Origin of the sequence: Virgisporangium aurantiacum (genome assembly GCF_016863635.1) — a bacterium.
GTDB classification, from domain to species: domain Bacteria; phylum Actinomycetota; class Actinomycetes; order Mycobacteriales; family Micromonosporaceae; genus Virgisporangium; species Virgisporangium aurantiacum.
In genome coordinates this window covers 113,085-169,512 of the sequence record NZ_BOPG01000045.1, presented here as the reverse complement: position 1 = coordinate 169,512, position 56,428 = coordinate 113,085, and the positions used below count along the sequence as shown (strand labels likewise).

The 56,428-nt window shown below is 72.1% G+C and carries 53 protein-coding genes and 1 pseudogene (2 of these 54 only partly in view); 36 read left to right on the top strand and 18 right to left on the bottom strand.

Annotated elements, in window-relative coordinates; all coding sequences use genetic code 11:
- The 3 genes from Vau01_RS33970 to Vau01_RS33960 all read left to right on the top strand — a co-directional run.
- On the top strand, window positions 1–1,150 hold the 3' portion of the coding sequence (locus tag Vau01_RS33970; protein ID WP_204001203.1) for an MFS transporter. It extends 365 nt beyond the left edge of the window; the window shows 1,150 of its 1,515 coding nt (coding positions 366–1,515); the start codon falls outside the window, past its left edge; the stop codon is at window positions 1,148–1,150.
- A 6-nt stretch (window positions 1,151–1,156) separates the two neighbouring features.
- Complete coding sequence (locus tag Vau01_RS33965; protein ID WP_204001200.1) at window positions 1,157–2,089, top strand: hypothetical protein; 933 nt, start codon at window positions 1,157–1,159, stop codon at window positions 2,087–2,089.
- A gap of 97 nt (window positions 2,090–2,186) precedes the next feature.
- Window positions 2,187–3,764, top strand: a complete 1,578-nt coding sequence (locus Vau01_RS33960; protein ID WP_204001198.1) for a hypothetical protein — start codon at window positions 2,187–2,189, stop codon at window positions 3,762–3,764.
- 9 nt (window positions 3,765–3,773) lie between these two features.
- On the opposite strand, the gene Vau01_RS33955 is transcribed toward Vau01_RS33960, so the two are convergent.
- Entirely contained in the window at window positions 3,774–4,196 is a 423-nt protein-coding gene (locus tag Vau01_RS33955) for a VOC family protein (RefSeq protein WP_204001196.1), read from the bottom strand.
- Window positions 4,197–4,374: 178 nt separating this feature from the next.
- Between Vau01_RS33955 and Vau01_RS33950 the strand changes: the two genes are divergently transcribed.
- Window positions 4,375–4,788, top strand: coding sequence for a VOC family protein (locus Vau01_RS33950; RefSeq protein ID WP_204001561.1), 414 nt, complete (start codon window positions 4,375–4,377; stop codon window positions 4,786–4,788).
- 1,637 nt (window positions 4,789–6,425) lie between these two features.
- On the opposite strand, the gene Vau01_RS33945 is transcribed toward Vau01_RS33950, so the two are convergent.
- Window positions 6,426–9,545, bottom strand: a complete 3,120-nt coding sequence (locus Vau01_RS33945) for a right-handed parallel beta-helix repeat-containing protein (RefSeq protein ID WP_204001194.1) — start codon at window positions 9,543–9,545, stop codon at window positions 6,426–6,428.
- Window positions 9,546–9,869: 324 nt separating this feature from the next.
- A complete protein-coding gene (locus tag Vau01_RS33940) occupies window positions 9,870–10,844 on the bottom strand; it encodes a peptidoglycan-binding protein (protein ID WP_204001192.1) in 975 nt (324 codons plus the stop codon).
- 197 nt (window positions 10,845–11,041) lie between these two features.
- Here Vau01_RS33940 and Vau01_RS33935 point away from each other — a divergent pair, with 197 nt between their 5' ends.
- The 11 genes from Vau01_RS33935 (at window position 11,042) to Vau01_RS33885 (ending at window position 22,816) form a co-directional block, all read left to right on the top strand.
- Entirely contained in the window at window positions 11,042–11,815 is a 774-nt protein-coding gene (locus tag Vau01_RS33935) for a 3-hydroxybutyrate dehydrogenase (RefSeq protein WP_239152065.1), read from the top strand.
- A gap of 72 nt (window positions 11,816–11,887) precedes the next feature.
- Window positions 11,888–13,786 (top strand): helix-turn-helix domain-containing protein, encoded by a 1,899-nt coding sequence (locus Vau01_RS33930; protein ID WP_204001559.1) that lies wholly within the window; start codon window positions 11,888–11,890, stop codon window positions 13,784–13,786.
- Window positions 13,787–13,896: 110 nt separating this feature from the next.
- On the top strand, window positions 13,897–15,102 hold the full coding sequence (locus Vau01_RS33925; RefSeq protein WP_204001188.1) for a substrate-binding domain-containing protein: 1,206 nt from the start codon (window positions 13,897–13,899) through the stop codon (window positions 15,100–15,102).
- An 11-nt stretch (window positions 15,103–15,113) separates the two neighbouring features.
- Entirely contained in the window at window positions 15,114–15,842 is a 729-nt protein-coding gene (locus Vau01_RS33920; protein ID WP_239152064.1) for an ABC transporter ATP-binding protein, read from the top strand.
- On the top strand, window positions 15,839–16,522 hold the full coding sequence (locus Vau01_RS33915) for an ABC transporter ATP-binding protein (protein ID WP_204001184.1): 684 nt from the start codon (window positions 15,839–15,841) through the stop codon (window positions 16,520–16,522). Before Vau01_RS33920 ends, Vau01_RS33915 begins: the two co-directional genes overlap by 4 nt.
- Window positions 16,519–17,403, top strand: a complete 885-nt coding sequence (locus tag Vau01_RS33910; RefSeq protein WP_204001181.1) for a branched-chain amino acid ABC transporter permease — start codon at window positions 16,519–16,521, stop codon at window positions 17,401–17,403. Before Vau01_RS33915 ends, Vau01_RS33910 begins: the two co-directional genes overlap by 4 nt.
- Window positions 17,400–18,440, top strand: a complete 1,041-nt coding sequence (locus Vau01_RS33905) for a branched-chain amino acid ABC transporter permease (RefSeq protein WP_204001179.1) — start codon at window positions 17,400–17,402, stop codon at window positions 18,438–18,440. The genes Vau01_RS33910 and Vau01_RS33905 overlap by 4 nt, the downstream gene beginning before the upstream one ends.
- Window positions 18,437–19,306, top strand: coding sequence for an alpha/beta hydrolase (locus Vau01_RS33900; RefSeq protein WP_204001177.1), 870 nt, complete (start codon window positions 18,437–18,439; stop codon window positions 19,304–19,306). Before Vau01_RS33905 ends, Vau01_RS33900 begins: the two co-directional genes overlap by 4 nt.
- 64 nt (window positions 19,307–19,370) lie before the next feature.
- The gene (locus Vau01_RS33895; protein ID WP_204001175.1) at window positions 19,371–20,534 is read left to right on the top strand and encodes an extracellular catalytic domain type 1 short-chain-length polyhydroxyalkanoate depolymerase; all 1,164 of its coding nucleotides are present in this window, start codon (window positions 19,371–19,373) and stop codon (window positions 20,532–20,534) included.
- A 163-nt stretch (window positions 20,535–20,697) separates the two neighbouring features.
- Window positions 20,698–21,987, top strand: a complete 1,290-nt coding sequence (locus tag Vau01_RS33890; RefSeq protein ID WP_204001174.1) for a chymotrypsin family serine protease — start codon at window positions 20,698–20,700, stop codon at window positions 21,985–21,987.
- 97 nt (window positions 21,988–22,084) lie between these two features.
- Window positions 22,085–22,816, top strand: a complete 732-nt coding sequence (locus tag Vau01_RS33885) for a PASTA domain-containing protein (RefSeq protein WP_204001172.1) — start codon at window positions 22,085–22,087, stop codon at window positions 22,814–22,816.
- 3 nt (window positions 22,817–22,819) lie between these two features.
- On the opposite strand, the gene Vau01_RS33880 is transcribed toward Vau01_RS33885, so the two are convergent.
- Complete coding sequence (locus Vau01_RS33880) at window positions 22,820–24,208, bottom strand: DUF4082 domain-containing protein (RefSeq protein WP_204001170.1); 1,389 nt, start codon at window positions 24,206–24,208, stop codon at window positions 22,820–22,822.
- A 56-nt stretch (window positions 24,209–24,264) separates the two neighbouring features.
- Window positions 24,265–24,903 carry a LysR family transcriptional regulator substrate-binding protein gene (locus tag Vau01_RS33875; protein ID WP_239152063.1) on the bottom strand — a complete coding sequence of 213 codons (639 nt, stop codon included), beginning with the start codon at window positions 24,901–24,903 and terminating at the stop codon, window positions 24,265–24,267.
- Between the two features lie 52 nt (window positions 24,904–24,955).
- Here Vau01_RS33875 and Vau01_RS33870 point away from each other — a divergent pair, with 52 nt between their 5' ends.
- On the top strand, window positions 24,956–25,333 hold the full coding sequence (locus tag Vau01_RS33870; RefSeq protein ID WP_239152062.1) for a DUF5997 family protein: 378 nt from the start codon (window positions 24,956–24,958) through the stop codon (window positions 25,331–25,333).
- Window positions 25,334–25,338: 5 nt separating this feature from the next.
- On the opposite strand, the gene Vau01_RS33865 is transcribed toward Vau01_RS33870, so the two are convergent.
- The 3 genes from Vau01_RS33865 to Vau01_RS33855 are packed head-to-tail and all read right to left on the bottom strand — an operon-like array spanning window position 25,339 to window position 28,234.
- The gene (locus Vau01_RS33865; protein ID WP_204001168.1) at window positions 25,339–26,190 is read right to left on the bottom strand and encodes an endonuclease/exonuclease/phosphatase family protein; all 852 of its coding nucleotides are present in this window, start codon (window positions 26,188–26,190) and stop codon (window positions 25,339–25,341) included.
- Between the two features lie 38 nt (window positions 26,191–26,228).
- Window positions 26,229–27,308, bottom strand: a complete 1,080-nt coding sequence (locus tag Vau01_RS33860; RefSeq protein ID WP_239152061.1) for an RICIN domain-containing protein — start codon at window positions 27,306–27,308, stop codon at window positions 26,229–26,231.
- A 53-nt stretch (window positions 27,309–27,361) separates the two neighbouring features.
- Window positions 27,362–28,234, bottom strand: a complete 873-nt coding sequence (locus Vau01_RS33855; protein WP_204001163.1) for an NAD(P)-dependent oxidoreductase — start codon at window positions 28,232–28,234, stop codon at window positions 27,362–27,364.
- A 107-nt stretch (window positions 28,235–28,341) separates the two neighbouring features.
- Between Vau01_RS33855 and Vau01_RS33850 the strand changes: the two genes are divergently transcribed.
- From Vau01_RS33850 to Vau01_RS33835, 4 genes are all read left to right on the top strand, one after another.
- Window positions 28,342–30,444 (top strand): hypothetical protein, encoded by a 2,103-nt coding sequence (locus Vau01_RS33850; RefSeq protein WP_204001160.1) that lies wholly within the window; start codon window positions 28,342–28,344, stop codon window positions 30,442–30,444.
- A gap of 90 nt (window positions 30,445–30,534) precedes the next feature.
- Window positions 30,535–31,533, top strand: coding sequence for a hydroxyacid dehydrogenase (locus tag Vau01_RS33845; RefSeq protein WP_239152060.1), 999 nt, complete (start codon window positions 30,535–30,537; stop codon window positions 31,531–31,533).
- A gap of 19 nt (window positions 31,534–31,552) precedes the next feature.
- Window positions 31,553–32,227, top strand: coding sequence for a hypothetical protein (locus Vau01_RS33840; RefSeq protein WP_204001157.1), 675 nt, complete (start codon window positions 31,553–31,555; stop codon window positions 32,225–32,227).
- Window positions 32,228–32,329: 102 nt separating this feature from the next.
- Entirely contained in the window at window positions 32,330–33,526 is a 1,197-nt protein-coding gene (locus tag Vau01_RS33835; RefSeq protein ID WP_204001154.1) for a sialidase family protein, read from the top strand.
- On the opposite strand, the gene Vau01_RS33830 is transcribed toward Vau01_RS33835, so the two are convergent.
- From Vau01_RS33830 to Vau01_RS63695, 4 genes and pseudogenes are all read right to left on the bottom strand, one after another.
- Window positions 33,523–34,593 (bottom strand): LppU/SCO3897 family protein, encoded by a 1,071-nt coding sequence (locus Vau01_RS33830; RefSeq protein ID WP_204001151.1) that lies wholly within the window; start codon window positions 34,591–34,593, stop codon window positions 33,523–33,525. The genes Vau01_RS33835 and Vau01_RS33830 overlap by 4 nt on opposite strands.
- Window positions 34,594–34,635: 42 nt before the next feature.
- A complete protein-coding gene (locus Vau01_RS33825) occupies window positions 34,636–35,136 on the bottom strand; it encodes an NUDIX hydrolase (RefSeq protein WP_239152059.1) in 501 nt (166 codons plus the stop codon).
- A complete protein-coding gene (locus Vau01_RS33820) occupies window positions 35,133–35,552 on the bottom strand; it encodes a helix-turn-helix domain-containing protein (RefSeq protein ID WP_239152073.1) in 420 nt (139 codons plus the stop codon). The genes Vau01_RS33825 and Vau01_RS33820 overlap by 4 nt, the downstream gene beginning before the upstream one ends.
- 9 nt (window positions 35,553–35,561) lie before the next feature.
- Window positions 35,562–36,109: pseudogene (locus Vau01_RS63695) on the bottom strand (cupin domain-containing protein); the annotation flags it as partial.
- A gap of 12 nt (window positions 36,110–36,121) precedes the next feature.
- Between Vau01_RS63695 and Vau01_RS33815 the strand changes: the two are divergent.
- Window positions 36,122–36,598 carry a VOC family protein gene (locus Vau01_RS33815; RefSeq protein WP_204001145.1) on the top strand — a complete coding sequence of 159 codons (477 nt, stop codon included), beginning with the start codon at window positions 36,122–36,124 and terminating at the stop codon, window positions 36,596–36,598.
- A 91-nt stretch (window positions 36,599–36,689) separates the two neighbouring features.
- Here Vau01_RS33815 and Vau01_RS33810 read toward each other — a convergent pair whose 3' ends face one another.
- Entirely contained in the window at window positions 36,690–37,979 is a 1,290-nt protein-coding gene (locus tag Vau01_RS33810) for an NAD(P)/FAD-dependent oxidoreductase (protein WP_204001143.1), read from the bottom strand.
- 56 nt (window positions 37,980–38,035) lie between these two features.
- Here Vau01_RS33810 and Vau01_RS33805 point away from each other — a divergent pair, with 56 nt between their 5' ends.
- Window positions 38,036–40,519 carry a helix-turn-helix transcriptional regulator gene (locus Vau01_RS33805; RefSeq protein ID WP_204001140.1) on the top strand — a complete coding sequence of 828 codons (2,484 nt, stop codon included), beginning with the start codon at window positions 38,036–38,038 and terminating at the stop codon, window positions 40,517–40,519.
- On the opposite strand, the gene Vau01_RS33800 is transcribed toward Vau01_RS33805, so the two are convergent.
- The 4 genes from Vau01_RS33800 to Vau01_RS33785 are packed head-to-tail and all read right to left on the bottom strand — an operon-like array spanning window position 40,491 to window position 43,611.
- The gene (locus Vau01_RS33800; protein WP_204001136.1) at window positions 40,491–41,351 is read right to left on the bottom strand and encodes a fumarylacetoacetate hydrolase family protein; all 861 of its coding nucleotides are present in this window, start codon (window positions 41,349–41,351) and stop codon (window positions 40,491–40,493) included. The two genes, Vau01_RS33805 and Vau01_RS33800, sit on opposite strands and share 29 nt — an antisense overlap.
- 2 nt (window positions 41,352–41,353) lie before the next feature.
- Window positions 41,354–42,238 (bottom strand): fumarylacetoacetate hydrolase family protein, encoded by an 885-nt coding sequence (locus Vau01_RS33795; protein ID WP_204001133.1) that lies wholly within the window; start codon window positions 42,236–42,238, stop codon window positions 41,354–41,356.
- A 51-nt stretch (window positions 42,239–42,289) separates the two neighbouring features.
- On the bottom strand, window positions 42,290–42,835 hold the full coding sequence (locus Vau01_RS33790) for a carboxymuconolactone decarboxylase family protein (protein ID WP_204001130.1): 546 nt from the start codon (window positions 42,833–42,835) through the stop codon (window positions 42,290–42,292).
- Complete coding sequence (locus Vau01_RS33785) at window positions 42,832–43,611, bottom strand: IclR family transcriptional regulator (protein ID WP_204001127.1); 780 nt, start codon at window positions 43,609–43,611, stop codon at window positions 42,832–42,834. The genes Vau01_RS33790 and Vau01_RS33785 overlap by 4 nt, the downstream gene beginning before the upstream one ends.
- A gap of 138 nt (window positions 43,612–43,749) precedes the next feature.
- Here Vau01_RS33785 and Vau01_RS33780 point away from each other — a divergent pair, with 138 nt between their 5' ends.
- The 9 genes from Vau01_RS33780 to Vau01_RS33745 all read left to right on the top strand — a co-directional run bounded on the left by Vau01_RS33780 (window position 43,750) and on the right by Vau01_RS33745 (window position 51,559).
- The gene (locus Vau01_RS33780) at window positions 43,750–44,508 is read left to right on the top strand and encodes an SDR family NAD(P)-dependent oxidoreductase (RefSeq protein ID WP_204001125.1); all 759 of its coding nucleotides are present in this window, start codon (window positions 43,750–43,752) and stop codon (window positions 44,506–44,508) included.
- 18 nt (window positions 44,509–44,526) lie between these two features.
- Window positions 44,527–45,321, top strand: a complete 795-nt coding sequence (locus Vau01_RS33775; protein ID WP_239152058.1) for an SDR family NAD(P)-dependent oxidoreductase — start codon at window positions 44,527–44,529, stop codon at window positions 45,319–45,321.
- Complete coding sequence (locus Vau01_RS33770) at window positions 45,321–46,289, top strand: GlcG/HbpS family heme-binding protein (protein ID WP_239152072.1); 969 nt, start codon at window positions 45,321–45,323, stop codon at window positions 46,287–46,289. The genes Vau01_RS33775 and Vau01_RS33770 overlap by 1 nt, the downstream gene beginning before the upstream one ends.
- Entirely contained in the window at window positions 46,286–46,417 is a 132-nt protein-coding gene (locus Vau01_RS64745; protein ID WP_275423982.1) for a hypothetical protein, read from the top strand. The genes Vau01_RS33770 and Vau01_RS64745 overlap by 4 nt, the downstream gene beginning before the upstream one ends.
- Entirely contained in the window at window positions 46,414–47,331 is a 918-nt protein-coding gene (locus tag Vau01_RS33765) for a ketopantoate reductase family protein (RefSeq protein ID WP_204001121.1), read from the top strand. Before Vau01_RS64745 ends, Vau01_RS33765 begins: the two co-directional genes overlap by 4 nt.
- Window positions 47,332–47,531: 200 nt before the next feature.
- Window positions 47,532–48,518, top strand: a complete 987-nt coding sequence (locus Vau01_RS33760) for a sugar ABC transporter substrate-binding protein (protein WP_204001119.1) — start codon at window positions 47,532–47,534, stop codon at window positions 48,516–48,518.
- On the top strand, window positions 48,515–49,552 hold the full coding sequence (locus Vau01_RS33755) for an ABC transporter permease (RefSeq protein WP_204001117.1): 1,038 nt from the start codon (window positions 48,515–48,517) through the stop codon (window positions 49,550–49,552). Before Vau01_RS33760 ends, Vau01_RS33755 begins: the two co-directional genes overlap by 4 nt.
- Window positions 49,549–50,319: an ATP-binding cassette domain-containing protein gene (locus Vau01_RS33750; RefSeq protein WP_204001114.1), complete on the top strand. Its 771-nt coding sequence runs from the start codon at window positions 49,549–49,551 to the stop codon at window positions 50,317–50,319. The genes Vau01_RS33755 and Vau01_RS33750 overlap by 4 nt, the downstream gene beginning before the upstream one ends.
- A 10-nt stretch (window positions 50,320–50,329) precedes the next feature.
- The gene (locus Vau01_RS33745) at window positions 50,330–51,559 is read left to right on the top strand and encodes a glycoside hydrolase family 1 protein (protein WP_204001532.1); all 1,230 of its coding nucleotides are present in this window, start codon (window positions 50,330–50,332) and stop codon (window positions 51,557–51,559) included.
- On the opposite strand, the gene Vau01_RS33740 is transcribed toward Vau01_RS33745, so the two are convergent.
- The gene (locus Vau01_RS33740) at window positions 51,556–52,164 is read right to left on the bottom strand and encodes an MBL fold metallo-hydrolase (protein WP_204001111.1); all 609 of its coding nucleotides are present in this window, start codon (window positions 52,162–52,164) and stop codon (window positions 51,556–51,558) included. The genes Vau01_RS33745 and Vau01_RS33740 overlap by 4 nt on opposite strands.
- A 56-nt stretch (window positions 52,165–52,220) precedes the next feature.
- Here Vau01_RS33740 and Vau01_RS33735 point away from each other — a divergent pair, with 56 nt between their 5' ends.
- From Vau01_RS33735 to Vau01_RS33715, 5 genes are all read left to right on the top strand, one after another.
- Window positions 52,221–52,742: a VOC family protein gene (locus Vau01_RS33735; RefSeq protein ID WP_204001109.1), complete on the top strand. Its 522-nt coding sequence runs from the start codon at window positions 52,221–52,223 to the stop codon at window positions 52,740–52,742.
- A gap of 87 nt (window positions 52,743–52,829) precedes the next feature.
- Entirely contained in the window at window positions 52,830–54,041 is a 1,212-nt protein-coding gene (locus Vau01_RS33730) for an FAD-dependent oxidoreductase (protein WP_204001107.1), read from the top strand.
- Window positions 54,038–55,405, top strand: a complete 1,368-nt coding sequence (locus tag Vau01_RS33725) for an FAD-binding oxidoreductase (protein WP_204001105.1) — start codon at window positions 54,038–54,040, stop codon at window positions 55,403–55,405. Before Vau01_RS33730 ends, Vau01_RS33725 begins: the two co-directional genes overlap by 4 nt.
- Window positions 55,395–55,808 carry a VOC family protein gene (locus Vau01_RS33720; RefSeq protein WP_204001103.1) on the top strand — a complete coding sequence of 138 codons (414 nt, stop codon included), beginning with the start codon at window positions 55,395–55,397 and terminating at the stop codon, window positions 55,806–55,808. Before Vau01_RS33725 ends, Vau01_RS33720 begins: the two co-directional genes overlap by 11 nt.
- On the top strand, window positions 55,805–56,428 hold the 5' portion of the coding sequence (locus tag Vau01_RS33715) for an NAD(P)H-dependent oxidoreductase (RefSeq protein WP_204001101.1). 246 nt of this gene lie beyond the right edge of the window; only the first 624 of its 870 coding nucleotides appear in the window; its start codon is at window positions 55,805–55,807; its stop codon lies off the right edge, out of view. The genes Vau01_RS33720 and Vau01_RS33715 overlap by 4 nt, the downstream gene beginning before the upstream one ends.

The following is a 56,428-nucleotide window of genomic DNA, read 5'->3' as shown; positions in this document are numbered from 1 at the left end:
CACGGGCCGCGACAGGTCGGTGGCGTTCGGCGTGTGGGGCGCGGCCAACGGTGCGGCGGCTGCGGCCGGCCCGGTCCTCGGTGGCCTGCTGACCGAGCACGTCGGCTGGCGCTCGATCTTCCTGGTCAACCTGCCGGTCGCGGTCGCCGCGGTGGTGCTGGCGCGGCTGTCGGTGCCCGGCCGGCCCGGGCGCGCGTCCAACCGTCTCGACCTTCCCGGCGTCACCACCTTCACCGTCGCGGTCTCCCTGGTGGTGTACGGCCTGATCCGGGCCGGCTCGCACGGCTGGTCCGACCGCGTGACGCTCGGCCCGCTCGCCGCCGGCGCGGTGACGGGCGTCGTGTTCGTCCTGATCGAACGGTCGCGTCCCGACCCGATGCTCGACCTGCGGCTGTTCCGCCGCCCGGCGTTCACCGTGCTGATGGTCGGCGCGGCCGCGCTGACCGCGTCCGCGTTCGCCAACCTCGTCTTCGTCTCGGTGTGGGCCCAGACGGTGCTGGGACTCAGCGCGATGGGCACCGGTCTCGTCCTCGCGCCGATGGCCGTGGTCGCGTTCGTCGTCGCCGGCGCGGGCGGCCGCCTCCTGCACCACGTCCCGGCCCGGCACACGATCGGCTGGGGACTGCTGCTCATCGCCGCCGGTACCGGACTGTGCACGCTGGTCGACGCCGACAGCGGCTGGGCGGCGCTGATTCCGGGCCTGTGCGTCACCGGCCTCGGCGTCGGCCTGTGCACGCCGGTGCTCGCCTCGGCCGCCCTCGCCGCGGCACCGCCCGACCGGGCCGGAATGGCCAACGGCGCGTCGAACACGTTCCGCCAGCTCGGTTTCGCCGTCGCCCTGCCGGCCGTCGCCACGCTGATCGCCGGTCGCGCGTCCGATGTTCTCGCCGCCACCGGCGCGCTCCCGGACCCCGACGCGGCCGCCCGCCTCCTCACCGGCGGCGGCCACCGGGGCCTGGCCGACCGCGTACCGGCCGACGTGCTGCGGGCCGCCTACGCCGCCGGCCTCGACCGCGTCTTCCTGGTGAGCGCCGTGCTGGCCGCGGCCGCCGGCGCCGCCACCCTGCTCTTCCTCCGCACGCCGGTCACCGACCGCGCACCGGCCACCGGTCCTGGCTATCCTGCCGTTGTTCATATCGACCAGAGATGAGACGCGATGCCCACGGTGCCCGAGCAGTCGACCGAAGACGAGCAGCGGGACCTGGTCGACGCCATCCGCCGGGAGCTGATCGCCACCGCACCGGCCGGCTGGAAACGCTTCGACATCAAGGCCTGCTTCGTCATCGGGGTCAGCGACCTGTCCGCCATGGTGCTCAACAGGGAACATACGACGGTCGCGTGGGCCATGCCCTTTCCCTTCCTGGTTCAGAAGCATCTGAGCCGGCTGCGGCAGCTCATGTACGTCCCCGGGCGCGGAACGTGGTTCTCGGCCCGGCTGCTGCTCGACGGGCGGGACCTCAGCATCATCTACAACGACGAGCACGACCCGAACTGGAAGCCCGGGATCGCACCCGGCGAGTGGGTGCGTGATCTGGAGTGGTACCCGCGTGACCCCGAGCATGTTCCGGACTGGCTCCGTGGCTACCTGCGCGACGCGGGCGCGCCGGTGCCGCCGGTGCCGCCGGTGCGCCGGACCCCACCGCCGGAACCGCTCGACACGCACGAGCAGCAGCGGCTGCTCGATGCCCTGGTCGACCGGTTCGTGCACGAGTTGCCGACGCACTTCGAGAGCGCCCATGTCAGCGTCGTCGCGTACGGCGACTACCTCGTCACCGCCGGCACGATGATGTCCGCGATCGCGCCGGGCAGCATCACGTCGGTCGCCGTACCGCCCGACATCGACGACCGGTTCCGGCAACTCCGCGCGGCCATGTACCGTCCGGGCGAGGGCGCATGGCTGTACCTCGACGTGTACGTCACGTTCCCCGACGTGTACTCGACCGAGTACAAGTGGTCCTGGGACGAGCTGCGCCGGCCACCCGAGCTGGCCGACTGCGCGAAAGAACTCGAACGGTTCCCCCGCGACCCCGAGCACATACCGCCGTGGATCCGCGCGGCGCTGGCGACGGACCGGACCCCGCCGGCCTGAGGCCGAACCGCCCCGAAAGCGCCGCGCAACTGCGACGACAGCGACCGTCACTACCCTTCTGCCGGCTGCGCCCCCGGTGGCGCGCGGAGGGGGATCGGTGGCACGACGCAAGCGGTTGACGACGAGGCTGGCGGTGGGCGCCGCGATGGTGTTGGTGACGGGCGTCCAGTTGACGGTCACGGCGACCGCGAACGCGGTGGACCGGGACGCGATGGTCATCATGAGCGGTTTCTCCGACACCTTCGACGGCGCGGTGAGCCTGGACCCGTCGTACGGCCTGAACGACTCGCTGGCGGGTCGGCAGAAGGGCAACCGCCGGGGCGCCACCTACACCCGCACCTCCGGTCGCTGGAACAGCAACCAGCCGCCGGCGCCGACGTCCTCGCGGGTCAACCAAGCCGACCATCCCGGCGCGCTGACGTTCTTCGACGGCCACTCGGCGGTCCGGCTGGACGCACCCGTGCAGGTCGGCGTCCTCGGTGCCATCAACGTCCGCACCATTGTCGACCCGGTCACCGGCGACACCACGTCCGGGCAGTGGGCGTCCGTGGTGCTGTCCGCCGACCGGGACAACTCGGGCTACGTCACCAATGCCGCGGTGGACCTGGGGGTGATCGTCCGCTCCGACGGGCGGGCCACGGTGTTCCACGCCGGTACCGCGGTCGGTTCGACCACCGCCCGGCCGGACGCGAACGGTCGCTTCACCGTCACCGTCGCCACCCGGTCGGGCTCCCGGACCGCGAAGGTGACCGTGAACGACACCGTCCTCACCGCGCCGATGGATCGGGCGTTCCCCGCCTCGCCCACGCTGTTCCTCGGCGCCTACCTCGACGACCCCGGTGCGCGGACGTCCTTCTACGGACTGTCGGTGTCGGACCTGAACATGTCCGGGTTGGCGCCGCCGATCGGCTCCGGGCCGGACCACTTCGGCTACTTCGGCGCCCGATTCCCTCCCGGGCCGAGTCACGTGGCCGATGTCCGGGGACGCAGCACGGTCTCCTACATCAGCATCAGCGACCTCACCGGGTACGCGACCGACGTGTTCGACGACTGCGCGGAGAACTCGTGCGTGGTGTACACCGGCTGGGAGTTCTTCACCGGCTGTCCCGGCCCGCCGAGCCCGTGCGATCTGTACCCGAACTACCGGGACCGGTGGCGGCGGCTGGCCGCGGCGGTCGAGCCTCATCTGGCCAAGGTGGCGGCCTTCTATCTGCTCGACGAGCCGTATCACCGCGGGGCCTCGCCGGACGAGGTGGCCGCCGCCGCCACCGAGATCAAGGCGACCTTCGACAAGCCCGTGATGCTGGTCGAGGCCGGCTACAAGGTCCCGACCATCACGGTTCCGGACAACGTCGACTGGGTCGGCTTCGACGACTACTGCAAGCCGATCGGTGAGATCGAGTCGATCCTGCGGACGCTGATCGACCGGACCCCGGGCGGCCAGCGGCTGTTTCTCATGCCGCAGGCGGCGCCCCTGCCCAGTTGCCCGTCCCGGCACCGTACCGACGCCGAACTCGCGCAGCTCCAGTGGGACTACGCGAATCTGGCGGAGCGGTATCCGCGGGTGGGCGGCCTGATGACGTTCGGCCTCTGGGTGGAGGGGACGCAGCCTCCGCAGCTACCGCGCACGATCGACGCGCACGAGCGGATCGCCGCCCGGACGATCGCCCGCTGATCCCCGTGCTCAGCCCTTGCCGTTCTCCGTCAGGATCTCGACGTAGTGCGGGTTGTACATGATTCCCAGCACGTTGCCGAACGGATCGACCACGGAGGCCGACACGAACCCCGAGTCGCCGTGGTTGACGATCGGCTGATACTCCTTGGCGCCCATCGACAGCAGCTTGGTGAACGTCGCCTCGATGTCGTCGACGTGCCAGTGCATGATCGCCCCGCCCGGCTCCGTCGCGGCGTTCGACGGCTGCCAGTTGCGGTGGACCAGACCCAGCTCGTCCTGGAACTCACCGAGCCGGAACTCGACGTATCCGGGGCTGCCGTCGGGGCCGGGCCGCTCGAAATACGGCTCGACGCCGAGCAGCTCCGCGTACCAACGCGTCGCCGCCGTCAGATCGTCGGCCCAGTAGTTGATGGTGGCGAATCCTCGAAGCATTGTGGTTCCTTTTCTCTACACCGGCTTTCGCGGCGAGTCGCCACGCTAGAGGGCCGGCCTCTCGTCGCGCTGTCGTCGGACTTTCCCGAGGTCGATCAGGAATCAAGAAGCACCGGACGGTAGCCGCGCCTAACGTGATTCCTGTGTGCATCACCAGTCAGCACAAGGGAGACAGGAAATGAAGGCGAACATCAGCTCGGTGCTCCTCGGCGTCCGGGACATGGCCCGGGCCAAGCAGTTCTACACGGAGGGCCTCGGCTGGAAGGTGAAGGACGACTACGGCGTCTCGGTGTTCTTCGAGTCGGACACGGGCTCGATCGTCGGTTTCTACGGCCGCGACGGCCTGGCCGACCAGGTGGGCACGAGCCCGGAGGGCAGCGGCTTCAGCGGGCTGGTCCTCACCTACGTCGTCCGGAGTGAGAAGCGGGTCGACGAGATTCTCGCGGAGGCGGAGAAGGCCGGCGCGACGATCCTCAAGCCCGCCGGCGACCTGCCGTGGGGCGGGTACGGCGGCACGTTCGCCGACCCGGACGGCTACATCTGGAGCCTCGGCTACAGCGGCCACTCGACGGATCAGGCGTACGCCGAATAGTGGTGGACACCGCGGGTTCGGCGTCGACACGCGACCGTGTCGGCGCCGAACCGGGTGCGTCAGTCGACCACCGGGCGGGGGCGGATGTTGTCCGACGCGACGAAGCGGCGGAAGTAGCGGGCGGTCTTGTTCTCCCACGGTGGGCTCTTGTCGACGGTGCCGGCGTCGCCGCCCCCATTTGCCGGGGAAGCCACGGATCGCCAGTGCGGCGCGCAGGTCCGGCTCGTCCTGGTAGATGTTGACGCTGGTGCGGATGTCCGACAGGGGCGTCACCTCGATGCGCTTGTCGAACTGCAGCGAGCCGGGTGCGGGCGGCTGCGGGCCGATCGAGGCGCCGTTGTCGGAGGTCTCGTCCTCGGCGTCGACGAAGTGTTCGAGGATGCCGGCGAGGATCGCGGCCACCGGTAGCGCCAACGTGAGCGTGCCCACGACGATCAGCCAGTCCGGCAGGTGCAGCGGAAGGTCGGTGGCGACGTCCTCGAAGTCGAGGATGTCGTGGCTGCCGGCGGTGAGGTAGGTGGCGTGGCTGCCGGGCGCCACGTACACCAACAGGTCGTCGCGGGCCCGGTCGCGGTCCAGCGGCAGGCGTTTCATCGAGTCGATGCCCTGGAACTCCTCGTGCGCCGCGGTGATCACGGTGTGCGGCACGACGTCGTCGACGCCGATCCGGCCGGCGGCGAACGACTCCAGGTCCCGCCGTTCGAACACCACGCAGCAGCCCTCGACGTCGCCCTCGTGCTCGTTCTCGAACGGCGCCGTCCCGTACTCCTTGTAGTCGTTGAACGCGTAGACGAGGTAGTACTCCAGGAACACGAACTGGCGCACCGCGTCCCATGCCTTCTCGACGAAGTGCCACCCGTCCGGAATCCCGGCCAGCGCGGCCCGCTCCCCCGCGTCGTCGCCGGCCTCGTGGGCGGCGATCAGCGCACGGAGGATCTCCCGCATCCGGAATCTCGGGAACCGGACGCGCGTGGTCCGGTCGTCGGGCGCGAAGAACGACTCCTCGGCGTCGAACCCGGACCAGATCGCGTCGATCGGCCGGCCCCGACCGGCCAGCGGCTCCGGCAGGTCGTCGAGTTCCAGTTCGTGCTTGAGCGCCTCCAGCAGGAACCGCAGTTCCGCGCGGACCGTCATCGGCAGGTGCCGGGGGACCCGCGGGTCACCCGGCGCCGGTTCCCCCGCGCCCGCCACGGTCACACTCGCACCGAAGAACTCCCGCCCGGCACCGAGCCGCGCACCGTACGTGTAGACCCCGCTGCGACCCAGCGCGTCGAGGTCGTCCAGGCCGTCGGCGGCGTCGGCGCCGGAGCCGAGCACCCGCCGGGCGGTGCTGAGCGCGGCGTGCACCACCGGCGGTTCGAACAACTCGAACACCGGTTGGCCGTCGGGCCGAACGGTGGTCAGCACGGACACCCGGAACTCGTCCTGCGCGCCCTCCGGCAGCTCCGCGAAGATCTCCGCCGGCACGGTCAACAGGTCGGGGAGGTCCACCGGGTGGAACCGCTCGCGTTCGTGGAACCGCACCTCGGGGAACCAGGCCTCGGCCAGCGCCACCGCCTGTTCGTGGGTCAACGGTCCGGTCAGGTTGTGCCCGCGCGCCTCCGCGAACGCGGTGAAGTCGGCGAAATCGACCATTGTCAGCGTCCTCCTCGAACGGCCTGCGCCCGTTGCCACGCCTGCCCGAACAGGGCGGCCAGCGGTGCCAGGACCTCGGCGTTGGCGTCACGGACGGGTTGGAACGCCTGCCGGCACGCCGGGTCGATGCCGTCGGCGAGCCCGTTCAGTTCGGCGACGAGCGCGGCGTACCCGGCCGGGTCGTCGGCGGCGAGGGAGTCGAAGAAGTCGCCGATCCGGCGGGAGAACGTGTCGGCGGCGGCCGGTTCGCGGGTACCGAGGAACGTGTCGAACGCGCGGGCGGCGTCCACGGCCGCGGCGTGCGCGGCCGCCGAGGCGGGCGAGAACGGCCCGGGCGACTGCCCGCGCCACGACGTCGTGGTCGAGGCGATGAACCGGGACATGAACGCCTGGGTACGCGCCCGCATCTGCTCGTGCACCCGCCGGGCCTGTGCCACGCATCCGGCGGGCGGCGGTGCGCAGCCGATGTACAGCGGCACCTGGACGTCGAGGTCGCGGCGGGAGTCGTCGCGGCGCAGGAACTTCAGGTACACCCGCCGGACCAGGAAGCGTGGCCCGCTCGGCAGCACCTGCGGGTACTTCCCGACGTCGACGCCGCCCAGCTCGACGCTCCGGCCGACCGCGACGCCCGGCTCGTACGCGCGCAACCGCCCGTCACAGAACAGGTGCAGCTGGCCGTGCGTGTGCCAGCGCAGTCGCAGCCGGGTGGGCCGCTGCAGGGACACGTCGAGGACGCCGAGGTCGACCGGGTCGCCGTCCACCAACACGGTGACGCCGGTGCGGACCGTGCCCGGTACGACGACGTTCTCGTGGCTGACGCGGAGCGCTAGCCGGTCGTCGTCGATCGACACGATCGGCATCCGGACGACGGCTCCCGGCTGCGGCAGGTACAGCACGTCGACGCCGAGGTCGACGCCGATGACGTCGCCCGGCGGCTGCTCGAACCGGTACCCGACCGAGCGGCCGAACCCGGTCAGGAGGCCGCGGTCGGCCGGATCCGGTGTCGGCCGGATCACCCGTTCGCCCGGCGGCAGCACGGTCAGCTCGCCGGGCAGCGCCCTGATGTTGCCGAGGTCGCCGTCGAGGAACTCGTGCAGCAGCGCCGGTTTCCAGACGCCGGCCGTCGGTCGCCTCGGCCGGATCGCCGGTGCGCCCGGCGCGGCCGGGAACGACCGGCATCCGTCGACACCCACGTCGAGCGGGTCGCCGGTGCGCGGGTAGCAGCCGATGTCGGGGTTGTCGAGGTCCGGTCGGAACGGATCGAGCGCGCCGAGGTCGGCCGGCAGCCGCACGCCCGCGCCGAGCACCGGACTCGTGTCGGCCGGGCGCAGGTCGTCGTCGTCACGCGGCCGGCCGGTCCGGTTGATCCGGCGGAACCCCGGCTCGGCGAGGAGGCTGTTCGCCTCGTACCCGGGCCGGTACCGGCGGCGGCTCTGCTCGAACAGCACACTCGCCCGCAACCGCTCCAGGTCGGCGAACGTGCCCGCGCGGAACCGCTCGCCGTCGAGCTCGTACGCCAGATACCGCAACGGATCGCGGGTCGCCACGCCGAACCGGTGGTACAGGTTGCCGTCGGTGGGACCCGGGAACGACGGCGGCGGCACGAACGTCAGCGCGATGTCCGCCTCCGGCCCCGGATTGACCGCGACGAACACGTTGTTGAACGAGCGCCGCGGAGACTCGCCGTCGGTGTCGCGGTAGTGCAGGAACGACGCCTGCCCGCGCTGGTCGAAGCAGAGCACGGTGTTGTGGAACAGGTCGTGCGGGCCGAGTGCCGCACCCGCGCCGGTGTGCAGTTGGCCGAAGCGCCACACCTCGGCGTCACCCGGACGGCGCGGCCGGAACCCCCGGGTGCGGCCGCGCAGGTCGACCAGGTTGCGGTAGAGGTACCACCGGGTGGTCCGGTTGTGCGCGGAGAAGCTGAACGCGGTCAACGCCCGGGTGATGACGTTCTGGTGGATCCGCGTCGACGTCACCGCGCCGTCGGTTCCGCCGTCGAATCCCAGCGCCAGCGCGTCGTCCTGCATGTTGTTGATCCAGTTGTGGTGGAACGACACCTCCTGGCCGCTGAGGACGACGTTGTGCCCGTTGAGGAACTCGCAGTGGTGGATCTCGACGGTCCGGTCGCCCGGGTTGCCCAGCAGCAGCGTGTCGCTCGTCCGGTCGCTCAGGTTGTTCGCGACCACCTCGTCGCCGTCGAGAAAGCGGTACCCGGCGGTGCGGTCGGTCCGGAAGGTCCACGTCGGGACGCCGCCGACGAACTGGCAGTGCGCGAACACGACGTCGGTGGTGCCACCCGTCCGCACGCCCCGGGTGCCCGCCCGGATCCGGACGTGGTCGAACGTGACGTGGTCGGACCCGGTGAGGACGATCGTGTTGTCGCCGCCGTGCATGACCGTCAGGTTCTCGAACCGCAGCCGACCCGACCCGCGCACCTGCAGCGTGGTCATGTCCTTCGGGCTGATCGCCAGCGGCACCCGGCGCGGATCGGTCTCCTCCGTGTAGTCGACGACCTCCGGCACGTTGTTGTGGGTGTGGGCGAGGCGGATGTGCACCCGGCCGGTCGCCTGGTCGAAGAACAGGCCGGGACCCATGTAGACCCACGGCAGCCGGTGCCCGAGCGGGTTTCCGTCCTCGTCGGTGGCGGCCGGTCCCGGCCGCGGGTCGGCGTCGTCGACGATCGGCTCGAACGTCTCGTTGGACGCCCGCAGGTCGTTGAGGTTCGAGTAGGTCAGCAACCGCGTGTACGGGTTACGGTCCAGGAACGCCCCGCGGTTGACGAGGTCGCCGGTGAACACGGTCGCCGAGACGTACTCGTCGTCGCGTGCGTCCGGGTCGACCCGCCGGGCGGGGATCCAGTCGTCGTCGTTGGCGCGCGTGCGGAACGCCCTGACCGCGCCGTCGAGGTACGCGTGCTCCCCCGGGTACGACCGGATGACGATCGGATCGTCGGCGCTCCCCCGCACGCCGACGACGTCGACGGGTCCGATGTGGACACCGTTGCGCAGGTTGAGCACGTCACCGGCGACGAGCCCGCGGGCACCCCGGGAGACGGTACGGAACGGTCGCTCGAACGTCCCCGGATTGGTGTCGTTTCCCGAGTTGCTGACGTAGTACTCCACGGTTCCCCCATTCACGCCGATCGCGACGGACGCTATTGGAGGAGAAGCGGCGGACCTACCGCTATGTCTCTTATCGGCCACACCCCTGCAACCACCGGCCACCGCCCGTCCCCGCCGTCCCGCGCGAGTCGATCTTGCAGTTGTGGTGGGCCACAAAGAGTGGCAAATGCGGGCGAACAAGGCACCACAACTGCAAGATCGACGCCGGCGGGCGGCTCACGGTTGTCGATCTTGCAGTTGTGCCCGCCCTTTCGCCGGAATTCGCCCGTTTTTCGGCGGACACAACTGCAAGATCAGCGGCATTGGGTCCACTGTGGACCCGTCCTACAGGTGGCCGTCCTCGTAGTACGGCTCCGCGAAGGAGGTGTAGAAGCAGCCGGTCGTCGGCAGGGTCGCCGGGTTCGGCGGCGTCCGGCCGTCGTAGATCGCCAGCAGGAACGACTGCGGGCAGCGGCTGGTGGACGGGGTCTTGATCCCGATGTGCAGGTGCGGACCGGTGGAGTTGCCGGTGTTGCCGGTGTAGCCGACGAGTTGTCCGGCCGACACCGTGGCACCCGACGTCGCCACCCAGTTCGACAGGTGGCAGTAGATGTAGCGGATGCCGTTGGACGTGATGATGATGCCGCGTCCGCAGGAGCTGTCGTCGACCCGCGACACGGTGCCGCCGGTGATCGCGTACGCCGACGTGCCGGAGCCGACCGGGAGGTCGAGGGCCGGGTAGTCGTGGTGCGGGTCGTCGTACTCGCTGCGGGGCAGCGCGCTCTTCGCCAGCGGCAGCGCGAACTGACCGCCGTAGGCGACCAGCCACTGCCACGTCTCCACGTCCACCGTGGACCCCGACGACGCGGCGCCGCGGGCGGTCTTGAACGAGGTGACCGCGGCGGCCGTGCCCGGACCGAAGATGCCGTCGACGTCGACGCCGAACCCGTGCCGGTTGAGCTGACCCTGGATCGCGCGCACGTGGTCGCCGGTGGCGCCCTCCGCGGCCGGCACCACGAGTTTCACCCACGTGAGCGGGCCGACGTAACCGTCGTTGGTGAGGCCGTTGGCGCTCTGGAACGCCCGGACGGCCGCGTCGGTGCCGGGTCCGAAGATTCCGTCGGCGGTCACGCTCGTGGCGCCCCGTTGGCGCAGCAGCAGTTGCGCCGTCGTGACGGTGATTCCGGAATCGCCCTCGTTGATCGTGGGCCAGGTGGGCGGTGCGGCCGACGCCGGTGCGCCCGGCGCCAACAACACCACGATGCCGGCCAGCGTCGCGACGAGGGTCGCGGTCACGCGGCGCAGCAGGCTTGTGGACATAGACGTCCTTCCCCGTTGTATTGATGGATGCCTCTGTAAGGCAAAGAATTCCTACCACGAGAAGATCGATGAAGGAAGATATTGACGAAGCTCTAAGCCTGACCGAAGGAGATGGACGGGAGAACCACGGCCGGCCGCCGGTTTGTGTGAGTCGCGCACATGGTCGGCGGTCGGCGGCCACCGCTACCGTCCGTCGCGTGTCCACACCACTCGCGGGCCGGGCCGCGCTCGTCACCGGTGCGGCCAGTGGCATCGGCCTGGCCACCGCGCGGCACCTGGCCGCGGCCGGTGCCGCGGTGCTGGTGGCCGACATCGACGCGGACGGCGCGAAACGGGTCGCCGGGGAGCTCGGCGGTGCCGCCTGGATCGCCGACCTCGCGGACCTCGACGCGGTCGACCGGCTCGGCGACTTCCTCGCCGCCAACCGGTTCCCGGCCCCGGACATCCTGGTCAACAACGCCGGTCTCCAGCACGTCGCGCCGATCGAGCGGTTCCCGCCGGAGCGGTTCGGCCGGTTGCTGCGCGTGATGCTGGAGGCGCCGTTCCGGCTGGTCCGGCAGGTGCTGCCGGCCATGTACGAGCGCGGTTTCGGGCGGGTCGTGAACATCTCGTCGGTGCACGGGCTGCGCGCGTCCCCGTACAAGGCCGCCTACGTGGCGGCCAAGCACGGCCTGGAGGGGCTGTCGAAGGTGATCGCCCTGGAGGGCGCGGCGCACGGCGTCACGTCGAACTGCATCAACCCGGCGTACGTGCGGACCCCGCTCGTCGAGGACCAGATCGCGGACCAGGCGGCGGCGCACGGCATCAGCGCCGACGAGGTCGTCGAGCGGATCATGCTGGCGCCGGCGGCGGTCAAGCGGCTGATCGAGCCCGCGGAGGTCGCGGAGCTCGTCGGGTACCTGTGCTCACCGGCCGCCGCGTCGATCACCGGTGCGTCGCTGGCCATGGACGGCGGGTGGACCGCACACTGACATATCCCGGCGGAGGAGGTGGTGGCAGCGGACACCCGTGAGCCCGGCGCATCGGCCGAGGCGTTCCTGGAGATGCTGGTGCGGGAGGCACCGCGGGTCGAGTTCGACCGCCCGCTGCTGGAGGCCCGCGCGGTCGGTGCCTCCGCCGACGCACTGGCGGCGCTCGACCGCGCCCGCGAACTGGCGCTGGAGGTCCGGGCCCTGCTGGACCGGCGCCGCCGGCGCGAGGCGGAGCTGTCGGCCCTGTTCGACACCGTCGCCGACCTCGCGACGCTGCGCGACCTCGACGCGGTGCTGGAGGCGATCGTGCGCCGGGCGCGCAAGCTGCTCGACACCGACGTCACCTACATGACGCTCAACGACCCGGACCGCGGCGACACGTACATGCGGGTCACCGACGGGTCGGTGTCGGCCCGGTTCCAGCGCCTGCGGCTGCCGATGGGCGCCGGACTCGGCGGGCTCGCCGCCCAGCTCGCCACGCCGTTCACCACGTCGTCGTACCTCGGTGACCCGCGGTTCCGCCACACCGAGGAGATCGACACGGCGGTGCAGGAGGAGGGCATCGTCGCGATCCTGGGCGTGCCGATGCGGCTCGGTGCCCGGGTGGTCGGCGTCCTGTACGCCGCGAACCGGACCGCCCGGCCGTTCGAGCGGCCCGAGATCGCGCTGCTGACCTCGCTCGCCGCGCACGCGGCCGTCGCCATCGACAACACCCGCCTGCTCACCGAGACCCGGGCGGCGCTCGCGGAACTGGGTACCGCCAACACGCTCAGCCGGGAGCACAGCCTCGCCATCGAGCGGGCCGCCGACGCCCACGACCGACTCGCCGGCCTGGTGCTGCGCGGCGTCGACGTCCGCGAACTCGCCACCACGGTCGCCGAACTGCTGGGCGGCGCCATCATCGTGCTCGACGCGGGTGGGCGCCGTCTGGTCACCGTCGGCGACATTTCCGACGCGGTCTCCGACGCCGCCCTCGCCGAGGCGGTCGCCGAGGCGCGCGTGCAGGGCCGGGCGGTGCGGCGCGGTGACCTGCGCGTGGCCGCCGTCGGTGCCGGCGGCGAGCCGCTGTGCGCGCTCGCGCTGTGCGTCCCGGGCGAGCTGTCAGAGACCGACGAGCGGACGCTGGAGCGGGCCGCCGTGGTCACCGCGCTGCTCCTGCTCGTGCGCCGGAGCGTCACCGACACCGAGAGCCGCGTGCGCGGCGAACTGCTGGAGGACCTCGTCGTCGGGCGCGGCGACGACCCCGCGGTGGTGCTGGAACGGGCCCGCCGGCTCGGCGTCGACCTGGACCGCCCGCACGTGGTCGTGGTCTTCTCGGCGGAGGCCCGGTACCGCCAGCGGGCGTCGTCGTGGGCGGCGGGCCAGGCGTCGGCGCGCGGTGGCCTCGCCGGCCGCCACGACGGCGACGGTGTGCTGCTGCTTCCCGGCAATGACACCAGCGGGGCCTCCGGCTCGCCCGGCTCCCCTGGCTCCCCCGGCGACGAGGCCCGCCGGGTCGCGCGCGAACTCGGTGCCGTCCTCGGCTCGCCGGTGACCGCCGGCGGCGCCGGACCGGTCGGGCCGGACGAGGTCGCCGCCGCCTACGTCGAGGCGGCCCGCTGCGTCTCGGCGCTGCGGACCCTCGGCCGCACGGGCGACGGGGTCAGCGCCGCCGACCTCGGCTTCGTCGGCCTGCTGCTGGGCCAGGACAACGACATCACCACGTTTCTCGCGGCGACCATCGGGCCGGTGCTGGAGTACGACGCGCGGCGCCGCACGGCGCTCGCCGACACCCTGCGGGCGTACTTCGACACCGGCAGCAGCCCGGCCCGGGCGGCCGAGCGGCTGCACGTCCACGTGAACACGGTCAACCAGCGGCTCGACCGGATCAGCCAGTTGCTCGGCACCCGCTGGCAACGGCCGGACCACGCGCTGGAGGTGCAGCTCGCGCTGAAACTGCACGCGTTGCGCGCGAGCCTGCCCGGGACGTGACGCTCCCACATACCGGCGTGCCGATATGTGGGTCCGGCGTACGTATGGCGCGCGTCACCGCTCTCCTAGCCTGGCCGCATACGTCCCCCGCGTACGAGAAGAGGTTCCCCATGCCTGGGCATCACGGTCGCGCGTTACTCGCCGCGGCGACGGCCCTGCTGGCCGCGCTCGCCGGGTCGCTTACAGGGTGCGGGAGCCCGGAGAAGGCCGCCACGGATGACACCGGGAGCAGCGCGCCGCTGAAGGTCGGGCTCGTGTACTCCAAGACGGGCCCCCTGGCGTCCTACGGCAAGCAGTACCTCGAAGGGTTCAAGGCCGGGCTCGACTACGCCACCGAGGGCACGAACAAGGTCGGCAAGCGCCCGGTCGAGGTCACCGAGGCCGACGACGCCGGCGATCCGGCCAAGGCCGTGTCGGCGGCGAAGGACCTGATCGGGCAGGGCTTCACGGTGCTGGCCGGCTCGACCGCGTCCGGGGTCGCCGTCCAGGTCGCGCCGCTGGCCGCGCAGAACCAGGTACTGTTCATCTCCGGGCCGGCCGCCACCGACGCGATCACCGGGGTCAACGGCAACACGTTCCGGTCCGGACGCCAGACCTGGCAGGACATCCGGACGGCGGCGAGCTTCCTGGGCGACACCGCCGGCAAGAAGGTGACGGTGTTCGCGCAGGACTCCGCGTTCGGACAGGCCAACGTGACGGCCGTGCAAACGGTCCTCGGCGGCGCCGGTGCCACCGTCGACAAGTTGCTGGTACCGGCGAGCGCCACCGACCTGACCCCGTTCGCCAGCCAGGTCAAGGCGCAGGCACCGAACCTGCTGTTCGTCGCGTGGGCCGGGCAGACCGCGCAGGCCATGTGGACCGCGCTCGGACAGCAGGGCGTCTTCGACAGCACCACCGTCGTCACCGGCCTCGACATCACGGCGACCTGGCCCACGTACGGACCGGTGGCGCAGAAGGTCAGCTTCCTCTCGCACTACTTCGCGGGCGCGGCCGGCACCGAGGTGGAGAAGGCGATGACCGAGCGGGTCACGAAGGCCGGCGGCACCGTCGACCTGTTCACGGTGGACGGCTTCACCGCGGCGCAGATGGTGGTGCGGGCGGGCGGTCACGACGACGTGCCGGGGATGATCAGGTCGTTGGAGGGCTGGTCGTTCGACGGCGTCAAGGGCACGGTGACGGTCCGGGCCGAGGACCACGCGCTGTTGCAGCCGATGTTCCAGGTGAAGCTGACCGGCAGCGCGACCGCGCCCACGGCCACGCTGGTGAAGAAGCTCGACGCCGACGCGGTCGCACCGCCGATCGCGGCCAAGAAGTGAGCGTCTTATCGGTGCGGGGTCTCACGTGGACGGTCGGGAGCACCCGGATCGTCGACGACGTGACGTTCGACGTGGCCGACGGCGAGTTCGTCGCGGTCATCGGGCCGAACGGCGCCGGCAAGACCTCGCTGTTCAACCTGATCTCCGGGCTGATCCGGCCGACCGCCGGCTCGGTGACGCTCGACGGGGTCGACCTCACCGCCGCCCCGCCGCACCGGCGCGCGCGGCTCGGGCTCGGGCGCACGTTCCAGTCCTCCAGCGTCTTTCCCGCCCTCACCGTGCGGGAGAACGTCCGGATCGCCGCCGCCAGCCGCGGGAGTTGCCTGCGGCTGTGGCGGCGGGCCTCGGCGGACCGCGCGGCGTCGTCGGCCGCGGAGGCCGCGCTCGACGACGTGGGCCTCTCTTCTCACGCGGCTGACCTCGCCGGAACCCTGTCGCACGGCGACAAGCGCAAGCTGGAACTGGCCGTGCTGCTGGCGACCGAGCCGCGGATCATGCTGCTCGACGAGCCGATGGCCGGCGTCGCGACCGGCGACGTGCCCGCGTTGACCGAGCTGATCCGGGAGATCCACCGGGCGGGGCGACCGGTGCTGATGGTGGAGCACCACATGGAGGTGCTGCTCGGCCTCGCCGACCGGGTCGCGGTGATGCACCACGGCGCGCTGCTGGCGATCGACACGCCGGCGCGGGTCATGGACGACGAGACGGTGCAGCACGCGTACGTGGGAGAGCCTCTGTGATCGAACTGTCCCATGTGGACGTCCACATCGGAGGGTCGCATCTGGTGCGCGACGTGAGCTTCACCGTCCCCTCGACCGGGGTGACGGCGCTGCTCGGCCGCAACGGCGCCGGCAAGACGACGACGCTGCGTGCGATCCTCGGCCTGGTCCCCCGCACCGGGTCGATCACCCTCGACGGTTTCGACATCTCGCGGCTGCCCACCCACGCGATCGTGCGCCGCGGAGTCGGCTACGTGCCGGAGGACCGCGGCGTGTTCGCCGGGCTCACGGTCGCCGAGAACCTGCGGCTCGCCGAGCGCGGGGTGCCCCGCTACGACGTGGTCCACGAGATCTTCCCGGAGCTCGCCACGCGGGCCGGCCAACGGGCCGGCACGCTTTCCGGCGGCCAGCAGCAGATGCTCGCCATCGGGCGCTGCCTGCTCGCCGGCAACCGCATCCTGCTGGTCGACGAACCCACCAAGGGGCTCGCCCCGCGGATCGTCAGCGAGGTGGCGCAGGTGCTCGAACGGGTCGCCGCCACGGTGCCGATCCTGCTGGTCGAGCAGAACCTGCCGCTGGTCGCCCGGCTCGCCGGCCCGGCGGTCGTGATCGAGCAGGGCCGCGTCGTCCACAGTGGACCGACCGCGGAGCTCCTTGCCGACGCGGGCCGCACCAGGGCGCTGCTGGGGGTGGGTCGGTGAGCACGGTGGTGCTGCTGTTCCTGACCGGGCTCGGCCTGGCCGCGCTCTACTTCCTCGTCGCCGCCGGCCTGTCCCTCATCTTCGGGCTCGCCGACGTGCTCAACTTCGCGCACGGCATCTTCCTCGCGGCCGGTGCGTACGGCACCTGGTGGGCCGCCGCGCACCTGCCCGGGGCGGGAGCCGAAGGGTTCGGCTTCCTGCTCGCCGTCGCGTTCGGGGTGCTCGCGGGTGCGGTGCTCGCGGTGCTCGTCGAGCTGGTGCTGATCCGGCCGCTCTACGCGCGTCCCATTCACCAGGTTCTCGTGACGGTCGGGCTGAGCCTAGCCGGGGTCGCGCTGCTGCGGGCGTGGTGGGGCGCGGACCCGCTGACGTTCCCGCGCCCGTCGTGGACCCGTGGGACCACGCGGGTGCTCGGCGCCACCGTGCCGAACGACCGGTTCCTGTTGGTGTTCGCGGCGCTGCTGGTGCTGGGCGCGCTGCTTCTGCTGTTGAAGCGCACCCGGCTCGGGCTCGTCATCCGGGCCGGCGTCGAGGACCGGTCGATGGTCACCGCGCTGGGCATCGACGTGCGGATCGCGTTCACCGCCGTGTTCGCCATCGGTGGCGCGGCGGCGGCGCTCGCGGGCGCGCTCGCCGGCGTCTACTTCGGCAACGTCTCGCCGGGGCAGGGCACGTCGCTGCTCATCTTCGCGTTCATCGTCGTCGTCATCGGCGGGATGGGTTCGATCACCGGCTCGGCGATGGCCGCCGTGCTGGTCGGGCTGGTGCAGCAGTTCGCCAACTACTACACCGTGTCCGGCGTCGGCGAGGCGTCGGTGGTGCTGTTGCTCGCGGTGCTGCTGCTGGTGCGGCCGCGCGGTCTGGTCGGGAGTATCGCGTGAAGCGGTGGGTGGTTCCGGTCGCGGTGGTGGCGGCGCTCGCGCTGGTTCCGTACTCCACAGTGGACGTTCCCGGCCTGTTGCCGGGCGCGCTCAACAGCCCGGGCAGCCTGCAACTGCTCGCGTTGTGCCTGCTGTTCGCCGGGTTCGCGCTGAGCTACGACCTGCTCTTCGGCCACACCGGACTGCTCTCCTTCGGGCACGCCCTGTACGTGGCCACCGGCACCTACACCACGAACATCGCGATCAGCCGGTGGGGCTGGTCGTTCGGTGCCGCGCTCGCGCTCACCGCCGTGGTCGGACTCGTGCTGCCCGCGCTGCTCGGCGCGCTCGCGTTGCGGGTCAACGGGATCGCGTTCGCGATGGTGACGCTCGCCTTCGCCGAGGTCGGCTCGATCGTCGTGCTGAGCGACCCGGGCGGGCTCACCGGCGGCGAGGAGGGGCTGTCGCTGGCCGCCGACCGGATACCGGGCATGCTCGTGGGGGTCGTGCACACGGCCAACCTGTACTGGCTGGCGCTCGCGTACGCGGTCGTGGTCGCTCTCGTGGTGCGGTGGGCGGTGGACTCGGAGCCGGGCAGGGTGTGGGCGGCCATCCGCGAGAACGAGCGGCGGGTGGAGGTGCTGGGCCTCGACCCGTACCGGTTCCGGCTGCTGTCGTACGTGCTCTCTGCTGTGCTCGCCACCGCGGGCGGCGTCGTGCACCTGTTGCTGCTCAGCGGGTCCACGCCGCAGACCACCATCTCGTCGTTCACCCTGGGCCTGCTCGTCATGGTGGTGCTCGGCGGTGCCGGTTCCCGGTGGGGCGCGCTGCTGGGCGGCGTGCTGTACACGTATCTCGACCATCGACTGTCCGGACTGTCCACATCGGACGGCCTGTCGGCACTGCCGGACGCGATCCGCAAGCCGCTGTCCGAGCCGCAGTTCGTGCTCGGGCTGCTGTTCATCGTCGCCGTGTATTTTCTGCCCCGTGGGATCGCCGGCGGGCTGCCGCCGGGCCTGCGCGACCGCCTCCGCCGTCGAAAGGCTCTCTCCCGATGAACAGCTTCACCGTCGAGGTTCCGGGTGGTGCCCTGGAGGTGCACCGGTGGCCGGCCCGGGAACCCGGCGCGCCGGTGGTGCTCGTTGTGCACGGGATCACCGCGAACGGACTGTCGTGGGGCCGCGTCGCCGAGCACCTCGACGGTCGGGTGACGCTGCTGGCGCCCGATCTGCGCGGTCGGGCCGGAAGCGCGGCGGTGTCGGGCTCCGCGGGCATCGCGCGGCACGCCGACGACCTGATCGCGGTGCTCGACCACGTCGGTGCCGACCGGGTGGTCGTCGCCGGGCACTCGATGGGCGCGTTCGTCGCCTGCGTCGCCGCGGTGCGCCACCCGTCGCGGGTGCGTTCGCTGGTTCTGGTCGACGGCGGCGTCGGCTTCCCCGTGCCCGACGGCGTCGACGTCGACGCGGTGCTCGCCGCCGTTCTCGGCCCGGCGATGGCCCGGTTGTCGATGACGTTCCCCGACGTCGAGGCGTACCACGCGTTCTGGCGCGACCATCCCGCGTTCGCCGGCCAGTGGTCGGCGGCGGTCGCGGCGTACGTCGAGCACGACCTGACCGGCGAGCCGCCGGCGCTGCGCTCGTCGTGCTCGCTCGACGCCGTGCGCGTCGACGGCACGGCGGTGATCCGCGACCCGGAGACCCTGACGGCGGTGCGCCGACTGCCGGTGCCCGCCGTGCTGCTGTGGGCCAGCCGTGGCCTGAGCAACGAGCCGCAGGGCCTCTACGACGCCGGACGGCTCGCCGCCGCCGGGCTCGACCCGGAGCGGGTGACGGCCTTCGAGGTCCCGGACACCAACCACTACAGCATCCTCATCGGCGACACCGGCGCGCGGGCGGTGGCGGCCCGGATCCTCGCCACATGACCGGGTCCGAACGTGTGCGCCGTACACATTGTCGGTGATCGATGGGCTGCGTAGCGTGCCGTTCATGGCCAGGTCGATCTCCCTTCTCGTCCTCCTCGCCGCCACACTTCTCGGCCCCGTGACGCCGGCCGCGGCGGCGACGCTGACCCCGGTCTCCGGATTCGGCTCGAACCCCGGCAACCTGAGCATGTACAGCTACCGGCCCGACGGACTGCCGTCCGGCGCGCCGCTCGTGGTCGCGTTCCACGGCTGCGGCCAGACCGCGACCGAATACTTCACCAACTCCGGGTGGCGCAAGTACGCCGACCTCTGGCGCTTCGCGCTCGTGCTGCCGCAGACGAGTTCGGCGAACAACTCCAGTTCCTGTTTCAACTGGTTCGAGCCCGGCGACCAGTCGCGCGGGCAGGGCGAGGCGCTGTCGGTCAAGCAGATGGTCGACCACGCCGTGGCGAACGTCGGCGTCGACGCGGGCCGCGTCTTCGTCACCGGACTGTCCGCCGGCGGCGCGATGACGGCCGTGATGCTCGCCGCGTACCCCGACGTCTTCCGCGGCGGTGCCGTGATCGCCGGCATCGCGTACAAGTGCGCCACCACGCTGACGGCGGGCGTGCTGTGCCTGAGCCAACGGCAGAACCGCACCCCGCAGCAGTGGGGCGACCTGGCCCGCGGCGCCTTCCCCGGCTACGCCGGCCGACGTCCGGTGGTGTCGATCTGGTACGGCACCAACGACTACACCGTGGCGACGTTCAACGCCGACCAGCTGCGCGACCAGTGGACGAACGTCAACGGCGTCGGCCAGAGCCCGACCGGAACGCAGGCGCTGCCGGGCAACACCGTCCGCGAAGACTACGGAGCGACGGTCCAGGTCTACCGCGTCAGCGGAATCGGCCACGGCACCCCGGTCGACCCGGGCGGCGCGACGGACCAGTGCGGCACGGCCGGCGCCTACTTCCTGGACTCCATCTGCTCGTCCTTCCACATCGGACGGTCGTGGGGCCTCGACGGCGGCGTCACCCCGCCGACGGACCCGCCGACGACCCCGCCGGCACCGGTGTGCGTGCGGGCCAGCAACTGGGCGCACGTGCGGGACGGGCGGGCCCACGACGTGCTCGGGTCCACCTATGCCAACGGCTCCGATCAGGCGATGGGGCTCACCAACGTCTTCGTGACCCACACGCTGCGCCAGACCGGCCCCAACTTCTGGGTCCTGGCCGACAGCGGTTGTTGACGGATCCCGACGCACAAAACGACATTTGTCGCGTGACTCCCATCGACGTCGTCGTATCGCTTTTCTTACATGGACCGACTCTGATTCCGAGTACGTTCACCCCATCGAGGTCTGTCTTGATGACCATGGGGGGAAATCAATGCGAAATCTCGTCAGGCGCTCCATGCTGTCCGCATCGGTATGCGCGATCACCGTACTCGCGGCCGTCGCCGCGAATACACCCGCCACATCCGCACAGGTCGCCGACGGCGAATGCGTCGTCGCGACGCCCAAGTCGCTGGTGTCGACCAGCACGGAAACGGCGGACGAACACCTGAGCTTCGAAAGCTGGATCACCGGCCCGACCGGGCAGGGCGTCAACGACGCGATCTGGAAGGAGCTCACCACGCGCTACGGCGAGTCCACAAAGGACCAGCCGAACGCCCAGTTGGAGAAAGGGCTCATCGGCACCACGTTCGATCACGTGAAGCAGGCGATCGTGGTCGTCGTCGACCCGAAGCGCATTCAGGTGCCGGCGTTGCAGTCGCAACTGACCACGAGCGCAGCCACCGCGGCCACCGCGCTCGGCGCGGCAAAGGCTCCTGCCGTACGGGTACAGGCCGGCTGCCACTCGGCGACCGACCTGCTCGCGGCCTGGTCCGTGCTCACCGGCCGGTCCTGGCACCCGGACGCCGCCCGGGCGCGGCTCGGAGGCTACCTGGACCCGGCGACGTCGACGTTCCAGATCGGCGTCGACAAGCGGTACCCGGCGGTCGCGGACGCCCTCACGAAGGCACTCGGCGCGCGGGTTTCGCTGACGGTGACCGACGCCGTGCGGTACGGGCGGCTGGACGACGGACGGCCGCACGACGGCGGCGCGGGAATCGGGCTGAACGGCGGAAACTTCTGCACCTCCGCGTTCACGGTGCGACGCAACTCCGACGGCCGGCGGGGTGCGACCACCGCGGGTCACTGCTTCGAGAACAACCAGAACGTCACCTCCGGGCCGAACGCCTACGGCACAACGGCGGGAAAGGCCAACTATCCCGCGTTCGACATGATCTCCATCCTGTCCACGGCGGAGACCTACCGGAACATGATCCACACCGATCCCTGCTGCCCCGTGCGCCGTACCGTCACCGGGCGGGCGAACCCGACGCAGGGCATGACCGGTGTCTGCGTCAGCGGAATGGTGAGCCGCGCACGGTGCGGAATGACGATCCTCACGGTCACCGGTGGTTTCATCTGTGACATCGACGGATGCACGTACGGGCTGATGGAGGGCCGGCGGGCGGACGGCGGCATCGTCGTACGGCCGGGTGACTCCGGTGCGCCCGTCTACACCCGACCGGGTGCCGAGACCGCGACAGCGCGCGGCCTGTTCATCGGCTCGAACGACGGCGGCGTCACGATGTCGGCCGAACTGATCTCCAACGTCGAGTCGCATCTGGGCGTCACGGTCCTCACCGCATAGCCGGATACGGCGCGGAACCAGCGGCGGCCCGGGTGGGGAACCATCCGGGCCGCCCGCCGCGTCTCATATTCGACCGCACACCTCACGGGAGGTACCCATGCGCCGAACGGACACCCTCGTGCCGGCACTCACCGTGCTGCTGGTCTGCGCCTGCGCCAGACCCGCGCCGACCGGAGACCCCGCGCCCACGTCGGAGGTCGCCGCGACGCAGTCCACCGGCCCGGCGACCTTCCCCCTGCCCGACGTCAACGCCGGCGACCTCGGCCAGGCGGCGAAGACACTGCAGGGCGCCGGCCTGGTCGTGCGGCCCCGGTACGTCACCGGCGACACCGCCCCCGCCGGGCAGGTCCTCCGCACCGAACCGCGGGCCGGAACGCCGGTCGCCGTCGCCGACGTCGTGGTGGTCGACGTGGCCGACCCGCTGCCCGACGACGCCGTGAGCCTTCCGGTCCTCGTCGGCCGTCATCCCGAGGTCTTCGTCGGGTTCGCCGAGGAACCCGACGGCACGGTGACGGTCGCGGTCAACCGCGACGCCGACCTCGGCCAGTGGCGACCGCGGCTGGAGGCCGCCGCACGGGGCACGGCACACCGGATCCGGCAGTGCGCGCACACCTGGACGGACCTCGCCCGGATACAGGCCCTCCTGTCCCGACGGGACTGGAGCGACCGTGCCGCCGAGATCCGGTTCGCCACCTCGATCGACGCCCGGACGTGCAGCGTCAGGCTCGCCTCCGTCATGCTCACGGCCGACGAGACGCGACAGCTCACGGAGCGCTTCGGCGACGCCCTGACCATCGACCCGACGTCCGACCCGCGCCGCGGTGGCTGATCCTCAGTCGGGGTCCACCGTGGCGCCGTCGGCCCAGGTGTTGCCCGTCCACGCGTTTCCGGCTCCCGTGGCGAGGAAACTGGTGGCCGGGCCGTAGGCGCCGCACCGGTTGTTCGTCCCCCGCTCGAAGACGTTGTTCCGCACCACGACGCCGGTGGGGTTCGACCCGAACTGCTTCGACGGGTTGTAGCCGAAGCTGCCGCAGTACCCGCCGGGCGTGGCGTGGAAGTAGTTGCCCTCGACGGTGACGTTCGTGATCGGCGCGAAGTCGCCGAACAGGGACAGGTTGGTGCTGCACCCGCCGCCCATGGTGTTGTCGACCGGCGAGCACCACAGGGTGTTGTGCCGGACCACCATGGTCGCGCCGCCGTTGCTGAGGAAGCCGTTGTTGTGGAACGCGTCGTTCGGGTCGTTGTACTGGCCGTGCAGATACGAGTCCTGCACCAGGCAGTTTCCTCCACAGTGGACGCTGTGCTGCCCGCCGGTGATCTCCGAGCCGAGCACCGTCAGGTGGGAGCCGCCGACACCGGCGTAGCTCGTCGCGCCGGCGCGCACCTCCGAGTTTTCCACAGTGACGGACGCGTCGTCGGCGTTGGTCAGGATGGCCGACAGCACCACGCTGTTCCGGAACGTGACGTTGGTGGCGTACACGAGGATCCCGCCGCAGTCGACCACCTTGCCGTCGATCACCTGGTTGTCGGTGCGGAAGTCGCACGAGCCCGTGTACGGGGTCGGCTGCACGCCCGCCGGCACACCGGTGTTGCTCTCGTTCGGGAAATCGCCGGACGGCGGCGGCTGAGAGGTCGATGGCGACGGGTCCACCGCGCCGGACGGGCTGAAGGTCACGTCCACCCAGTAGTTCGTCGCCGCCCAGGTCGACGTCGGAAAGCCGCCGGAGCCGTAGCGGTACACGCCGTTCGCGGTCGCCGGCGCGTGCAGCGGCGCGCGGTCGCGGGCCTGTGCGAAGCCGTTGTTGTCGCCGGAGTAGTGCCCGGTGGCGGTGTGGTACGACACGACGTAGAACCGGTTCGCCGCGATGGTCACCGGTTGCGCGAACGTGGCGGTCTGCCAGCCCGACGCCGTCTCCCCGCTGAACGTGACGGTGGCGAGGAGCGCGCCGTCGCCGTCCCACAACGATCCCGTGTGCGGGCCGGTGTTGGCCGCCGCCTTGTAGAAGCGCACGCCGGTCACCGAGCCGGCGCTGTCGGCCCGGAAGCGCATGCCGAGCTCGACGGCCTGTGCGTCGCCCGCGTCGACGGTGGCCGGCGTGTCGGCGTCCGTCCACAGCGAGACGGTGGTGGTCTCCGCGTGCGAGGACGTCATGATCCCGAACACGGTGACGGCGAACGCGACGAGTGCCACGGTCCCCATGAGTATCCTGCGCTGCCCCACGTCCAGCTCCTACCCCTCGTGATCAGAGGCATCGGAGCATACCGATACGTGGACGCTCAGCGGCGCCCGCGCCGTTTCGGCGTTCGCGCGGCGGGCGCCGGTGCGCGTCCACGAGTGCTGTTCGCGGTTCGCCCCCGGACGATCCCGATCATCTCCTCGACCAGATCGGTGTACCGCTCCCGGGGCCACACCAGCCCGACCGACGACGTCGGCGCGTCGGTGACCACCCGGTGCGTGACGTCGCGGCGCTGGTGCGCGCGGGCCAGCGACTGCGGGACCACGAGCACACCGGCCTCCGCCGCCACGAGCGCGACCGCGGCCGCCGTGTCGGCCGGGCGTTCACCGGCCGGGCGTTCACCCAACGGGGCATCCGGCCACGGGAGGACGTCGTCGAGCGGTCGGAGCAGCGTGTCGTCGGCGAGGTCGGCCATGGTCACCTCGTCGGCGGCGGATACGAGGTGACCGCGCGGCGCGACCACCACCGTCGTCTCGGTGTAGAGCGGCACGGCGTGGAACGTGTCCCGGTCGACCGGCAGCCGGAGCAGGCCGGCATCGGCGTCGGTGGACAGGAGCGCGGCCGCGTCTGCGGCCGCGGTCGGGACCACGTGCAGGTTGACCGACGGCACCCGATCGGCCCACATGCGGGTCCACTTGTCGACGGTGACACCGGGGACGATCACCAGCCGGAACTCCACCTGATCAGGGTACGGGGCGGCGCGAGCCGACGGGTCGCTACCCTGGGACCCGATGAGCAAGACGAAGCAGTCCCAGGTGATGAAGCCGGCCACGGCGGCGCAGAAGCTCGACGTCTACCTACCGGCCACGCCGCAGGAGTTCCGGGACGGCGTCGTGTCCCGCGAGGAACTCGACGAACTCCAACGCAACCCACCGCAGTGGCTGGTCGACCTGCGCCGCGACGGTCCCCATCCGCGCAACGTGGTCGCGGCCCGGCTGCGGGTCTCGAACAGCGGCCTGGCCAGGGCGGGAATCACCGAGCCGCTCACCACGGCGATGATCGAGGAGCTCAACGCCGACCCGCCGGAGTGGCTCGTCCGCGAGCGCGAGACGCACGCCGAGACCAGACGCGAGGAGCAGCGCCTGCGGGAACGCCGCGAGAAGCGCTGACCGGGCTACACCACCTCCACGCTCTCCACCAGCACGTGATGGTCGGAGTGGACCGAGTCCGCGCGGGCGCACCAGCGCCGGGCCTCGGAGCTGAAGATGTAGTCGATCTTCGTGTTGCTGTCGTGGGTGGCGCCGCCCGTGCGCGCCGCACCCTGCTGGTCGCACTCGACGTACCCCGACGTGCCGTTGTAGTACAGGCCGCTCCCCCACACCCACGCGTCCTGGGTGCCGGGCCACTCCGGCGGCTTCACGTTGAAGTCACCGCCGATGACGAAGTTCGGGAACCCGCCGACGAGCGACCTGATCTCGGCGATCTGGTCGTCGCGGTAGTCCCACTCGGGATGGTCCGGGTTGCCGCCCGGATGCGGCGTCAGGTGGACGCTGCACAGGCGGGTGTTCCAGTACGTCGCGGTCGCGCAGAGCAGCGGGCGGTGCATGCCGGTCCACGGTTGGGTGGTGGCGTGGACCTTCGCGTCCGACAGTCCCACCTTGGCGATGACGGCGACGCCGGCCCGGTCGGTGTCGCACGTGATCGGCGACGTCCGGCCGTCCTCCGACCACAGGTACGGCGTGAACGCCTTGTGCCAGCCCGATCCGAGCTCACCCATCAGCTTCGTCAGGTCGTTCTCGCAGACCTCCTGGAGCACGGCCGCCTGCACGAACGTGTTGGCGACGTGGTACTTGACGACGCCGATCTTCGCGTCGGCCGTGCTCGTACACCCCCACCGGATGACGCCGCACATGTTCCACGACATGACGTTGAGAACCTTCGGTTCCGCCGCCCGCGCGACGCCACCCGCCGTCGGGACGACCGCCGCGGTCAGGGCGAGCGCGAGCGCGCCGAGTATCTTGATCACGGGTCGCAACTATAGACGATCACCAATATGTTGGGAACTCAGCGGACCGCCCAGCGTTGCGCACCCGTGCCGTTGCAGCCGTACAGCTGGACCTTCGTGCCGTTGGCCGTGCCGCCCGAGGTGACGTCGACGCACGCGCCCGAGTTGACGTTCACGATGGCACCGGCCGCGGTGTAGGTGAACTTCTGGGCGTTGGTGCCGTTGCAGGTCCAGATCTGGATCTTGGTGCCGTTGGCGGTGCCGCTTCCGTTCACGTCGAGACAGCGGTCGCCGACGCCGCGGAGTTCGCCGGCGGCGGTGCGGGTCCAGCGTTGGGCGGCGGTGCCGTTGCAGGTCCACAACTGGACCTGGGTTCCGTTGGCGGTGCCGGAGTTCTGCACGTCGAGACACTTCAGCGACTGCGGGTTGCCCACCGGCACGCCGACGCCCACCGGCGGCTCGACCCGCAGGCTCGACGGCACCGACCGGAGCGCGTCGTACCAGCGGGCGGCCATCTTGTCGTAGCCGGTGGCGTTGGGGTGGACGCCGTCGGCGAGGTCGGCGGTGGTCAGCGCGGAGTGCATGTCGACGAGGTGGGTCAACGGGCCCTTCTGCGCCACGATCCCCGGGATCGCCCCGTTGTACGCCTGCACCCTGGCTTCGCGGGTCGCATCGGACTCGGGCGTGATGGTCGCGACGAACAGTTCGACGCCGGGCGAGGTCGCGCGGATCTTGTCGATCAGCGCCGACAGGCGGGCCGGCGCGTTGGCGATGTCGTAGTTCTGGTTCATGTCGTTGGTGCCGATGTGCAACAGGACGGTGCGCGGCGCCTGTGCCTGCAGCCAGGCCACGATGTTCGCGTCGAGCTGGTCGATCCGCCAACCGGAGTGGCCCTCGTGGTCGTGGTCGGCGAGCGACGCCGGACCGTTCGCCGACGACCCCACGAAGTCGACGGTGTACGCGCCGGCGGCGAGCCGTTGCCACAGGCCGATCCGGTAGCCGCCGGGGACGTTGTAGCCGTCGGTGATCGAGTCGCCGAGCGGCAGCACCCGCACACCGCCGTTCGACTCGGCCGACGCCGCCGACGGAACCGCCACCCCGACGGCCACGGCCACGAGGGCCGCGGCGGCCAGCGTCACGGTTCGGACGATGCCACGCACACAGGTTCCCATCCGATTGATCTTTGCCGATATCACGGCGAAAGGGAAGCGCCGGACCGGTGTTCGATGGCGCGGACCACGGCCACCATATCGCTGCCGTGCAGGCCCAGCGCGTGGGTCTCGGCGAAGAGCGCGTGGCAGACGTCCAGCAGCGGTGACGCGATGCCGGCCGCCCGCGCGGCCGCGGCGATCAGCGCGTTGTTCTGCAGGACGTTGGCGATCGACGCCTGCACGTCGAAGTCGCCCGCCACCAGCTTGTGCGCCTTGGCCCGCGACACCGCGCTGGCCATCGGACCGGCGTCGAGCACCTGCCGGAACCGGGCCAGGTCGACGCCGTGGCGGTCGGCGAAGTGCGTCGCCTCGGCGAGACCGGTCACCATCGTGATGAGGAACAGGTTCACCGACAACTTCATGACGAGCGCGTTCGGCACCGGTCCGCACACCGCCGTCTCCCGGCACATCGGCGCCAGCAGCGGCCGCACCGCGTCGACGGTCGCCGGATCACCGGCCAGCATCGCCACGAGGTCCCCCGTTTCGGCGGGTTGGCGCGACCCCGACACCGGCGCCTCGACGTACCGGCCGCCGGCCGCGACGACCGCCGCCTCCAGGTCGCGCGAGTACCCGGGCGCCACGGTCGCGGTGTTGACGACCACCTTTTCGGCCAGAGCCACGCCGGTGTCCCGCAGCACGGCGTCGATCGCCGCCTCGTCGGCGAGCATGAGGAACACCACGCCGGCCCGCGCGAACACCTCGGCGGGGGTGGCGGCGACCCGGGCGCCGGCCGCGCGCAACGGTTCGGCGCGGTCGGCCGACCTGTTCCAGACCACGAGCGGCGTCCCCGCCCGGGCGAGGTTCGACGCCATGGGTCGGCCCATCACACCGAGTCCGATGAAACCCACCTGCATCGGGTCATCGTCGGGTGCGGTCGACCGCCGATCCAGAGCCAATCCCGCCGGATTGGTCCGCCGCATTCCGGTTGACTCCGCCGGCCCGCACCGGCACTCTTGCGGGCGTGCTGCCAGACCAGATCGAGCGGGTTCCGGCGTACGGATCCGGCGCCCAGCGCGTCCTCGTGCGTCACGACCTGGTGGGCACCCCCGCGCCGGGTGCCGCGGCCACGGGCCCGGCGGCGCTGGCCACGGTGGCGGCGAACATCGCGTACTACGGCTACGCGCTCTCCGCACCCGCCTACGAGGCACTGGCGCGCGCCGGCGACGACGCGATCGGGGCGTGGTGGGTCGGGCTCGAACCGGTGCTGGCAAAGCTCACCGGCGCCGACCGGCGGATGGACCGGTTCGTCGTCTACAAGAACTTTCCCGCTGAAGTCCTCGCGATGGACGACGTGGCGTACTGGAGCCGGCAGATCCTCATGTACTGGGGCCTGCCGAGCGAATACGTCTCCGAGGAGGAGCGCGAGCGTCCGCCGCTCGCCGACGCGCCCGCGCCCCGGGTGCTGCACGCCGCCGCACCTGACTCGTTGCCGCGGGTTCTCGCCTCGCTCTGCGCCCTGCCCGCGCGCTGGACCGACGACCAGTGGGAGGACGTCGAGTACCTCGTCGACGGGCCGGTCGACCTGGCGACGGTGCCGTTCGTGGAGAACCGGATCCGGCTCGCCGCGCTGATGTGCGCCCGCGGCCTACCGGCCACTGTGGACACTGCCACCGACGTGCTGCGGCTGGCGGTCGCGCTGTCCGACGGCGATGTCGGCCTGCGCCGGCCGAGCCGGTTGCGGCGGTTCGCGCGGCGCGAGCGCCGGTTCCTGCTCGCGATGCTCGAGGGCGCGCCGAACCTCGACGAGGACGTGGCGCGCCGTCCCGAGCGGTTCAAGCGGCTGATGCGCGAGCTGCGGCCGGGCGACTACCGCGACGTGTACCCGCGCGTCGTCGCCGCGTACGACCGCCTCTACCGCGCCGTGCCCGTGCCGACGTTCAACGCCCGGGTCGAGGCGCTGCTCGCGGCCGGCGACCCGGCGGTCCTGACGCTGCTCGCCACCCGGCCCGGCGAGTACGCCCGGCGGCTGCGGGTGCTCGTGCTCGCGTTCGGCGCGCCCGCCGTCGAGATGTTCGCGACGATCACCGGCCGGCTCACCGTCATCCAGCTGTTGAAGCTGCGCGGCTTCCTGTCCACTGTGGACAAACGCCGGTGGCGCATGTACCCGCCCCGCGGCAACTGGAGCCGGGTGCAGGTGGTGGCCGCCGCCCACCTGGTCCGGCTGCCGGTCGACCACCGCCACGAACTGCTGGCGGCCATCGCGGCCGAGCTGACGGCGCGGCTGGAGAAGGCCCCGCCGGTCGCGCTGTCGCCCGCCGTGAGCCGCGTGAAGCTTCCCACCAACGACGCCGAGCTGGCGCCGTACGGTCGGGGCACCGTGTTCCCGATCCCGGCCGGCGTGACGTTCCTGCGGTCGGCGTCCTACTGGCAGTTCGGGGCGGGCGTGCCGACCGGGTGGTTCGACAACAGCTGGAACTTCTTCGACGCCGACTGGACGCCGGTCGGCGCGTGCTGCTGGACCGACGTCCGGTTCGGCGGCCGCACCGCGCCCGGAGCGGTCTTCTCCGGCGACCCGATCAGCGGCGCCGACCGGCAGGGGCGGGCCTGCCAGCTCATCGACCTGTATCCCGAGCGGCTCGCGCGGTCGCGGGTGCGGTACGCGGTGTGGAGCGTGCTCTGCTACTCGGGCAGGATGTTCTCCGAGGCGCAGGACGTGTTCGCCGCCCTGCAGTGGGGCGAGAACGCCGAGGACGGCGCGCTGTTCGAGCCGAGCCGTTGCCAGCTCGCGTTCCCGCTCGCCGGCGACAGCCATACCAAGTTCGTCGCCTACGTCGACGTGGCCCGCCGCGAACTGGTCTACCTCGACGCGAACCTGCCGGCGCACATCGGGTCGGCGGCCGTGAACGGGACGCGGCTGGCCACCAGCATGCCCGCCTACGTCGAGTACCTGGCGAGCCTGCCCAGCGTGCACGACCTGTACCGGCACGCCCCCGCCTCCGACGACGGCATGCCGGTCCTCTACGACGACGCCGACGTGAGCATCACCGGCGGCCCGGCCTACGTGTTCCGGCCGAGCAACCCGGCGAACACCTTCGATGCGGCCGATCCGGCGCGGTTGCTATGATCCGGTGGGAGGCCATGGCGGTCCTTCCTTCTCCTCACGGCTATGCCGTAAGACCAACAGGGCTGCCGCTTTCCTCCCAGGAGCTGATCCGTGGCGCCACGACCGCCCGCCGTTCTCGCCCTCGCGCCGTGGGCCCGCGACGGCGCGTTCCCTCCCGACGTGATGCGCCGGCTCACCCGCCTCGTCGACGTCGACCCCGAGCTGACCCTCACGTCGTTCGACCCGCCGCACGCCGCGCTGGCCCGGGCCGAGATCCTCATCAGCGGCTGGGGCTGCCCCCGCGTCGACGCCGCCGTGCTCGACGCCGCACCGGCGTTGCGCGCCTGCGTCCACGCCGCCGGCACGGTCAAGAACCACCTCGACCCGGTGGTGTTCGAACGCGGCCTGCTCGTGTCGTCGGCCGCCGGTGCCAACGCCGTCCCCGTCGCCGAGTACACGATCGCCGCCGTGACGCTCGGCGCCAAGCGCGCGTTCGCCCGGGCCCGCTCCTACGCCGCCGAGCCGGCAGTCGTGGCCCGGTCACCCGCCGACAGCGGCCTGCTCGGCTGCACGGTGGGCGTGGTGGGCGCGTCGCGGATCGGCCGCCTCGTGCTCGACGGCCTGCGCCGCCTCGACGTCGCCGTCCTCCTCCACGACCCCTACCTCGCCCCGCGCGAGGCCCGGCGGCTCGGCGCCGAACCCGTCGACCTCGACGCCCTGTGCCGGCGCAGCGACCTGCTGACGATCCACGCGCCGGCCCTGCCGGAGACCCGGCACCTCCTCGACGACCGCCGCCTCGCGCTGATGCCCGACGGCGCCGTCCTCATCAACACCGCCCGCGGCTCGCTGGTCGACACCGACGCCCTCACCCGCGAATGCGCGACCGGCCGCATCTCGGCGGTCCTCGACGTCACCGAGCCCGAACCCCTGCCGCCGGGCCACCCCCTGCTCGATATGCCGAACGTGTTCATCACCCCGCACCTGGCCGGCGCGCAGGGACGGGAGCTGCGGCGGCTGGGCGAGTTCGCCACCGACGAGGTCGGGCGGCTGGTGCGCGGGGAACCGTTGCAGGGCGGCGTGGAGGCGCACCAGCTCACGCTGAACGCCTGACCCGGATACGCTGTGGTCGATGGTGCGCTTCGGCTGGGTCCGCGGTCTCCTGGTTCTGATCGGCCTGGGCGTCATGGTGTTCGGGATCGTCCGCGCCGTCGGCCCGTTCCACGACGTCCGCGCGTTCCGCGCCGTGGTCGAGTGCGACCGCCGCGCCGACTGCTTCGGCCGCGAGCCGGGCACGATCGTCGCCCGCGACACCTACACCACGACGAACACCGACAGCGAGGGTCATACGACGACGTCGGTCCACTACGAGGTCACCTGGGAGCGGGCCGACGGCCGGCGCTCCACCCGCGACGTGTCGAAGGACTTCTACGCCGCGGTGCGCGCGGGAATGTCGGTCGAACTGCGGACCTGGCGCGGCGCCGTGGTCGGCCTGGAGGTCGACGGCGGCGAGCAGTGGTTCCAGCCGTCGGTCGGCTACGCGCTGGGCGGCTGGCTGTTCCTGGCGGCGATGGGCTTCGGGATCCTGGTGTGGGGCCTGGCCTTCGGCTTCTGGGACGGCTGGTTCCACCTCTTTTTCCGGCTGTTCTGCTGGGTGTTCTTCGTGTTGCTGCTGGCCGGGGCGACGACCGGTGTGCTGGCCTACGGATTCGCGTCGGGATGGGCACTGGTCCGCGACGTCGTCGGGTTCCTGTTCGCGTTCGGCATCGCGTCGGCGATGCTGCTCGGCTCGCTCGACCGCTGGTGACCCTGACGCGGCTCGATCCTTGACCTTGCCGTCCAGCCCGGCTAGCGTCGGCGCGGACATACGACGTCCTACGTCCTATCTCGACCGACAAGGATGGTGCCCATGGCGTCCGCCTCCGCCCGCGCCCGTTCCCTGCTGCTCATCGGCTGCGGCCTCGTCGCGGTCCTCCCCGGAACCGCCCGATCGGCCGCTGTGGATGCCGCGACCGCCACTGCCGCCGGCGCCCGCTGCGACTCCTCGGTCCCCTACACCTCGGGCACGGAGGGGTACCACACGTTCCGCATCCCGGCGGTGCTGCGGACCCGCACCGCGCTGCTCGCGTTCGCCGAGGGACGGCAGGGCGGGTCCGGCGACGCCGGCGACATCGACCTCGTGCTCAAGCGGTCCACCGACGGCGGCTGCACGTGGGGCCCGCTGCAGGTCGTGTACGACAGCGGCCCGAACACGTCGGGGAACCCGGCACCGGTGCTCACGGCGTCGGGCCGGGTCGTGCTGCTGTCGACGTACAACGGGGGCACGGCGTCGGAGGCGGCCATCATGCGCGGCGAGGTGCCGCCCGAGCAGAGCCGCCGGGTCTTCGCGCAGACCAGCGACGACGACGGAAAGACGTGGTCGGCGCCGCGGGAGATCACCGCGCAGACCAAGGCGGCCGACTGGCGCTGGTACGCCACCGGCCCCGGGCACGCCGTCCGGCTCCGGAGCGGCCGCCTCCTGGTCCCCGCGAACCACTCGACCGCGCCCACCGCCGGCACGACCGACACCGGCACCGAGGCCAAGTACTACGGCGCCCACTCCCTCTACAGCGACGACGGCGGCGCGAACTGGCAGATCGGGTTCACCGACGACAACCCCAACGGCTACGTCAACTCCAACGAGTCGACAGCCGCCGAACTCCCCGACGGCCGGCTGTACGTCAACACCCGCGAACACAACGGCACCGCGCCCGGCAACCGCGCCGACGCCTACAGCCGCGACGGCGGCCGGACGCTGGAGGTCCCGTTCCGTCCACAAGGGACGATCGTCGGCCCGGTGGTGCAGGGCAGCGTGCTCCAGGTGACCGGCGGACCGCTGGTGTACTCGGGCCCCGCCGACCCGGCCGCGCGCGCGGTGCTGACCCTGCGCGTGAGCACCGACGGCGGCGCGACGTTCCGCCCGGCGGTCGCCCTGTCCGGACTGCCGGCCGCCTACTCCGACCTGGTCCAACTGGACGGCGTGGTGGGGGTGCTCTACGAGACCGGCAACTTCGGCGCCAACGAGACCATCACCTTCCGCCGCGTCCCGCTTGCCGCTCTCCGTTAGGCGGGCAGCCGGGGACGCGCGATCCGGAACACCGCGGTGGCGATCGTCTTGGCGCGGCTGTCGTTCACGCCGTCCAGCCACACGATGACGGTGAAGTTGCCGTTCGGGACGTACACGCTCAGCACCCGGTTGCCCTCGCCGGGACCGTAGATCGCCCGGAGCCCGTCGACGGTCAGGGTCTCGTCGCCGGTGCCCGGGCGGAACTCGGTCGTCCGGCCGAAGTCGGCCCGGACCGTCTGGTACTGGCCGGGGAACTGGTACAGGCACTCGTACTCGCGCTCCTCCGCGGACAGGGCGGTGAGGGTGCGCCCCATGACGCTGGAGACCACGGCCGACAGCTCCTCCTTGGTCACGAACTTGCAGTTGCTGCGGGCGTCGGCCTGCGCGGAGGCGGACGCCGCGGCGGCGGCCTTCGCCCCCTCCGACGGCCCGACGCACAGCATCACGTCGATGGTGACATCGACATTGACCACGGGATGCTCGGAGCGCCAGTTCCAGCCGTAGGTGCCGGCGGTGCCGGGAACGTCCTCGCACGGCTTGTCGAACTTGCTGACGCCGGTCTTCCGCCGGAGCACCACCACGTTCGCGCGCGGGTCGGCGCAGTCGAGCCGCAGCGGTTCCTTGTCCGGCCGGAGGACGCCGGCGGTCACCTCCATGTGGAGGCAGTCGCCCTCCTTCGCCACGTTGACCGCCGTCTTCGGGTCGACGCCCTTCTTGCCCAGGCACGCGATCCGCTCACCGGCGGTGAACCACAGCGCCGCGCCCGGCACCTGGGGACACTCCGCGGCGCCGGTGTCGCCCGGCAGCATCCGCAGCACCGTGAACTCGGCCTTCGCGGAACCGCACGGCACGAGCCGGTACGGCGGCTCCTCGTCGTCGGCGGCGCCCACGCAGTCGCCGGCGTGGGCCCGGGTGACGTCGTCGGCCGTGGCCCGCGAGTACGCCCACCAACCGAGCCCGCACACGGCCCCGACGAGCACCACGACGGCGACGCCCGCAGAGATCCACAGCCGTCGGTGCCGTGGCCGCGGCGCGGGCTTGAGAACGTCCCCCGTGTAGAAACTCACCGCGCCAGTGTCGTCCTCCGCCCGCCGGCCGGCAAATGAGGCTCAGAGCTGCGAATACGTCCAGCTCAGCGGGCGTCCGTTCGCGTACGGCATCACCCCGTGGAACGTCTTGCCGGCGAACACCAGCGGCAGGAAGTTGCGGTCGCCCTCCCACACCGGGAATCGGCCGGCGAGCAGATCCGCGACCGCGACCCACTCCAGCGTGCCCTCGGCGCAGCGGGTGAGCGGCGTGCCGGTCCACGACCGGATGCGGAAGATGAAGCCGAGCCACGCCTCGCCGTCGCGGCCGAAGCCGGGCCACGACACGGTGCCGGCGAGATCCATGCCGACCGCGGTGATGCCGGCCTCCTCCGCGACCTCGCGACGCATCCCGGCGCACACGTCCTCGGTCGGCTCGACCTTGCCGCCGAGGCCGTTGTACTTGCCGTAGTGGTAGTCGTCGGTACGGCTGTTGCGGTGCAGCATCAGCACCTCACGCCCGTCGGCGGACAGCACGTACCCGAGAGTGGCAATGACCGCCTGCAATCCGCCGTCCTCCGTCACGCGTCGACCGACATGATCGCACGGCGCCACCCGCCCGGCGAACAGCCCACCTCGCGCCGGAACGCCGCGGCGAACGCCACGTCGGACGAGTAGCCGACGCGGGCCGCCACCGCCGAGACGGTCGCGCGTTCGGCGCGGAGCAGCGTGCGCGCCCGTTGCATGCGGGCCGACTGGAGATAGCGGATCACCGGCTCGCCCACGCGGTCGGTGAACCGCGCCGCGAACGCCGCCCGGGACAGTCCGGCCGTGCGGGCCAGCCCGGCCACCGTCCACTGTCGACCGAGATCGGCGTGGATCGCCGCCAGGGCCCGGGAAACGTACGGGTCGCGCAGGCCGGCGAGCCAGCCCGGCCGCTCGACGGTCTGCGCGTGGTGCCGCAGCGCCCGCACCAGCAGCGCGTCGGACAACCGCGCCATCACCAGGTCGGCACCCGGTCCGCCGTCGAACGCCTCGGCGCTCAACGCGTCGACGTAGGGTCCCAGGCCGCTGCCGCCGGGCACGTGGACGACGGTCGGCAGGCCGCGGAGCGCCGGATGGTCGGGCTCACCGACGACGAACGCCCCGCACACCACCACCGTGTCCACTGTGGCCCACCGATCCGCAGCCGGTTTCCCGGCGTACGCATCGCCACCTCGATCCCGGACACCACCGGGACGGCCGGTGCCGGCACCGAGCGCAGTTCGTGCCCGTCGCCACCCGGCAGGATCACCAGGTCGCCCGCGCCGAGCGGGGTGACCGAGCCGTCGTCGAGGACCAGCTCGCACGTGCCGCGCGCGATGATGTGGACCCCGCGCAGCGCCGGCCGGACCGCGTCGAACCCGACCCGGTACGGGGCACCGAGTTCCAGCCACCGGTACGCGGCGCTCTCGAACCGCAGTTCCCGCAGCAGCAGGCTCAGCACGTCGACCGGCGTCTGGACGAACGCTGTGGTTTCCCGGACGGTCACGCATGGATTGTCCACGCGCCCGGCCATACCGTCGATCGCATGAGCGACATTCTGGGCCTGTTACAGGTCAAACTGCCCGTCACCGACCTCGCCCGCAGCGTCGACTTCTACACCCGCCTGCTCGGCCTGCGGCTCTGGGTCGAGATCGTCGAGGACGGCGTGGTGCGCGGTGCCGGTCTCATCGACCGCGACGGGCGGTTCAACGTCTCGCTGCGCGACCGCGAGGTGTGCGCGTCGACCCCCGACCTCACCGGGTTCGACGTGGTCGCCTTCCGGCCCGCCGACCGGGCCGCCCTGGTGCGGTTGGCCGCGCACTGCGACCGGGAGGGTTTCACCCACAGCGGCGTCGCCGACGGCCCCACCGGCGCCGTCCTCGACGTCACCGACCCCGACGGCACCGTGCTCCGGTTCTACCACTTCACCGCACCCACGGACGGCTTCACCGGCGTGGTGTTCGGCGAGGCCGGCGCCGAACCCGACCACTACACCACCCCCCGCCTGGTCGGAACCCCATGAGTCGATCTTGCAGTTGTGGTGCCCGCCAAACCAGGTCGAAAACGGGTGATCCTGGCACCACAACTGCAAGATCGCCGCGGAGGGGCGGGCGTCAGCGGACTCCGGCGCGGAGGGCGGCCTGGGCGAGGAACCATGGGTTGGCCACGGCGCTGACCGGGACGGCGCGCATGCTCAGCAGGTACAGGCGGGCGGCGACCGCTGGATCGCGGGTGGCGGCGCGGAACAGCAGCCGCTGCACGGCGTCGGGCGGGTTGGCCAGCGCGCCCTTCCGGGCCAGCCGGTCGTGGGCCACGATGAACTTCAGCCGCCGTCGATAGGCGGCCAGGGCCCGCCGCTCCGCCGGGTCGCCGCGGACACGCAGCGCCGGAGCCGGCCGGCCCGTCCGGTCGCCGCCGCCCCCGCCTCCGCCGCCCCCGTCGCCGTCGCCGTCGCCCCCGCCTCCGCCGCCGCCGCCGCGCAGGGCCGGGGCGGTCTCGAGAACCAGCCATTCGGCCGCGCGGAACGCCCAGCCGCAGCCGACCGCCGGTTGCGGGTCGCCGGCCAGCGCGGCGTCGCCGACCAGCACCAGCCCGGGCGCGGGGGTCGGGTCGCGGCGTACGCAGGGGTAGTCGGTCATCCCGATCACGGGCGAGACCCGCGAAGCGCCCGCCAGGTCGGGTCCGTCGGGCAGCGCGGCGACGAACGACTCCAGCGCACCGGCGCGGTCGGCGCGGAAGGCCGGCAGCCGCGCCTTGTCGGGGAACGCGACCAGCATGGTCAGGTCGTCGTCGGTGCGGATGGTGATCGCGACGTCGGGCTCCAGCATCCAGATCCGGTTGGACGCCCGCGACAGTCCCCGGTAGTACGCCCACATGCCGAAGCGGTTGTTCGGCGCCGTGTCGGTCTTCGCGTCGGCGAGGCCGGCGACCGTGGACCGGTAGCCGTCGGCGCCGACCACCAGGCGACCGCGGAACTCGCGCCCGTCCCGGGTCCGGACGCCGGTGACCCGGCCGCCCTCGGTGAGCAGGCCCTCGACGGCCGCGCCGTACACGATCTCCACGCCGGGCGTGCCGGCCGCCACCGACCGCAGCAGCGGGTCGAGCCGCTCGCGGCGCAGGCTGATCGCCTCCGGCGCGTCGGCCGGTGGCACGGACCAGCCGGTGCCGGTCCAGCGTTCGATCCCGCCGGCTACCGCGCCGGCCGCGACCATCCGGTCCCACAGGCCGGTGCGGCGCAGCATCGCCGCGGTGCCGCCGAGCACGAAGTGCCCGCACAGCCCCTTGAACGCCGACGCGTCGCGCGCCTTCTCCACCACCGTCACCGTGAGACCGGCCCGCCCGTACAGCATCGCCGCCGTGCACCCGGCCACGCTCGCCCCGACCACCACCACGTCGCTCCGCATGGCAACACGGTGCCTACCAAGAGAGCGGCGGTCGTCAGTAGTCGGATACTGCACTCGTGACGCAATGGCCCTTCGTCGGGCGATCGGCGCAGGTCGACCGCCTCGCCGGCGCGCTGCGGCGGCCCGGTGGCCTGGTGGTGTGCGGCGGCGCGGGCACCGGGAAGACCCGGCTGCTGGCCGCCGCGCGCGAACGCGTCCCCGGCGTCTACTGGGCGACGGGCGCTCCGGGCGTCCCGCTGGGACCGTTCGCCCCGTTGATCAGGCCCACGACGAGCGTGGAGGCGCAGCTGAGCCTGGCCGCGGCGGCGCTCGTCGCGCGCCGTGGCGCGGTGGCTGTCGACGACGCGCACCGGCTCGACGCCGCCTCCGTCGCGCTGCTCGCCCACCTCGTCGCCAACACGACGGTCCCGGTGGTGCTGACGGTCCGCGGCACCGGCCCGCTCCCCTGGCCGTGGCTGCGCGACCTCGACCGCGTCACGCTCGGCCCGCTCGACCCGACCGAGGTCGCCGAGGTGCTCGAACAGGCGCTCGGCGGCCCGGTCGAGACCGCGCTGGCCGCCCGCCTCGCGGAGCTGAGCCAGGGCAACCCCCTGCTGCTGCGCGAACTCGTCGACGCCGCACGACTGCGGCGCAACGGCGGCGTATGGCGGGCACAAGGCCCGCTCGTCGTCGCCGACAGCCTGCCCGCCGCGATCGCCGCCCGGCTCGACCGGCTGCCGCCGGACGTCCGGGCCACCGCGGAACTCGTCGCGCTGGCCGAGCCGGTGCCGGCCGACGCCCTCGAACACCTGCTCACCGCCGACGAACGCCAAGGCCTCGAAGACGAGCGATTGCTGGCAACCGCGTCGCCGGGCGAGGTGCGCCTGGTCCATCCGCTGTACGCGGAATCGCTCAAAGCCACCGTTCCGCCGCTGCGGGCCCGCGCACACTGCCGGCGGCTGGCGACGCTGCCGGCAACGCTGCCCCGCCTCCGCGTGGTCGGCTGGCGCCTCGACGGTGGTCTTCCGGTCGAGCCGGCGGAGCTGCTCGAAGCGGCCCGGGAGGCGTCCGAGGGTCTCGACCACGAGCTCGCCGCCCGGTTGGCGCGGGCGGCCGTGGCCGCCGGCGGCGGGTTCGAGGCACGGATGGTGCTGCTCGCCGAGCTTCCCTACGAGCAGCGGGGCGACGAGGCGCTCGCGCTCGCGGCCGAGCTCGCCGACACCGCCACGGGCGACGCCGAGCGGGTGCGGGTCGCCTCCGCCCGGTCCAATCTCGATCTTGTCCTGGGCCGGGTGGAGTCGGCCCGGTCGGTCCTCGCGGAGGCCCGGGCCACCGCGAAGAACCCGGCGCTGCGGATCCGGCTGGCGCTGCAACAGGCCGCGCAGGCGTTCTCCACCGGGCACATCGCGCTGAGCCTCGACCACGGCGACGAGGTGCCCACCGACGACCCCGCCGTGCTCGGCCGCCTCGCCATCTCGCGGGTGCGCGCGCTGGCCTGCGCGGGGCGCACCGGAGACGCGATCTCGCTGGGCGAGGCCACGCTCCGCGCGTTGCGCGCGTCGCGGGGAATTTTCGGTGACGCGGTGAGCACCCGAACCGCGTTGGTCCGCATGGCCCTGTTGCAGGCGTACGCGTTCCACGGCCGGATCGCGCTCGCCCGGGAGGTGGGCACCACCGGGCTGGCCGAGGCGGCGGCCACCCCGGGCGGCGCCGCGCTGCGGGCGTACTGGACCCACGAGCTCGGCCAGGTCGCGGTGCTCGCCGGTCATGCCGAGGCGGGCGTCCGCTGGCTGCGGGAGGCGGTCGCGCTGATGCCGATCGCCGGCCTGCCGGCGAGCCCGCACCTGTGGAGCCTCGACGCGCTGGCCGAGGCGTACGCGCTCCGCGGCGACGCAGACAACGCCGCTGCGACGGCCGGACGGCTGAGCGCCGTGCTGCCGGCCGGGTTCGTGCCGCCCCGGTGCGGCGGCGCGGTGTGGTCGGTCGCGGCCACTGGCGAGACGAGCCGGGCGCGCGACCTGGCGCTGGCGCACGCCCGGACGCTGGAGGCCGCCGGGTCCCACCTGATGGCCGGCTGGGTCCTGCACGACGCCCACCGCCTCGGCGCCACCGGCGTCGCGCCGTGGCTCGGGCGGCTCGCCGACCGGTCACAGAGTCCGCTGCTGCGGGCGATGGCGGCGAACGCCGCAGCCACTGAGGCCGCCGCGATGGATCTCGCCGCCCACGATCTCGCCGCTCTCGGCTGCGACCTGCGGGCCGCCGAGACGCTCGTGCGCGCCGGTCACCTGCACCGGGCCGGCGGCCACCCGGCGCCGGCGCTGGCGTCGGCCGCGGCGGCCGACCGCCTGCTCGCCCGGTGCGGACCGGTCCGGAGCGTGCCGGCGACCGTCGCCGATCCGTTGACGGCGCGCGAGCGGGAGGTGGTCGACCTGGCGACGCGCGGGCACAGCGACCGCGACATCGCCGGACGGCTGCACCTGTCGGTCCGCACCGTGCAGAGCCACCTGTACCGGGCCTACCGCAAGCTCGGGATCAGCGGGCGGCAGGAGCTTCCGACGTGAACGTCTGCCGCAGTTCACCCACGCCGTCCATGTGGCTGACCAGGACGTCGCCGGGGGCCAGGAAGCGCGGGGGCGTTCGGCGGTTGCCGACGCCGCCGGGCGTGCCGGTGAAGACGAGGTCGCCGGGCAGCAGGGTGCACACCGCGGAGAGCCGGCTCACCAGGTCGTCGATCGGGAAGATCAGCTCGGCGGTGCTGCCGCTCTGCAGGACCTCGCTGTGTCCGCCGGCCGGATAGAGGACCGACTCGAAGTGGATGTCGTCGCGGTCGGGGAACTCGTCGGGCGTCACCGCGACGGGGCCGGTCGGCCCGAACCCCGGAAACGACTTCGCCAGCGAGAACTGGGGCGGGGTGCCGCGCATCTGGAGCAGCCGCTCGGACAGGTCCTGTCCGCACGTCAGGCCGGCGACGGCGGCCCACGCCTCCGACCGGGGGATGCGGTGGCCGCCCCGGCCGATGACCGCGACCACCTCGATCTCCCAGTCGACGTTGCCGGGCGGCAGGGTCACGGTGGTCACCGGGCCGGTGACGCAGGACGGGAACTTGGTGAACACCAGCGGCGCCGTCGGCGGCGTGAACCCGGCCTCGGCGGCGTGCGGGCGGTAGTTCAGGGCGATCGCGAACACCTGCCGCGGGGCGGGCACCGGCGGCCCCAGGTCGACGTCCTCCACAGCGACCGCGCCGCTCCAGTCGGCGGTGGCGGCCCAGGTGCGCACCGCGTCCCATTGTTCTAGAACGGTGAGGGGCGATGGCCCGAAACCGCCGGTCGCCACATCGAGGGCCATTCCGTCGCGGACCACGACGAAGCGGCCGCGCACCGTACCGAAGCGCATGGTCAGCCGACGGTCGACGAGTAGAGGTCGGTGGAGTACGGCGGCGTATCGTGCGCCGCGCTCCACGGCACCACGTGGTTGCGCAGCACGCCGACGCCCTCGATCTCGGCCTCGATCCGGTCGCCCGGCCGCAGATAGAACTGGAACGGGTCGGGCTGCACGGCGGCGACGCCGGAGATCGTGCCGGTGGTGATGATGTCGCCGGCGCTGTAGCCCTGTGCCGAGTGGTAGGCGACCAGGTGCGGGATCGAGATGACCATCTGCGCGGTGTTGCCCTGCTGGCGCACGTCGCCGTTCACGCTCAGCCGCATCGCGAGTTTCTGCGGGTCGGGGATCTCGTCGGTGGTGACGATCCACGGGCCGATCGGGCAGAACGTGTCGATGCTCTTGGAGAACGAGAACACGCCCGACTGCATCTCGCGGCGCTGGATGTCGCGCGCGGTGATGTCGTTGAAGACGGTGTAGCCGGCGATGTAGCTCTCCGCTTCCTCGGGCCCGAAGAACTTGCCGCTCTTGCCGATGACGATCGCCAGTTCGAGTTCGTAGTCGAGCTCTTTCGTGAGGCCCTCGGGGTAGACGATCGCCTCGTCGGGGCCGATGATCGCGTCGACGTTCTGGAAGAACACGATGCCCTTGTGCACCGGGTGCGACCACTGCACCGCCTGCAGTTCGGTGTGGTGCTCGGTGAAGTTGCCGGCGGTGTGGAAGAACTTCTTGGGGACGATCGGGGCACGCAGTTTCACGTCGCTCAGCGCGATGCGGCGGCCCGTCTCCTCGACCTCGCCGTTGCGCTCGAAGTACTCGCGGGTGGAGGCGCAGTCCAGTTCCACGACGGTGTCGCCGTCGAGGCGGCCGGGCCGGCCGTCGTCGAACGTCACGAGCTTCATGGGTCGCCCCCAGTTCTCATATGGCGAAAGCTGCTTCCGTGGATCGGGAGCCTACACCCGGAACACCCGGAGCTGCACGGCGAGGGCGCGGTAATAGCCGACGAGCGTGAGCACCTCGAACAGCCCCGGCTCCCCGAGCACGTCGAGCGCCCGGGCGTACTCCGCGTCGTCGAGGTCGCCGCGCGCCACCAGGGCGTACGCCGTCTCCGCGACCGCGCCATCGCGCAGGTTGCCGAACCGGCCTTCCCGCAGCGCGGCCAGTTCGTCGTCGGTGAGCCCGGCGTCGCGGCCCTGGCCCTCGTGGGCGTGCCACTCGAACGCGGACTCCTGCTGCGCCGCCACCACCAGGATCGCGATCTCGCGGTGCCGGTCGCTGAGGTGGGTCTCGTAGCGGATCGCCGCGCCGAGCGCCTGCAGCGCGTGGCCGACCCGGGGCTGCAGCAGGAACGCGTTGAACGGGCCTTCGAGCGCGCCGTCGTCGTCGGTGAGCCGGAACCGTTGCGGGCCCTGGGCGCGGCGGCCGCCGGCGATGCTGTCGTAGACGGCGCGCTGATCGTCGGTGAGATCGTGCGGCGGCAGTTTGGGCAGCCTTGTCATCCGGTGACCAGTTTCGAGATCTCGTCGCAGGTGTCGAGCACCACCGGCTTCAGCTCGCGGACGATGCGCTGCGACGACCAGTCGCGCGCCTGCACGGCGAGGTTGACCCCGGCGACGACCCGCCCGCCGGCGCCCCGGATCGGCCCGGCGACCGAGCGCAGGCCGTGCGCCAGCTCCTCGTCCTGCATCGCCCAGCCCTGCTCGCGGATCCGGGCCAGCTCCTGCCCGAGCTCGTCGAGCGACACCTTGGCGTTGGGGCCGTGCTGGGCGGGGAACGACGCCGCGGTGACGCGGGCGCGCAGGTCGGCCTCGTCGAGATCGGCGAGCAGCAGCTTGCCGATCGAGGTGTGCACGGCCGGCAGCGTCGAGCCGACCTGGATGTTCGCGGTGACCAGGTCGGAGTTGCGCAACCGTACGAGGTACAGCACCCGGTCGCCGGTGAGCACGGCGAGGTTGACCGTCTCGCCCGTCTCCTGGCCCAGGCGTTGCAGCTTCGGGGTCGCCAGCGCGACCAGGTCGAGGCTGCGCAGCGCCGCGGTGCCGAGGGTCAGGGTGCGCACGCCGGGCCGGTAGTCGCCGCCCGGCAGGTGGTCGAGATAGCCCTCCGCGGTGAGCGTCATGACGACGCGGTAGACGGTGGGCATCGGCAGGCCGGTGGCGGTGGCGAGGTCGCTCACCCGCCAGGTGGGTCGCTGCTCGTCGAACAGGCTGAGCAGGCGCAGGCCCTTGGCCAGCGCCTCGACCCGGTACTCGGGCTTTTCGGCCTTCTCCGCCATCGTTCACCTTCCTGTTCGGGACCGCGCCCAGCCTAGAAGGGACCGCCTGGACAGGCCCCGACGCCTGGACTACCTTGTCGGATAGTCGCTTTCACAATACGAGAATCGGTCGCCTGGCAACAGGCGGAAGAGGTGGACATGCGGGACTGGCTGTCGCTCGCCGATCGTCCGGCTCTGGTGGCCGGGGCCGGCGGGCTGGGCGGTGCCAGCGCCGTGAGCCTGGCGGCACAGGGTGCCGCGGTCGCCGTCGTCGACGTCGACCGGGCCCGGCTCGACGCGGTGGCGCGGGCGGCGAAGGAGGCCGGCGGCTGCGTCCGCACGATCGTCGCCGACCTGCGGTCGGCCGACCGGTGCCGCGACGCCGTGGCGGAGGCCGTCCGGGAGGTCGGTACGCCGCAGGTCTTCCTGCACGCGGTCGGCCGCAACGTGCGGCGTCCGGTGCTCGACCTCGACGACGGCGACTGGGCCTCGATCGTCGAGCTGAACCTGTCCACCGCGTTCTGGCTGGGCCAGGCGGTGGGCCGCCGGATGGTCGACGCCGGGTACGGGCGGATGGTGTTCGTGTCGTCGGTGTCCGGCCTGCTCGCCCACGCCGACCACGCCCCGTACGCCGCGACCAAGGGCGGCCTCAACCAGTTGGTCCGCGTGATGGCACGGGAGTGGGCGGCGCACGACGTCACCGTCAACGCCGTCGCGCCCGGCTACATCGAGACCGACCTGACCGCCGACTACCTCGACCGCGACGGCAACCGGCGGGCGCTGGAGAGCCTGGTGCCGGCGCGGCGCCTCGGCGTACCCGAGGAGGTCGCCGACGCGGTGACGTTCCTCGCCTCCGACCGTGCCCGCTTCATCACCGGCCAGGTGCTCTACGTCGACGGCGGGCGCGTGCTCGTCTGATCTTTTGAGGAGGGCCTTGTGCCACTGACACCCGTTCCCATCCCCCGCCGCTTCGAGGGCCGCACGGTGGTCGTCACCGGTTCCGGTACCGGGTTCGGCGCCGAGATCGCCGTGCGGGCGGCCGAAGAAGGGGCGCGTGCGGTGGGCGTCCACTACCGCTCGTCGAAGGAAGGCGCACAGCGCACGGCCGAGCGGGTCCGCGCGGCCGGCGCCGAAGCCGTTCTGTTGCAGGCCGACATCGTCGAGTGGGCACAGGTGGCCGCGTTGGCCGAGGCCGCGTTCGACGGGCTCGGCGGCGTCGACGCGCTCATCAACAACGTCGGCGACGTGGCCCGCGACCAGATGTCGTGGCGCGACATCACCGAGGAGTCCATCGACCACGTGCTCGCGGTGGACATCAAGGGGACGATGGCCTGCATCCACGAGTTCGGCAAGCGCATGCTCGACCAGGGCCACGGCGCGATCGTCAACATCGGCTCGACCGTGATCGTGCGCGGCAGCCCCCGCGCGCCGCAGTACGCCGCGGCGAAGTACGGGCTCCTCGGCGCCACCAAGTCGTACGCGCACGCGTTCGCGCCGACGGTGCGGGTGAACGTGTTCGCGCCGGGCTTCATCGAGACCGAGGCGACGCTCGCCCGCGAGGACTGGCGGTCGGGCCGCGGCGACCAGTTGCGCTCGTTGACCCCGCTTCGCCGGATCCCGGGTCCGGCCGAACTCGCCGGTACCGCACTGTTCCTGGCCACCGACGACGCGTCGCACATGACCGGCGGCTACATGGTCGCCGACGGCGGCTACAACATGGTCGGCGCGTGATGTTCTCGCGTGATCTGTCCCTTGTGGACGCTCAGGCGCTGGTGCGGCGGGCGGTCGACAAGGCCGAGCAGCTCGGGTTGCGGGGCGGCGTCGCGGTCGTCGGTGCGAGCGGCGCGCTGGTGACCGCGTCGCGGCTAGACCACGGTGGCCCGGGCGGGATGGCGCGGGCGCGGTCGAAGGCGTGGATCGCGGCGACCCAGCAGATCCCGAGCACCGAGCACCTGCACCGGATGACGACGCTGCCGGCGCCGATCTCGAACGGCTTCGTCGGCGTCTCGCCGGAGGCGGTCTTCCCGGGCGCCGGCGGCATGCCGGTGCGCGACGAGCACGGCGTGGTGGTGGCGGGGATCGCCGCGTCGGGGGCGACGGTGAGCCCGTTCCTCCCCACCGGCGTCGCTCCGGAGGTGGTGTCGGCCGACGGCCGACCGGCCAACCCCGAGGACCTGCTGATCGCGTATGCGCTGGGCGTCCCCTATGTCGGCCAGCACGGCGACGACGAGGCCCGGTGGAAGCAGCGGTTCGGCGACCTCGTGGTGCCGCCGGCCGAGAGCCTCGGCATGGCGCCCGCGCCGGCGTCCACGTCGCAGGCATCACTCGATCGGGCCCGTTCCCTGTGCGACCGTGTCCTGCGGCTGGCCGCGGAGAACGGGCTGCGCGTGAGCGTCGCGGTGGTCGACGCCGGCGGCGACCCGATCCAGCAGGACCGCATCGACGACGCGCCCGCCGCCGGCGTCGACGTGGCCCTGGCGACCGCGGCGACCGCCGCCCGGTTCGGCTGCGACAGTTTCGTGGTCGCGAGTTGGTACGGAACCGCGGTGACGCAGTTGGGCGCGCTCCATCCCGCACCGCTGCTCGCCGCGCCCGGTGGCGTTCCGGTGTTCGACGACGGCCGGCTGGTGGCCGGACTCGGCGTCGGCGGCGCCGATCCGGTGCGCTGCGCCGCTCTGGCCGCGGCGGCGCTCTCGTGACCACGGTCCGCGTCGCCGTGCCGGAGTACGGCGCTCCGGTGACCACGGCGCCCGTCGCCGCGCCGGGGTACGGCGCTCCGGTGACCACGGCGCCCGTCGCCGTGCCGGGGTGCGGGGCGATGGCGTGAGCACCGTACGCGTTGCCGTGCTCGGGTGCGGGGCGATCGGCAGCCTGTACGCGGCGCACCTCGCCCGGCTGCCGTCCGTCGAGGTGTGGGCGGTCGACCCGTGGCGCGAGCACGTGTCGGCCATCGCGTCGGGGGGTCTGCGCGTCACCGGACAGGCCGACTTCGTCGCCCGGGTCGGGGCCCGCACGGACGCCGCGGCGTTGCCCCCGTGCGCGTTCGGCATCGTGGCGACAAAGGCGTTGCATACGCTCGACGCCGTCCGCGCCGCATATACGGCGCTCGATGGCGCGGCGGTGGCGAGCGTGCAGAACGGCGTCGGCAACGAGGAGCAGATCGCGTCCGTGGTGCCCCGGGTGATCCGCGGGACGATCGTGACAGCCGGCGCGGTCACCGAGCCCGGCACGGTCCGGTACGACGCGCCCGGCGACACCTGGCTCGGCCCGTTCGAACCCGCACCGGCCCGCCCCGACGAGATAGCCCTGCTGGCCCGCCTCCTGACGGAAGCGGGCCTGCGGACCCACGCGGTGCCCGACGCCCGGGGTCCACAGTGGACGAAGGTGGTGTTCAACGCCGCGACCAGCCCGCTGGCGGCCCTCACCGGCCTGACCGTCGGCCAGGTGTGCACCGACGCGGAGCTACGCCGCGAGGTCGACCGGCTGATCGCCGAGGCCCGCTCGGTGTGCGACGCCGCCGGCATCGAGCTGAGCCGCGACCCGGCCGAGTCCGTCGAGGAGGCGATCCGCGAGGCGTACGGCCACAAGCCCTCGATGCTCCAGGACATCCTCGCCGGCCGCCCGACCGAGATCGACGTCCTGAACGGCGGAATCGCCGCCGAGGGCCGCCGCGTCGGCGTCCCAACCCCGGCCCACGACACCATGGTCGCCCTGATCCACGCCAAAGAACGCCCCCCGTAGCGCACCCCAACCCGGCGATCTTGGACTCGTTGCGGGGCTATAGGCCCGTGCGGAGTCCAAGATCCGGGGGATGGGACGGGGGCGCGGGGCGCAGGGCATGGACATCTGCCGTGTGGTCGTCTACGTTCTCGGTAATTCGCTTTCAAAGTAACTTTCACTCAGTGAAAGTGACGGCTCCCCCGCCTCAGAGGAGTTCGGTCATGAGTTCTCGAAACTGGCGCTCCCGGCGCGCCCCGTTCGCCCTCGCCCTCGGCGGCGTCGCGTTGTTCCTGACGGCCTGCAGCGGCAGTTCCGGGAGCCCGTCCACGGGCTCGGCCGCCGGCAAGGACCTACCCAAGACCCTGGTGTTCTCCCCGCTCTCGCTCGCCCCACCGGCGCTGAAGGGCCTCTCCGAGGGCGTGAAGCACTACGCCGGCGACAAGAAGTGGGAGGTCATCGTCCAGGATCCCAACTTCGACGCCAGCAAGCAGACCCAGCAGCTCAACGAGGTGCTCAGCTCCGGCCGGGCCGGCGCCGCCTGGGTGATCGCCGTCGCGCCGAAGTCGATGGGTCCGATCCTCAAGACGGCGCAGTCGAAGGGGATTCCGATCCTCGTCAACGGCCGGCCGGACGAGTACGGCTTCAGCGGCCCGCAGCCGGGCATCACGTTCGACTACATCGACTATGCCGCCGGCGGGAAGGCGCTGGGCGAGCAGTTGGGCAAGTGTGTGACCGAGAAGCTCGGCGGCACCGGCAAGGTGCTGTTCGCCGCCAGCACCGAGGGGTCGGCCGGCAAGAAGGAGTTCGACACCGCCGCGCTCGACGCGTTGAAGGCCGCCGCCCCGGGCGCGACCGTCGTGCAGACGGTCATCGCCAAGGACCGGACCCAGTCGCAGACCGACATCGGAGCCGCGTTGCAGGGCAAGCCGGACCTCGCCGCGGTGATGGCGGCCAACGACGAGGGTGCCCTGGGCGCGCTGGGCGCGTTCGCGGCGGCGAAGAAGAACCTCACGTGCGTCACCGATTTCGGTGGGAACGACGAGGTGCTCGCGAGCGTCAAGGACGGCAAGATCTACGCCTCGGTGGCCCTGCAGTTCCAGGCCGACATGGCACAGTCGTTCGACACGCTGGTGAAGATGCAGGGCGACCCCAAGGCGAACGGTGAGGTGCTCATCGTTCCGCAGAAGGTCGTCACGGCGGGCTCATGACGATGGCAGCGGTTGTCGGGCGGACCGACAGCGACCAGGCACACGTGCGGTGGCTCGTGTTCGCCCGCGACCGCGGCATCTTCGTCCTGTGGGCGTTGCTGCTGATCGGGTTCAGCGTCTGGGCCCGGCCCTACTTCGGCACCGTCGACAACGCGATCCTCATCGCCAACGCCGCGGCGCTCACCGCCGTGTTCGCGGCCGGCATCGCGGTGGGGATCATCTGCGGCGCGCTCGACCTCAGCATCCCCGGCACGGCCGCGATGGCCGGCTGCGTGTGCGGGTGGTTGATGACGCACGACGTGCCGGTGTGGCTGGGCATCGCGGCCGGGCTGGCGGTCGGAGTGGTGGTGGGGTTGGTCAACGGGCTGATCGCGTTGCGCGGCTTCAACCCGATCATCGTCACCATCGGGACGCTGTCGGTGCTGTCCGGATTGGCCTCCGCGCTCGCCGCCGGGTACACCATTCCGGGCCTGCTGGGGCTGGAGTTCATGGGTACGCGGCGGTACGCCGGCGTGCCGGCACCGGTGTGGATCGTCGCCGCGCTGTTCCTCGCCGGAACCGTGTTCCTCACCCGCACCCGCGACGGCATCCGGCTGATGGCGGTCGGCGGCAACGCGGAGGCGGTGCGCCGCAGCGGCATCCACAGCGACCGGTACAAGGTGCTCGCGTTCGTCATCAGCGGGTTCTGCGCGGCGCTCGGCGGGCTGATGACGGCCGCGCTGGTCACTGAGGCCAATCCCGCCGCGAATCCCGGGATCATCTTCAACGCGCTCACCGCCGTCGCGCTCGCCGGGGTGTCGCTGAGCGGTGGACGCGGTTCGCTGCCCCGGGTGCTCGTCGGCGCCCTGATCCTCGGGACCATCTCCAACGGCCTGACGCTCAAGGGGATCCAGCCGTTCTGGGCCACCACGGTCACCGGCGCGCTGCTGCTGGCGTCGCTGGGGCTGGAGAAGTGGGTGTCCACAACGGTGTCGCGGCGGCTGGTGACCACCGCCGCGGCGTCGGCACACACCGAGAGCAAGGATCAAGCATGACCGCCGCGCTGGAGCTCCAGGGCATCGACCAGCACTACGGCTACGTACGGGCGCTGGACGGCATCGACATCGCCGTGCGGCCGGGCGAGGTGCTCGGCCTGCTCGGCGACAACGGTGCCGGCAAGTCCAGCCTCCTCAAGGTGATGTCGGGCGCGCACCAGCCCACCAACGGCACGATTCTCGTGCACGGCACGCCGCACCGGTTCTCCGGGCCGAGCGACGCCACGCACGCCGGAATCCAGATGGTGTACCAGGATCTCGCGCTCGTCGACGCCCAGGACATCGCGACCAACCTCACCATCGGCCGGGAGATCCTGCGCCGGGGACCGTTGGGGTGGCTGGGATTCGTCGACCACAAGGCACAGCGAAAGCGGGCGGCCACCGAACTCGAACGGCTCGGCGTGCGGACGGCACCGGTCACCCGTCCCGTGGAGATGCTCTCCGGCGGGCAGCGTCAGGTGGTGGCCCTGGCCCGGGCGGCGACCCGCGTCACCGGTGAACACCACGGTGTGCTGCTGCTCGACGAGCCGACCGCCGCGCTGGGCTACGAGCAGACGCGGCAGGTGCAGGCGCTGATCCGGCGGATGGCCGCGGACGGGGTGGCGTGCGTGCTCGTCACCCACGACCTGCCGCTCGCGACCGGTGTGTGCGACCGGATCGCCGTGCTCAACCGCGGCCGCAAGGTGGCCGACGTGCCGACCTCCGACACGAACGGCGACGAGTTGGTGGGTTGGATCACCGGCGCGCGGCCGTCAATGTACACATAGGACGGTGGAGATGTTTCCGGACGGCTTCCTGTGGGGCGTGGCCACCTCCGGCCACCAGACCGAGGGCGGCAACTCGAACAGCGACACCTGGTTCGCCGAGAACCTGTCGCCCACGGTGTTCCGGGAGCCGTCCGGGCCGGCGTGTGACGGCTACCGGCGCTGGCGCGAGGACCTCGACCTGGTCGCGGGCATGGGCCTGAACGCGTACCGGTTCTCGCTGGAGTGGGCCCGCGTCGAGCCGGCGCCCGGCGAGTTCGACGACGACGCGATCGCGCACTACAAAGCGATCATCGACCGCTGCCACGAACTCGGCCTGGCCCCGGTGGTGACGTACAACCACTTCACCTGCCCGCACTGGTTCGCCGCCCGGGGCGGCTGGCTGGCGCCCGACTCGGCCGAGGTGTTCGCCCGCTACTGCGGCACGGTGACCGACCGGCTCGGCGCCGGGATCGCCTACGCCGTCACGCTCAACGAACCGAACCTGCCCCGGCTGCTGTCGTGGATCGGCCTGCCGGATTTCGTGCACGACCTCCAACGGCAGACGCTCGACGCCGCCGCGAAGGCCGCCGGTGTGGACCGGTACCGGCTGGGCAACGTCGTGGTACCCGAGGAGTACGACGCGATCGAGGACGGCTACGCGGCCGCGCACACCGCGGCGCGCGCCGCCATCCGGGCGAGCCGACCGGATCTGCCGGTCGGGCTGAGCCTGGCCATCGTGGACGATCAGGTCGTCGGCGACGATCCGACCGTCCGCGACCGCAAGCGGGCCGAGGTGTACGGACGGTGGCTGGCACTGGCCGCCGACGACGACTTCCTCGGCGTCCAGAACTACGAACGGGCCCGGTACGACGCCACCGGCCCGGTGCCGCCACCGGACGACGTCGAGCGCAATCACATGGGCTCGGACATCTACCCGCTCTCGCTCGCCGGCGCGGTGCGGTACGCGCACGAGGCCGCCGGCGTCCCGCTGTTGGTGACCGAGCACGGCATCGCCACCGACGACGACACCCACCGGGCCGCGTTCATCGAGCCGGCGCTGAGCGGCCTCCAGGCGGCGATCGACGACGGCGTGCCGGTGCTCGGCTACTTCCACTGGACGCTGCTCGACAACTTCGAGTGGGTGTTCGGCTACGACGTACGGCTGGGCCTGGTCGAGGTCGACCGCACCACGTTCGCCCGCACACCCAAGCCCAGCGCGGCGGTGTACGCGCGCATCGCGCGGGCGAACGCGTGTGCCTAGAGTTCGTCGACCCGGCGGACCACACCCGCCGGGCTGAACGCGGCGAGCATGCCGGCGTACTTGGCCGGATCGGTCGTCTCGCCCTCGTGGATCGGCACCGCGGCCCGCGGCGTCACCATCCGCACGTAGTCGACCGCCTCGGAGAGCTTGAGCCAGGGACCGTCGATCGGCACCGCGAGCACGTCGACCGGCCCCGGCGGTGCGGCGAACGAGTCGCCGGGGTGGAACAGCGCGCCGTCGTCGATCAGGTAGGCGGAGTTGGTGCAGCCGGGCACGTCACCGTAGACGGCGGCGTGCAGTCCACCATGGACGTCCACGGTGGTGCGTCCGAACGTCAGCCGCTCCCCCGGCCGGGCGACGACGGCGTCCGGGAAAACCGCGGCCGTGGCCGTGTCGGGGTCGACCACCAGGCGCGCGGCGGGGTTGGCCGCCAGCAGCGCGGCCACGCGGCGGGCGTCGAGGTGGTCGGGGTGCTGATGGGTGACGAGCACCGCGGTCAGGTCCGTGAGCATCTCGAACTCCGACATCGTGCCCGGGTCGAGGAGCAGCCGGGCGTCGTCGGTCTCCACGAGCAGACACGCGTGCCCGAGGTGGGTCAGCTTCATGGCCGACACCCTACTCTCACTCTCAGAGAACGTGTTACGCGGATCGAAGGAGCGACATGCATCACGTCGGATACTGGGTGCCCGACCTGGCGGCGGCCGCCGAGCGGGCGGCCGGCACGCTCGGGGTCGGACCGTTCCTCGTCCACCGGCACGTCCGGTTCGACTCGTTCCGCCTGGCCGACGGCACGCAGGTCACCGACCCGGCGTACCTCGACCACAGCGCGGCGTTCGCCGCCTGGGGCCCGGTGGTGCTGGAACTGGCCGAGGTGCACAGCGTCGACCCGGCCCTCGCCGAGGCGTACGGCATCGCGTTCGACCGCGTCGGGCACGTCTCCTGGGTCACCGACGATCTCGACGCGGAGGGCGAGCGGCTACGAAGGGCCGGCTGCCGGCCGATCCATACCGCGTCCACCGGCGCCGTGAGCGTCGCCTGGTACACCGGCGGCGACCTGTTCCCGCACCCGATCGAACTGCACCGGGCCGGGCCGCCGATCCTCGGCATGCACGCCCGGCTCACCGCGCTCGCGGCGGGCCGGGACGGCAGCGAGCTACCCCATGAATTGCTCAGACCGATCTGAGGTATGGACCCTCCCCCGCTTCCTCACTACAGTCACCAGACAAGAGTTGAAATGCACTTTCACTCTCCGAGAATTACGGGAGCCGCCGTGACCGTGAACCGACCGCTGCACGTGCTGATCGCGGGAGGCGGCCTGTCCGGCCTCGCGGTCGCCCAAGGGCTCGTGAAGCACGGACACACCGTCGACGTCTTCGAACGCGACGCCGACCTCAACCGCAAGCAGGGCTACTACCTGCACATGAACGCGTTCGGCGGCGAGGCGCTGCGTGCCGTGCTGCCCGACGACCTGTTCGCCCTGTACCAGGCGACGTCGCGCACGACGTACCGCCGCAAAGAGTCGATCGTGCTCAACGACCAGTTCCACGAGCTCAGCTCGCAGCCGCACCTCGGCCCGCCCAACGACGGCGACCCGCCGCACACCGGCGTCCACCGCCGCACGCTGCGCCAGATCCTCAGCGCGAGGCTCGGCGACTCCCTGCACACCGGCGTCGCGGTCACCGGCTACACCGAGGATGCCGAGGGCGTCACCGCCACCCTGTCCGACGGCACCACCGTGCGCGGCGACGTGCTCGTGGGCGCCGACGGCATCCGGTCGGCCGTGCGCGCGACCCGGCTGCCCGAGGTGCCGATCGTCGCGACCGGCATCCGCGGCATCGGCGTCTACGGCCGCACCCCGCTGACCGACGACCTGCGGGACCTGCTCCCGGACGGGCTCACCGACGGCGTCATCATCGCCGTCGACCGGGCGGGCAGCCGGCTCCTGATCGGCACGTTCGACCCCCGGACGCCGGTGCACGAGGCGCCTGCCGCGATCGCGCCCGACGTGACCCTCGACCCGGTCGGGCCGTACGTGATGGTCAGCTGCAGCACGTCGCCCGACACGGTGGTGCCGCCGTCGGCCGAGTGGACCGCCGAGACCCCCGCGCTGATGCGCGAGTCGATGACCCGCACCGTCACCGGTTGGCACCCGGCCGCCGCCGAACTCGTCGGTCGGATGGAGCTGGACTCGATCTTCATGATCCCGTTCGGGTTCGTGATGCCGGCCGAGACGTGGGAGCCGTCGCGGGTCACGCTCGTCGGCGACGCGGCGCACGCGATGCTGCCGACGCTCGGCATGGGCGCGAACCTCGCACTGCGCGACGCGCAGCAACTCGTTCAACGGTTGGCATCCGCGACCGACGTGGTCGCCGAGATCGGTGCGTACGAACGGGACATGCGGGAGGTCGCCTACCCGTTCCACCGCATGACGCTCGATCACGACAAGAACTTCGGCGGCGGCGCCCTCCAGAAGGCCGGATGAGACTCGTCCTGCGCGGCGACGACGGGTACGAGGAGGCCCGCGTCGGCCGGGTCTTCAACGCCCGGCGGCCCGACCGCTACCCGGCCGCGGTCCTGCTCGCCGCCGATGACAACGATGTGGTGACGGGCGTGAAGCTCGCCCGCGAGCGCGGGTGGCGGGTGAGCGTGCGGTCGGGCGGTCACTCGTGGGCCGCGTGGAGCGTCCGCGACGACGCGCTGCTCATCGACCTCGGCGCGCTCACCGCCGTCGACTACGACCCGGCCACCGGGATCGCGACGGCCGGCCCGGCGGCGCAGGGCGGGCGCGAGGTCGCCCCGCTCCTCGCCGGGCACGGCCGCGCGTTCCCGGTGGGGCACTGCCCCGGCGTCGGCCTCGGCGGCTACCTGCTGCAGGGCGGCCAGGGCTGGAACGGGCGCAGCGTCGGCTGGGCGTGCGAGAGCGTGGTGGCCGTCGACGTGGTGACCGCCGAGGGTGACCTCGTGCGCGCCGACGCCGACCAGAACAGCGACCTGTACTGGGCCGCCCGCGGCGCCGGCCCCGGATTCCCCGGCGTCGTCACCCGGTTCCACCTCCGTACGTATCCGCTGCCGCCGCACATGTGGCACGACACCTGGACGTTCCGGCTCGACGACGCCGACGTCCTCCTGCACTGGCTGCACGACGTGCTGCCGACCCTCGACCGCCGGGTGGAACCGGTGCTCGCCGCCACCCGGCTGCCCGGTGTGCCGCTGCGGCCCGGGATCGCGCATCCCGGCACGGCTCTCCTGTTGCACACCACGGTCATGGGCGACTCCGTCGACGAGCTCGCGGCCCTGCTGCGCCCGTTCGACGACGGGCCGCTCGCCGGCCGGGAACTGGGCCACGTCCGCGGACCGACCACAGTGGACGACGAGAGCGTCGCCCAGGCCACCCAGAGCCCGGACGGTTACCGCTACGCCGTCGACTGCACGTGGACCGACGCGCCGGCCGGCGTCCTCGCGCCGCCGCTGACCCGGCTGTGGCGCGAACTCGACACCGAGCACTCGTTCTCGATCTGGTACGGCTGGGCGCCCTCGAAACGGCTGCCCGACATGGCGTTCTCCGTCGAGGGCAACGTGTACGTCGCCACCTACGCGATCTACCCGGACGCCGCCGACGACGAGAAGTACCGGTCGTGGGTGCACGACCGGACGGCGGCCATCGCCCGGCACGGCGGCGGCGGTGTCTATCTCGGCGACACCGACTTCACCCGGCGCCAGGACCGGTTCCTGTCCGACGCCAACTTCGCCCGGCTGCGGGAGATCCGCGCGAAGCGCGATCCCGACGGGCGGTTCGTCTCGTACCTGGCCGCCGATGCCCAGGGGCTGAACGCGCATGCGTCTTGACCACGTCGGGCTCTCCGTGCGGGACCTCGACGCCGCGTCCGCCTGGTACTGCACCGCGTTCGGCTACGCGCGCGAGGTGGTGCTGCGGGTCGACCCGATCGACCTCGACATCGTGATGCTGATCCATCCCGTCCACGGCGACCGGCTCGAACTGCTGCACCGGCCGGGATCGGCGCCGGGGCTGCGGGCCGCCGATCCGGCGCGGGCGGCGCTGTCGGAGTCGTTCGGGCACATCGCGTTCGACGTCGCGGACCTCGACGGCACGTACGACCGCGTGGTCGGGCTCGGCGCGCGGGCGGTGTTCGCGCCGCGTCCGTCGCCGGAACCCGGTGTGCGGATGGCGTTCGTGGCCGACCCGGAGGGGAACCTGGTGGAACTGCTGTCGCGCGGAGGTGCCGCATGAAGGTTCTCGGGCTGGGCGCCGGCGTGCCCGGCGGGAGCGCCGAACTTCTACTCACCGCCGCGCTGCGGGCGGCCTCGGCGACCGGTGCCGACGCGGAACTCGTGCGACTGTCCGATGTGGACATGTCCGCCGACGGCGACTGGCTCTGGGACCGGCTCGTCGGGTGCGACGGGCTCGTCGTCAGCACGCCGATCATGTCGCGGACCGTCGCGGCCGGGCTCAAGGTGCTCGTCGACCGGTTGCTCGGACCGAACGCCGACGCCGCGATCATCGAGCACCTCGTCGGCGTGCGGCGGGCGGGCACCGAACCGGCGGTGCCGTTCCGGGTCGACGAGCGGGTGCTCAAGCCGAGGGTGGCCGGGTTCCTCGCCGTCGGCGGATCGCTCACTCCACAGTGGAAGACCCTCGCCCTGCCGATCCTGCACACGCTGACGTTCTCGATGCACATCGCCGTCGTCGACCAGGTGGTGTTCGGCGGCGCCGGCACCCCACGGTCGATCGTCCTCGACGACGCGGCCATGGCGCGCGCGGAACGCCTCGGTGCCACCGTCGCCGGGCAACTCGGCCGGGCCTTCGACGAGGCCGAGTACCGCGGCGAGCCCGGCCTGTGCCCGATGTGC

Excerpts from the sequence above, each read along its gene's own strand:
- Vau01_RS33790 (WP_204001130.1), bottom strand. The coding sequence starts at position 42,835 with ATGACAAGGCTGCCCAAACTGCCGCCGCACGATCTCACCGACGATCAG.
- Vau01_RS33925 (WP_204001188.1), top strand. The coding sequence starts at position 13,897 with ATGCCTGGGCATCACGGTCGCGCGTTACTCGCCGCGGCGACGGCCCTG.
- Vau01_RS33855 (WP_204001163.1), bottom strand. The coding sequence starts at position 28,234 with ATGCAGGTGGGTTTCATCGGACTCGGTGTGATGGGCCGACCCATGGCG.
- Vau01_RS33770 (WP_239152072.1), top strand. The coding sequence starts at position 45,321 with ATGTTCTCGCGTGATCTGTCCCTTGTGGACGCTCAGGCGCTGGTGCGG.
- Vau01_RS33725 (WP_204001105.1), top strand. The coding sequence starts at position 54,038 with ATGAGACTCGTCCTGCGCGGCGACGACGGGTACGAGGAGGCCCGCGTC.
- Vau01_RS33810 (WP_204001143.1), bottom strand. The coding sequence starts at position 37,979 with ATGCGGAGCGACGTGGTGGTGGTCGGGGCGAGCGTGGCCGGGTGCACG.
- Vau01_RS33955 (WP_204001196.1), bottom strand. The coding sequence starts at position 4,196 with ATGCTTCGAGGATTCGCCACCATCAACTACTGGGCCGACGATCTGACG.
- Vau01_RS33750 (WP_204001114.1), top strand. The coding sequence starts at position 49,549 with ATGACCGCCGCGCTGGAGCTCCAGGGCATCGACCAGCACTACGGCTAC.
- Vau01_RS33795 (WP_204001133.1), bottom strand. The coding sequence starts at position 42,238 with ATGAAGCTCGTGACGTTCGACGACGGCCGGCCCGGCCGCCTCGACGGC.
- Vau01_RS33720 (WP_204001103.1), top strand. The coding sequence starts at position 55,395 with ATGCGTCTTGACCACGTCGGGCTCTCCGTGCGGGACCTCGACGCCGCG.
- Vau01_RS33940 (WP_204001192.1), bottom strand. The coding sequence starts at position 10,844 with ATGTCCACAAGCCTGCTGCGCCGCGTGACCGCGACCCTCGTCGCGACG.
- Vau01_RS33785 (WP_204001127.1), bottom strand. The coding sequence starts at position 43,611 with ATGGCGGAGAAGGCCGAAAAGCCCGAGTACCGGGTCGAGGCGCTGGCC.
- Vau01_RS33900 (WP_204001177.1), top strand. The coding sequence starts at position 18,437 with ATGAACAGCTTCACCGTCGAGGTTCCGGGTGGTGCCCTGGAGGTGCAC.
- Vau01_RS33965 (WP_204001200.1), top strand. The coding sequence starts at position 1,157 with ATGCCCACGGTGCCCGAGCAGTCGACCGAAGACGAGCAGCGGGACCTG.
- Vau01_RS33895 (WP_204001175.1), top strand. The coding sequence starts at position 19,371 with ATGGCCAGGTCGATCTCCCTTCTCGTCCTCCTCGCCGCCACACTTCTC.
- Vau01_RS33885 (WP_204001172.1), top strand. The coding sequence starts at position 22,085 with ATGCGCCGAACGGACACCCTCGTGCCGGCACTCACCGTGCTGCTGGTC.
- Vau01_RS33930 (WP_204001559.1), top strand. The coding sequence starts at position 11,888 with ATGCTGGTGCGGGAGGCACCGCGGGTCGAGTTCGACCGCCCGCTGCTG.
- Vau01_RS33780 (WP_204001125.1), top strand. The coding sequence starts at position 43,750 with ATGCGGGACTGGCTGTCGCTCGCCGATCGTCCGGCTCTGGTGGCCGGG.
- Vau01_RS33755 (WP_204001117.1), top strand. The coding sequence starts at position 48,515 with ATGACGATGGCAGCGGTTGTCGGGCGGACCGACAGCGACCAGGCACAC.
- Vau01_RS33815 (WP_204001145.1), top strand. The coding sequence starts at position 36,122 with ATGAGCGACATTCTGGGCCTGTTACAGGTCAAACTGCCCGTCACCGAC.
- Vau01_RS33740 (WP_204001111.1), bottom strand. The coding sequence starts at position 52,164 with ATGAAGCTGACCCACCTCGGGCACGCGTGTCTGCTCGTGGAGACCGAC.
- Vau01_RS33840 (WP_204001157.1), top strand. The coding sequence starts at position 31,553 with ATGGTGCGCTTCGGCTGGGTCCGCGGTCTCCTGGTTCTGATCGGCCTG.
- Vau01_RS33950 (WP_204001561.1), top strand. The coding sequence starts at position 4,375 with ATGAAGGCGAACATCAGCTCGGTGCTCCTCGGCGTCCGGGACATGGCC.
- Vau01_RS33835 (WP_204001154.1), top strand. The coding sequence starts at position 32,330 with ATGGCGTCCGCCTCCGCCCGCGCCCGTTCCCTGCTGCTCATCGGCTGC.
- Vau01_RS33870 (WP_239152062.1), top strand. The coding sequence starts at position 24,956 with ATGAGCAAGACGAAGCAGTCCCAGGTGATGAAGCCGGCCACGGCGGCG.
- Vau01_RS33820 (WP_239152073.1), bottom strand. The coding sequence starts at position 35,552 with ATGGCGCGGTTGTCCGACGCGCTGCTGGTGCGGGCGCTGCGGCACCAC.
- Vau01_RS33735 (WP_204001109.1), top strand. The coding sequence starts at position 52,221 with ATGCATCACGTCGGATACTGGGTGCCCGACCTGGCGGCGGCCGCCGAG.
- Vau01_RS33745 (WP_204001532.1), top strand. The coding sequence starts at position 50,330 with ATGTTTCCGGACGGCTTCCTGTGGGGCGTGGCCACCTCCGGCCACCAG.
- Vau01_RS33760 (WP_204001119.1), top strand. The coding sequence starts at position 47,532 with ATGAGTTCTCGAAACTGGCGCTCCCGGCGCGCCCCGTTCGCCCTCGCC.
- Vau01_RS33890 (WP_204001174.1), top strand. The coding sequence starts at position 20,698 with ATGCTGTCCGCATCGGTATGCGCGATCACCGTACTCGCGGCCGTCGCC.
- Vau01_RS33800 (WP_204001136.1), bottom strand. The coding sequence starts at position 41,351 with ATGCGCTTCGGTACGGTGCGCGGCCGCTTCGTCGTGGTCCGCGACGGA.